This is a genomic window from Ruegeria sp. BB9, from assembly GCF_056539345.1.
Window position 1 is genome coordinate 1 of the sequence record NZ_JBQFUU010000005.1, and the last position, 55,710, is coordinate 55,710.

Genomic DNA, 55,710 nt, shown 5'->3' on the forward strand with positions numbered 1-55,710 from the left:
AGCAGCCCGGTAGCTCGTCAGGCTCATAACCTGAAGGTCGCAGGTTCAAATCCTGCTCCCGCAACCAAACTCAAAAAATCAAACTACAGCCCGAAAACCCAAAATTGATCCACTGGATCAATTGCTCAACGTCTTCACCGCGTCAGGCTCAAAACCAGAAGGCGCAGATTCAAGCTGCGCAGTTTCACAAAACGCTTACAAGAATTTTCATGCCCTTCGCAATTTAATGATGTCTCCGTACTGTAAATTAAGTAAGTCTCATCGAATGTTCGTTGCTTAGCCAACACAGAAGCACAGGTCCGCAGCCTAAGGTGACAACATGCTGTCGAATTTTGGATGGAAGTGGTTAAAGCTTTTGCTAAACCGCCAACAGAAAACTGAAGGCGATGCGCTTCGCGTGTTGTCGGATGATCTTGGCCACTATCGAAGCGTACTTGAGGTGCGCTGCGTAGACGCTGCGGGAGAAGAGATCCCCTGGTACGCATACTCGGCGATTGAATACATCGATTCGTATGATTTGAACGGAGTTCGCGTTCTGGAATATGGCAGTGGGCACTCCTCAGTGTTTTATGCAAAACGTGGCGCGATGGTCACCGCGATTGAGCATAATCAAGGATGGTATGATGAGGTGTCAAAAACGCTGGCCCGATCAGCAGGGTTTGACATTCATCTCGCCACCGAACCCGAAACATATACCCGGCGACCTGAAGTGGCAGATGCGGATATCGTGGTGATCGATGGAACACATCGCCGTCTTTGCACAGCGTATGTCTTAGAAGAGGTAAAGGCCGGTCGAGCTGTTCCTGCGCTGATTGTCCTCGACAATTCTGAACGCTACCCAAGGGTTCTGGCTTCTCTCGATGCTGCAATGAGGTGGCCTCGTGCTGATTTCACCGATTTTGCCCCTATCAATGCGTATCGGCAGGTCACTTCGATCTATTTCAATCCCGCTCGTCAGATCTCGCGCCGTAGGGCGCCAGCTCCGATTGGCGGTCTGGGAGAGATTGCGCCGGATGACGGACCGCTTTAAGGCACGTGTATTCGTATTACTGACTGATAAGGGTTCTCATAGGCTGAGCCAATGCGTGCCGGGGCAAAGCTGGCCTCGGCATGGGCGCGGGTCCAAGGCCGCTGGGTGTGGCGGGTATGCCAGGGCACCCATCTCGCGATCGGCTACAAGATTAGGTAAGCCTCCCGTGGCAATACCAACTAGGGGCATGCCTCAGGCCTAGGCTTTGACACCCGTGTTGGGCAGATTGTCCTGCAAAGAGCCCAGCGCAAATAGGTCAGCCTCGGCATAGACAGCTTAGCTTTGCGCACCTAAAGCTTCTCACCAAGGGTTGGCAGAACATGCTCTCAAATGCGAAGGGTTGTAGTGTTGAGAGATCTTTGGGGTGACGCCAAATGTCTCGGTAGTTTTGGTCACAAAAAACCAAACTTGGTTTTCTCAAGCAACTCACTTACTTAAATCGGATGCGAAGCGCGCGCCTTAGAGTGCCACCGCAGACTGCGCTCGTGGAAAAACATGCTTGTTGAGCATGCATATTCAAGTGATCTTGCGTGCAGATGTCAGTGCACTTGTAGAAAGACGGTTGTGATGAATATTCTTTTCACTTTTGACAGAAATATGATCGCGCCATTGTCGGCGGCGCTTTATTCACTTGCTGCCACAAATGTTCGAAGTGATTTGGAATTGTATCTCGTGCATGGTTTTCCCGCATGTGACGAGCTGTTTAGGCTGCAAACCTTTTGCAACGACATAGAGCTCCGCACCCAATTCATTGAAATCTCAAACAACGCGTATTCGGAGATTTGGGGCACCTTGCGGGATGAACCGCATATTTCATCGGCGGCGCTCTACCGGTGTTCTTTGGGGAGCATTCTTCCAAAGACTGTTACCCGGGTCTTGTACTTAGATTGCGATACTTTGGTACTCAGTTCTTTGGCGGAACTATATGATCGAGATCTCGGTGGCAGCATAGTTGCGGCATATCAGGTTGGCAACGCACTTCATGAGGATTTGGGCGTGGGTCCGTCACAGTATTTCAGCTCAGGCGTTATGTTGATTGATCTAAACCTCTGGCGGAAACAAAACGTCGAAAAACGTGTGTTTGAAGTTCTTACAACCATGTCCGATCGGCTTGTCTGGCATGATCAATGCGCGCTGAATATCGCACTTGCAGGACAAGTCATGGGATGCGAGCGGAGATACAATTATACATTTTACCCTACACGTTTGATCGGCGATTTTGAGGTGCCGGTTATCCTTCATTTTGCGGGTTCCGTTAAACCGTGGACTGCGCCTCTTAAGCACCCTTGGGGCGGCATCTATTGCGAAATGGCCGGGCGCACGCCTTGGGCCGAACAACTGGATTTATCGCCCGATGCTGGAATGTCACCGAAGCGCAGATATCGCCGCCATTTGCTAAGGCGCTTTGGTTTGCACTGGCTCGCCCGTCGGATTTAGCTCACGAGAAACTGTGCTTGGAACCGGCCGCAGAGTACTACTTCATCGATCTTGCCACTCGCGCGGCGGATTTGTTGCCTTTCTCTCAGGCGAATTTTTGCACTAGGATCAACCGCCTATCTTGACATAGCAGCGGACCACTTCAGTGGTTGAAGACTGCAATTCTGTCGGATGTAGTAAATCTATTGTATTGCCAACCCAAAAGGGTCAACTGTCGGCGGTTTCATGCTCCCGCAACCAGCACAGTCGAACAAAACACCGAACGAGCCGCCTCAGGGAGGCATTGCTCGCCTTCCACCGCTCATTTTGCGCCAACCCAACCATCGCAGCCATACAAAAGGTAATACACGCGCAAAATGCGCAAGAATTGCAGCGCGCCACCAAAATATCTCAGCACCTGTCGAAATCTGAGAAAACCCGGCGTCCTTGGAGCACGAACCTGAAAACCGGAAGGACGATAGATGGTTTTTTTAACGACACCGATTTATGCGCTGCTTGTGGCGCTGGTTCGGCTCATCTTATGGTTTCGTGTCTCGGGGATGCGGTCGGCCACGGGCCAATCCATCGGCGTTGGCGGCGACATGGCACTGATGTTGCGCGTGCGCCAACACGGAATCTGCCAGGACTGGGCGACCTTCATATTGATATTGATGATGCTGGGCGAAGGGGGCGGAACACCAGCGCTTTACCTCAACGCGGCGGGCATCTTGCTGGTGACCGGACAAGTTGCGCATCCTTTCGGGCTGAAGATTGACAATGCCGCCCACCCGCTGCGCTATGTCTGTAATGGCACCAATATTTTGGCTGCGCTGATCATGGTGATTTGCATCGCAGCCCGGGTCTCCAGTCTTTGACCCAGAACTTTTTCAAAGGATTGTTGCTATGAAATACATGATGTTGATCTACACTGACCCCGCGCAGGAACCGGCCTATGGCACCCCGGAATTTGACGAGATGATGAGTGGCTTCTTTGCCGCCAATGAGCGGATGAAAGCGGATGGTGTTCTTCGCGATGGCGAGGGCCTGCAAGGGATCGAAACTGCGACCACCCTTCGGATCCGCTCCGGAAAAGTTGAAACCATGGACGGGCCCTATGCCGAAACGCGGGAGCATTTGGGCGGATAATATGTGGTTGACGTTGCTGACTTGGATGCGGCGCTGAAATACGCGGCACTGATCCCGGCCGCCAACTACGGCACAATCGAGGTTCGGCCTCTGATGGACTACAATCCGGCTGGATAATCCATGAAGAACGCCGCCCCCAAAGCGTTCGCAGTTGGACATGTCATTGATGATGTGTTGCGGCGGGATCGGGGGCTGCTTTTGGCCGGTCTGATCAACCGGTTGGGTGACTTCCAACTGGCCGAGGACGCACTGCAGGAGGCCGCAATCTCGGCCGTGAAACACTGGAGCCGCAACGGAGTTCCGGACAACCCGACCGCATGGTTGATGCGGGTTGGTTTGAACAAGGGCATCGATCGCATTCGAGCGCAACACAGGGAGGGACGGAAAACAGCAGCCCTGGCCATAACCCTGCCGGACTCTGTGACGGACGATATGTCTGAGCAGATACCGGATGACCGGTTGCGTCTGATCTTCACCTGCTGTCACCCCGCGCTGGACCAGAAATCACGCACCGCGCTGACCTTGCGCACGGTCTGCAACCTGACCACACGGGAAATCGCCGCGGCATTTTTGGACAACGACCAGACCATGGGCCAGCGCCTGTCCCGAGCCAAGGCCAAGATTCGCGCCAAGGGGATTGGCTACTCTTTTCCCGATCCGAAAATCTGGCCGGAACGTTTGGAAACGGTGCTGACGACCCTCTACCTGATCTTCACCACCGGATACGTGACCGAGGATACAGGACCGCGGGACCTCTGCCACGAAGGTATCTACCTTGCGCGGGTTCTGCGGGACCTCCGACCGGGAGAGCCGGAAATCGAAGGTGCGCTGGCCCTGATGCTATTGACCGATGCCCGCCGCCCTGCGCGTATCGACGCTGATGGCGCTATGGTGCCCGTAGAGGATCATGACCGAACACTTTGGCAGCAGGATCAGATACGTGAGGCGCAGGGCATCCTGGAAACTGCGGTCGACCAAAGAAAGCCGGGACCGTTTCAACTCAAGGCCGCCATTGCGGATTGCCACATGATGGCGCCGGCCCCGGATCGGCGGCAGATGTCGCTGCTGTATCAGTCCTTATGGGCCTGCGAGCCAACCCCGGTGGTTGCCCTGAACTGGGCCGTCGTGATGGCCGAGGCAGGTCATGCCCAACTGGCCTTGGACAAGCTGGACAGCCTACGGCCCGATCTTGATGATTTTCAGCCCTGGCAGGCGGCCCGCGCGCATATTCTGCAGAAGACGGGCCGCACCGCCGCGGCTGCCGCGGCCTATCGGCAGGCCATAGAGGCCGCACCGAATCTGGCGTCCAGAAAGTTTCTGCAACAAAGACTGCAGCGGCTCGCGCATTGAGGATCTGACAAGATCAGGAGCCATTGCGCCGATTGCTAGGACCGGGACTCAGCTAGTGCCTTCCGTGTGGGCCAGCATTTCCTTGCCGACCCGCCGATAGTTCACGAAGGAATTGGCGCTCATGACGACAAAGAAGCTGTCCATATCAATCATGACATAGCCCATTTCCAGAAGTTCGCGGGTCAGAGCCGTGATGTCCTCCTGGTACAGCCTTCTCCGGCCACACAGTTCACGCAGCAGCTTCTGCGGGATGCGATACCGGCCCGAGGCCTTTCCTCCGAATTCCCGGGTATAGAGCCCGGCCAGGGTTTCTGCGGCATTCGTGAAGTCAGACATTCTACATCTCATATTATTTTGTCTATAGACAAAAAATTATCACCTATGTAAAGGAACGACAACCCAATTGAATGGCTAAGGCATGGACGGAAACGTAGACATTCCCTCAACCGACGAAGAGCTTTCGGTTCGGATCAAGGAAGCGGTCGAGCAGTCCAATGCGTCCGAGCTTGAGGCGCTTCTGGATCCGCTGACCAGCAGCGAAGCCCTGCGCGAAGTTCTTCAGCTGACACCGGCTGAGCGCGATACCGTTCTGGAGATCGTTCCCGTTGGGCTTGCCGCGGAACTGGTCGAAGAAGCGCCAAACGAGATGGCGGTCGAGCTTGTGGAACGCCTCAAGCCCGAGCGTGCTGCCGAGATCATCGAACAGCTGGATTCGGACATTCAGGCCGACGTTATCGGCGAGTTGGATACGCCGGATGCCGAGGCCATCCTGTCCGAAATGGACGCTGAAGAGGCTGCGGATGTCCGCCTGCTCAGCACATTCGAGGATGACACCGCTGGCGGTCTGATGATGACCGAGGTGTTCAAGTTCCGCGACACGCAGACCGTTGGCAATGTCCTGCGCGAACTTGCTTCGGACGACGAGGATTTTGAAAGGTATCGCGGGCAGCACCCCTATATTGTCGATTCCGAGGGGCGCGCCGTTGGCGTGGTATCGCTGCGCAGCCTGCTGACCGCCAAGCGCAGCGAAAAGCTGACAAGCATCATGGTTCAACCTCTGACCGTGACCGTGGACACCCCGTTGGAACAGCTGGAAGACGTGTTCAACGATCACCCTTTCCTGGGGGTGCCGGTGGTTTATGCCGACGGAGTCCTAGCGGGTGTCGTGTCCCGCACGGCGGTGGCAGAAGCCATTTTGGAACGCTCGGAAAGTGAAAGCCTCAAACGTCAGGGTGTGGTTGGCGACGAGTTGCGCTCGATGCCTTTGTCGGTGCGGTCCCGTCGCCGGCTGGCCTGGCTTGCGGCCAACATCGTACTCAACATCATCGCGGCCAGCGTGATCTCGGCCTACGAAGAGACTCTGGCCGCCGTGATCGCGCTGGCCATCTTCCTGCCGATGGTATCGGACATGAGCGGCTGTTCCGGCAACCAGGCTGTCGGCGTCACCATGCGCGAACTGAGCCTTGGATTGGTACGGCCGCAAGATGCCGTGCGGGTCTGGATCAAGGAGATTTCGGTCGGGGTCATCAATGGGATCGCGCTAGGTGTTCTGATCGGGCTGGTCGCGTGGTTCTGGAAAGGCAATCCGGCCCTGGGTTTGGTGATTGGTACTGCGCTGGCACTCAACACGATGCTGGCGGTATCCATCGGCGGTGTTGTTCCTTTGCTGCTGAAGCGGATCGGACAGGACCCGGCCGCCGCAAGTGGCCCGCTGTTGACCACGATTACGGACATGGCCGGCTTCTTCTTCGTGCTGAGCCTTGCAACCCTTATGATGCCCTGGCTGGTGTGATCATGGCAAACGTATCGGACAAGGGTCAGCCGCAGATGCCGAAAGTCATTGGTTGGATGGAATACATCGACCTTCCCGACCTGCCATTGAACGACATCAAGGCCAAGATCGACACCGGCGCCCGCACGTCAGCGCTGCATGCAACCGACATTCGGCGGTTTCAACGGGACGGACATCACTGGGTGTCCTTCCTGACGGAGGTGCCGGGCGGAGAAGGCATGATCCGTATCGAGGCTCCGATCAAGGAACGGCGCAACATCAAGAACACCAGCGGAATTCCTGAAAACAGGATCGTCATCCGAACCACCATCCGGTTGGGCGACGAAACCTGGCCGTTGGACCTGTCTCTGACCGATCGCACGAACATGACCTTTCAGATGATCGTGGGCCGGGCGGCGCTGAAGAACCACGCAATCGCCGTTCACACCAAGCGCGCGCATCTGTTGCGCGGCAAACCAAAACACCAGGACAAAGGGGATTTGTCATGAAGATTGCCATGCTGGCGCGCAATGCCAACCTGTACACGCACCGCCGCCTCAAGGAAGCGGCCGAGGAGCGTGGGCATCAGCTCGACATCATCGACACCCTACGGTGCTACATGAACATCGCAACCCGTCGCCCCGAGATCTATTACAACGGCGAAAAGCTGACGGGGTATGACGCGGTGATTCCGCGGATCGGTGCCTCGGTCACCTTCTACGGAACCGCAGTGCTGCGTCAGTTCGAAATGATGGGTGTCTACCCGTTGAACGAAAGCGTCGCCATCGGTCGGTCGCGCGACAAGCTGCGGTCGATGCAGTTGCTGGCCCGCGACGGTGTCGGTCTGCCCGTCACAACCTTTGCTCACGACCCCAAACAGACCGACGAGGTGCTGAGACTGGCCGGTGGCGCGCCCATCGTCATCAAGCTGCTGGAAGGGACGCAAGGCATCGGTGTGGTTCTGGCCGATACGGACCGGTCCGCCAAATCGGTTGTCGAGGCGTTCCGCGGCGCGGGTGTGAACATCCTGCTGCAGGAGTTCATCAAGGAAGCCGGCGGAACCGACATTCGGGCCATCGTGGTGGGCGGCAAGGTTGTCGCTGCGATGAAACGCACCGGTGCGGAGGGCGATTTCCGCTCGAACCTGCATCGCGGGGGTTCGGCCAAGGTGGTCAAACTGACACCGGAAGAGCGTGCAACGGCCGCTCGCGCGGCCAAGTCGATGGGCCTGAATGCCTGCGGCGTCGACATGCTGCGCGCCAATCACGGCGCTGTGGTGATGGAGGTCAATTCCTCGCCGGGTCTGGAGGGCGTGGAAAAAGCCACGGGTCTGGATATTGCCGGAAAGATGATCGAGTTCCTGGAAAAGAACGCAAAAGCCGGAGCCACCAAGACCAAGGGCAAAGGGTAACGGCATGGCAAAGCGGCAGCCATTCACGATCGGCCACGCCACGGTGGCGCCGGGATCGCGGCTTACCGTGGATCTGCCGGTCAGCGTTCTGTCGGACCATACCCCGGTGACCATGTCCGCGCATGTGGTGCATGGCCGACAGGACGGGCCCACCGTTTTTGTCAGCGGTGGGGTGCATGGTGATGAGGTGATCGGCGTCGAGATCATTCGCCGTCTGTTGCGTGCGCCCAACCTGGCGACATTGAAAGGCACGCTGATCGCGGTGCCGATCGTGAATGCGTTCGGCTTCATCAACCATTCCCGCTATCTGCCCGACCGTCGCGACCTGAACCGGGTGTTTCCCGGCAGCGAGAACGGGTCGCTGGCCTCGCGGCTGGCGCATCTGTTCATGACCGAAATCGTCGCCCGCTCGGATCTGGGGATCGATCTGCATTCGGCGGCGATACATCGCACGAACTATCCGCAGATCCGGATCTCGCCCGACAACCCTCGGACCAAGGAACTGGCCAGCGTTTTCGGAGCACCGATCGTCATCCAATCTCCCCTGCGCGATGGATCATTGCGCGGCGCGGCGAAGGCGCAGGGGAAAGATATTCTGTTGTACGAAGCGGGCGAGGGTCTTCGCCTGGATGAACTGTCGATCCGCGCGGGCCTTGCAGGCATTCTGCGGGTACTGAGGCACATGGGGATGGTTCCCGCCAAGCGGATCTCCAAGCCCAAAGCGGCACCGCAGTTCTGTTCGTCAAGCAAGTGGTTGCGCGCCCCGATGGGTGGGATCCTCCGGATTTACAAAGCGGACGGTGAACTTGTCCGCAAAGGTGATCTGTTGGGTGCCGTATCGGACCCGTTCGGCGAAGCCAGCGAGGACATCATCGCTCCGTTCGACGGATTGATCGTCGGGCGTGCGGTCATGCCTGTGGTGAATGAGGGCGATGCCGTGTTTCACCTGGGGCGGGTCGGGTCCGTGGAAAAGGCCGAAGACTCGATGGAAGACATCAACGCGCAGCTGGAAGATGATCCCATGTTCGACGAGGACGAGATCATCTGAACGGTCCGACACGGATAGGAGACTGGCAATCCAGACACTTGGGGCGGCCTTGGTCGCCCCTCTATTATCCCAGGCGTTTCTTGAACCTGAGCGTCGCGGCCAGCATCCCAAGGACGGCAAACCCGATCATCCACAGGATGTCACCGCGCAGAGCGTAAAGCGTTGCATCCCGCAGAACCACGCCGCGGATCATGTCCATGAAATGGGTGGCCGGCAGCACTTGGGAGATCACCTGAACCGGCTTGGGCATCCCGTCGAACGGGAACATGAATCCCGACATCAGGATCGAAGGCAGCAGAACGAAAATCGTCATCTGCATGGACTGCAGCTGGTTCTGGGCCAGTGTCGAGATCACTAGGCCAAGCGACAGGCTGGCGATGATGAACAGAAGCGTTACCACCAGCAGCGGGATCATCCCTCCGTTTATGGGGACGTCGAACAGGAAATGTCCCAGCCCGAGGATGATCGCGACCTGCAGCAAGCCCAAGAAGATGTAGGGAATGATCTTGCCGATCATCAGTTCGATGGATTTGACCGGGGTGTTGATCAGCATCTCCATGTTCCCCCGCTCGCGCTCTCGGACAATGGCGGCCGAGGTGAACAGGATCATGGTCATGGTCAGGATGACACCCACAAGCCCGGGCACGATGTTCACCGCCGAACGTTGCTCGGGATTGAAATACAGCGTGACCTCGAAGGTCGGGACCTGACGGTTTGGCGGCTGTCGCAGCAATTCGGTCAGTGGCATGCTGCGCAGGGATTTGATGGCGCTGGCCACCATGGTGTCCGACCCGTCCACGATCCAATGAGCCACGGGGCGGCTGGATGTCTGGTTCGTCGCGTTGGGCAGACCCAATCCGATGGACGGGCTTCGGGCAAGCCGGTCATCGACGTCGGGCGGAATGATGAACGCGGCGCGCACGGTGGACTCGGTGATCGCCTGTTCGGCTTCTTCCGGGGTCGAGAAGACCTCGGTGATGGTCACGACCTGCGTAGCCTGAACGATCTGAGCCAAGGTCCGGGACAGCGACGAATCGGCCTGATCCACGATCCCGACCGGTATATGGCGGATGTTGGTGTTGATTGCGTATCCGAACAACAGCAGCTGGATTAGCGGGATCATGATGACCATGGCAAAGGTCATCCGGTCGCGCCGCAGTTGCAGCAGCTCTTTCTTGAGAACGGCGGTGATGCGGCGGAGCGATTTCATTGGGCGGGCCCCTTCGTCGCGCTGACGAACACGTCTTCCAGATTGGGGCGCTGCATCGACATCGTCACGTTGGGAAAGTCCGAAAGGCGCGACGTGATCATCGCCATCGGTTCGGTTTCCGACTTGTCCACCAGAACGCGCAATCGGGCACCCACCTGCGCCGTCGACAGCACCTTGGGCGTGTCGTCCAGCAGGTGTTTGACCTGCCGCAGCCCCTCACCCTCGACCTCGATCACGGTGGCGTTCAGGTCTTCCATCAGTTGCCGGGGCGATCCATCCGCCTTTTTCACCCCATGCTCGAGAATGGCCAGCTTGTGACACCGTTCCGCCTCGTCCATGAAATGCGTGGACACGATCATCGTCGCGCCCTGATCGACCAGGTCGAACAGCTGTTCCCAGAAAGACCGGCGGGTTTCGGGGTCGACGGCCGATGTCGGCTCGTCCAGAAACAACAGCTTGGGGCCGTGCAGCACCGTGGCCGCCAGCGCCAGTTTCTGCCGCTGCCCGCCGCTCATGCTGCCGCTCAGTTGATTGGCGTTTTCGGTCAGGTCGTAGGTTGTCAGCAGTTCGTCGATCCGGTCGGCAGATTTGCGGCGCGGCATCCCATAGATCTCGGCGGCAAAGCGCAGGTTCTCCAGCACCGTCATGTCGCGGTAATACGAAAAGATCTGCGTCATGTACCCGATTTCATTCTTCAGCGGCTCGGCGTATTGCGGCATCGGTCGGCCCAGCACCGAGACGGATCCGCTGCTGGGCGTCAGCAGTCCGGTCAGCATTCGCATCGTCGTTGTCTTGCCGCAGCCGTTCGGGCCCAGAAACCCATAGATCTGACCCTGGCGTATCTCCAGGTCCAGGTTGCTGACGGCTGTCTTTTCCTTGAATCGGCGCGTCAGACCCTGGGTCGAGACCACCAGATCACTCATGGCATCTTCACCTGAACGGGAACGCCCGCAGGCAGATCTCGGGCGGTTTCCGGCAGGTCGATTTCTGCCAGATAGACCAACCGCGTCCGATCATCCTTGTTCAACCCGTAGTAGGGGGTGAAGGACGGGTCGTCGCTGACCCATCGCACGGTGCCCGTCAGAGGTTGGTCCAGCCCGTCGACCCGAACCTCGAGAGAGTCTCCGGGAGCGATGTCCACCCGGCTGGGTTCGGGGACATAGACGCGGGCGAAAGGGGCCGCGCCGGACACCAACACCGCGACCGGGCTGCCCTGGGCGACCCGTTCCCCCAGGTTCCAGGGAAGGGAATCCAGGATGCCGTCCCGTGTCGCAACAACCGTCAGGTCATCCAGAACGGTCTGCTCGGCGGCAACCGCCGCTTCGGCCGCCCGCACATTGGCCCGGGCAACCGACAGATCTTCGGGGCGGGTTCCGTTTTCCAGTTCTTTCAGGGACTCCCGAGCGCTTTCCAGTGCCGCCCGAGCGGAATCGCGTGCGGCAATATCCTGGTCCAGGCGCGCCTGGCTGACGACCGAGTTGACGACCAGCTGGGAATTCCTCTGATACACGGCCTCTGCGTCCAGCAGACGCGCCTCGGCACCGGCGACGTTGGCGCGCGCGATCGCAATCTCTTCCTCGCGCGGGCCGACTTCCAGTTTCAGTAGCGTGGCCTGCGATTTTTCCAGTTCCGCCTGCGCGAGGTTCAGCTTCGCGGTCTGCAGATCCGTGTCGAACCTGACCAGCACGTCGCCGACCTTGACCGGAGACCCTTCTGCTACAGGCAGTTCCACGATGATCTCATTGGCCGTTGCCGTCAGTGCGACCCGGTCCCGCGCCAGAACTCCCAGCGCGGTGCCGGTGTTCTGGCCCGAACATCGGTCCAGCAACGCAGCAGGGAGAATGGCCATGACCAGCAGCGGAATCGGCAGGGACACATTCATCAAATCATCGTCTCCTTGGTCGGGGCGGTTTGGTATCGGTGTCAATTTCTGCCCCGACTCAAAGGTTTAACAGACGATTGAAAAATCACAAAAGCAGAACCAAACGGGCCAAAACCAAGCCATCCAAGGATGCCCAGGCTGCAAATTCAAGAGATTGACCCCGCCCACGACCGGCTGAGTTCTGTCCTGACCGCGGTGCAATGGCGGGCAAGAGCGCGGGCACATACAGGGCGCAAATAATCCTTGCAACCGGTTGCAAAAAAGAACATGCTCCCGCCAGAAATATACCCAGAGGTCACAATGCTCAGAATCGGATTGCTTGGAGCAGGGCGCATCGGAACCGTCCACGCGCAAGCCATTTCGGACCACCCGGACAGCACGCTTGTTGCTGTTTCGGACGCAATGGAAGACGCCGCCGCCCGTCTGGCGCAATCGCATGGAGCCGTGGCGCGCACGTCGGAGGACATCATCGCCGATCCGGATATCGACGCGGTGTTGATCGCCACGCCGACGGATACGCATTCGGACCTCATCGAAGCGGCGACAGCCGCGGGCAAGGCCGTTCTGTGCGAAAAGCCGGTCGATCTGGACCTGAACCGCGCCTTGGCCTGCCAGCGAGCCGTGGCAGGTACCGGTCAGCCGGTCATGATCGGTTTCAACCGGCGTTTCGATCCGGGCTTCGGCGCATTGAAATCCGCCGTTCAGTCTGGCGAGATCGGAAGCCCGGAATTGCTGTCGATCACCTCGTTTGATCCGGCCCCGCCCCCGATTTCCTATGTGAAAGTCTCGGGAGGATTATTTCGGGACATGACGATACATGATTTCGACCTCGCCAATTTCATCATGGGTGAAGTACCAGTCACTGTTTCGGCCGTTGGCACATCGACCGTGGAACCGGCCATCGCCGAGGCAGGGGATGTGGACACAGCCGTCGTCACCATGACCTACAAGGATGGTCGGATCGCCGTCATCAAGAATTCTCGCCGGGCCGTATACGGCTATGATCAACGGGTCGAGGTGTTGGGGTCCGGCGGGCTGCTGCAGGCGCGCAACGTGCTCGAGAACAACCTGGTGAAATCCACGGCCGATGGCGTGATCAGTGCCAAGCCGACCTACTTCTTCCTCGAACGCTACATGCCTGCCTATCGGGCGGAATGGGATGCGTTCGTGACTGCGGTCAAGACCGGATCCGCTGTGCCGGTGACGCTGGAAGACGGCGTCGCAGCGCTGGCCCTGGCCGAAGCTGCGACCCGGTCGGCCCGGACGGGTATTCCGGTAAAGCTGGAGGAATTTTTGAAACCGGTTGCAAAATGACGTGAAGTATTGAAACTGAAACGGCCCCGATGCGTATCGGAGCGACAGAGATTCGGCCTTGCCGGATGAATGGGTCCAGGACCCGGACAAGACAAAAATCTGTCCTAGTGGGAGGAAACGTAATGAACAAATTTTTCAAAGGTGCTTTGGCCGCCGGCGCGCTGGCGCTGGCCACTCCGGCCTTTGCGCAGGACATCGTCGTGGTATCGCACGGTCAGGCGAATGACGCGTTCTGGAACGTGGTCAAGAACGGGGTCGAGCAGGCCGGCACGGATATGGGCGTGAACGTCGAGTACCGTGCGCCCGAAACCTTCGACATGGTTGCCATGTCGCAGTTGATCGACGCTGCCGTAAACCAGGAGCCCGACGGGCTGATCGTCTCGATCCCTGACGCCGACGCGCTTGGCCCCTCGATCGAACGCGCGGTTGCCGCGGGTATCCCGGTGATCTCGATGAACTCGGGCTCGGACGTGTCCAAGGAGCTTGGCGCGGCGCTGCATGTCGGTCAGGATGAGTTCGACGCCGGCAAGGCCGCCGGTGAGAAGCTGGCCGAAATGGGCGGCAAGAATGCGATCTGTGTGAACCACGAGGTCGGCAATGTCGCGCTGGACCTGCGCTGTGCGGGCTTTGCTGAAGGCTTTGGCGGCAATGTGACCGTTCTGCCGACGTCCAACGATCCGTCCGAGATTGAGTCGAAAGTGTCGGCGGCTCTGGCTTCGGATGAAAGCGTCGATACCGTGATGGCGCTGGGCGCAAGCTCGGCCGGTGAGCCCACCGTGGCCGCCGTCAAAGGGTCGGGGCGCGACGTGAACGTGGCCTCGTTCGACCTGTCGGCCAACTTCCTGCAGTCGATCGTCGATGGTGACGCGGCCTTTGCGGTGGACCAGCAGCAGTATCTGCAGGGTTATCTGCCGGTCGTGTTCATGGCGCTGAACGCCAAGTACGGCCTGATGCCGGGCGGCAACGTGCCCTCGGGTCCGAACCTGATCACCGCCGACAAGGCCGGTCAGGTGGTCGAGCTGTCCGCTCAGGGCATCCGCTGATACCGGCGGGCTGAAAATCGGGGCGGCGTCAGGGCGCCGCCCCTGCCAAACGGGAGGAAACCATGACCGAGTCTGCACAAGTGGCGGTGGACGAACGGATCAAGAAGGAGCCGTTCCTGACCAAGCTGATGAAGCGGCCCGAACTGGGGGCCATCGCAGGGGCGATCCTTGTCTTCATCTTCTTCGCCATCACGGCCGATGAATCGATGTTCACGCTTGCCGGCATCATGAACTTCATGACCCCGGCCGCCCAACTGGGTATTCTGGCCATCGGCGCGGCGCTGCTGATGATCGGGGGCGAGTTTGACCTGTCGATCGGCTCCATGGTGGCCTTTGCCGGCCTGTTCTTCGGGGTCTGCGTGGTGACCTGGCAACTGCCCTTGGTGGCCGCGATTCCGATGACCTTTGTCTTTGCGGCCTTTGTCGGGGCAATCAACGGCACCATCGTCATCCGTTCGGGCCTGCCATCCTTCATCGTGACGCTGGCGTTTCTGTTCATTCTGCGCGGCCTGTCCCTGGTGGGGCTCAAGGCGGCCACCGGCGGATCGACCCAGCTGCGCGGCGTGCGCGATCAGGTCGAAAATGACTGGCTCGCGCCGTTCTTTTCCGGAGAAGCCTTCGGCAGCCTGTTCAGCTGGCTGGCCGAAAAGGGCCTGATCGACACGTTCAAAAGTGGCGCGCCCAAAGTGCCGGGTGTCCCGGTTGAAATCCTGTGGTTCGTGGCCTTCGCCATTGCCGCCACCTATGTTCTGCTGCGCACCCCGGCCGGCAACTGGATCTTCGCCTCGGGCGGCGACCGGGTTGCGGCGTCGAACTCGGGTGTGCCGGTGAACCGGGTCAAGATTTCACTGTTCATGCTGACCGCCTGCTGTGCCGCGCTGGTGGCGATCATAACCGTGATCGATGCAGGCTCGACCGATGCGCGGCGCGGCTTCCAGAAGGAGTTCGAGGCGATCATCGCCGCAGTGATCGGCGGCTGTTTGCTGACCGGCGGGTATGGTTCGGCCATCGGGGCATTCTTCGGGGCGATTATCTTCGGCATGGTGGTCATCGGCCTGACCTATACCGATTTCGATCAGGACTGGTTCCAGGTGTTCCTGGGGGCGATGCTGCTGATCGCCGTCCTGTTCAACAACGCGATCCGCAAACGCGTAACCGGGGAGCGCTGACATGACCGAAGATACCAAGTTCCATCACGGCGATGCGGTCAAAGACGTGGCCCCGGTCGTCGAAATGAAAGAGATCGAAAAGCATTTCGGCAACATCATCGCGTTGGCGGGCGTCAGTTTCGACGTCAAGCCGGGTGAATGCCACTGTCTACTGGGTGACAACGGGGCGGGCAAATCGACCTTCATCAAGACGATGTCGGGCGTGCACAAACCCACCAAGGGCGAGATCTATTTCGAAGGCCAGCCGATGTCCTTCGACACGCCCCGCGACGCGATGGAGGCGGGCATCGCCACCGTGTTCCAGGACCTGGCGATGATCCCGCTGATGAGCGTCACGCGCAATTTCTTTATGGGGCGCGAGCCGACCAAGGGGAAAGGCCTGCTGAAACGGTTCGACATCGAGCACGCCAACGAGGTCTGCATGGAAGAGATGCGCAAGATGGGCATCAACCTGCGCGGCCCCGATCAGGCGGTGGGCACCCTGTCGGGGGGCGAACGTCAGACCGTGGCGATTGCCCGTGCGGTCTATTTCGGCGCCAAGATCCTGATTCTGGACGAACCGACCTCGGCGTTGGGCGTGCGGCAGACATCGAACGTGCTAGCCACCATCGACAAGGTGCGCCACCAGGGCATCGGCGTGGTCTTCATCAGCCACAATGTCCGGCACGCGTTGGCCGTGGGCGACCGGTTCACGGTTCTGAACCGCGGCAAGACGCTGGGCACCGCCCGGCGCGGCGAGATCTCGCCCGAAGAGCTGCAGGACATGATGGCCGGCGGGCAGGAGATGGCCGAGCTGGAAGGGTCGCTGGGCGGTACCGTCTGAAGGTTTCTCCCCGGTGTCCCGTATCGTGCGGGGCACCAATATCACCAGGGTCCGGCAGGCCGGGCCACCCGGTCTGGGTGGTGGGCGTGTCGGATCCTTTCACGACAGAATGATTGCAACGGATTGCCCATAGCGGCCTCGTTCTGAAAGGGATCATGATGAGCAAGACAATCCGACTGACCGCGGCGCAGGCCTTGGTGCGCTACCTTGGCGCGCAGATGAACGAGAACGGCGAGCCCTTCATCGCCGGTGTCTGGGCGATTTTCGGCCATGGCAACGTGGCCGGTCTGGGCGAGGCGCTGCACGGTGTGCGCGACAGCCTGCCCACCTATCGCGGTCACAATGAACAGACCATGGCCCATTGCGCGATCGCCTATGCCAAGCAGATGCGGCGCAGCCGGGCCATGGCGGTGACCTCGTCGATCGGGCCGGGGGCGACCAACATGGTGACGGCCGCCGCGCTGGCCCATGTGAACCGCCTGCCGGTGCTGCTGTTGCCCGGCGATGTGTTCGCCAGCCGTGGCCCCGACCCGGTGCTGCAACAGACCGAGGATTTCACGGATGGCACCGTCAGCGCCAATGACTGTTTCCGCCCGGTCAGCCGCTATTTCGACCGGATCACCCGGCCCGAACATCTGCTGACCGCTCTGCCGCGCGCCTTCCGCACCATGACCGACCCGGCCGATTGCGGGCCGGTGACCCTGGGTTTTTGCCAGGACGTGCAGGCCGAGGCCTATGACTATCCGCTCAGCTTCTTCGAGCCGTGCATCTGGCACCAACGTCGCATCCGCCCCGACGCAGGCGAGCTGGCCCGCGCGGCCGACGCCATCCGGTCGGCCAAACGCCCGATCATCGTGGCCGGCGGCGGTGTCCATTATTCCGGCGCGACCGACGCGCTGCAGGCCTTTGCCGAGACCCACAGCATTCCTGTTGCCGAGACGCAGGCCGGCAAGTCGGTCCTGGCTTGGGATCACCCGCTGAACTTGGGCCCGGTTGGCGTGACCGGAGGTGAGCCCGCCAACACCGTGTGCGCCGAGGCGGATCTGATCCTGGGCATCGGCACGCGGTTTCAGGATTTCACCACCGGGTCCTGGGGGCTGTTTTCCAACCCCGAGCGCAAAATGGTCTGCCTGAACACCGCCGCCTATGACGCCGCGAAACACGGCGCGATGCCGCTGTTGGCCGATGCGCGGGTCGGGATCGAGGAATTGGGCGCGGCCCTTCAGGGCTATCGCGCCGACCCGGTTCCCGACACGCTCAAGGCCGAGTGGTTTGCCAAGGTCGATGCGCTGACCCATGCGCCGGGTGACGCCAACGCGCTGCCCACCGACATGCAGGTGGTGGGTGCGGTACAGCGCGCGGCACATGACGACACGGTGGTGATGTGCGCCGCCGGCACCATGCCGGGCGAGCTGCACAAGCTGTGGAAGGCGCCGCGTCCGGGGGCCTATCACATGGAATACGGCTTCAGCTGCATGGGCTACGAGATCGCCGGCGCCATGGGCATCAAGATGGCCCAGCCCGATCGCGACGTGATCTGTTTCACCGGGGACGGCACCTACATGATGGCCAACTCGGAAATGGCGACGGCGGCGATGATGGGCGTGTCCTTCACCGTGGTGATCACCGACAACCGGGGCTTTGGCTGCATCAACCGGCTGCAGATGGGCACCGGCGGGGCCGAGTTCAACAACTTGCTGGACCATGCGGTGCACGAGATGCCCTCGGCCATCGACTTTGCGGCCCATGCGGCGGCGATGGGGGCGACCTCGGTCAAGGTCGGCTCGATCGCCGAGCTGGAAGAGGCGCTGGCAAAGCGTGCTGAAGTCAAAGGCCCCTATGTGATCGTCATCGACACCGACCCGTACCCCTCGACCGAATATGGCGGCACGTGGTGGGAAGTGGCGGTGCCCGAGGTCAGCACCCGCCCTGCAGTGAATGAAAAACGTGCGGCCTACGAGGCTGCCATCAAGGAAAGAAACACCAAATGAGCGTGAAGATCGGCATCTCTCCGATTGCGTGGCAAAATGACGACCTGCCCGACCTGACGGCGGCGTTCACGATGGAACAGGCCCTGAAAGAGGCGCGTCAGATCGGCTATACCGGGGTTGAGCGCGGGCAGCGCATGCCCGCCGATACCGCAGGCCTGCGCGCCTATCTGGAAGGCAACGACATTGCACTGTGCGGCGGCTGGTGTTCGGGCAATTCGCTGATCAACGATTTCGCTGCCGAACGCGACGCGGTGCGCGCGCAGGTCGAACAGTTCGTGGCGCTGAACAGCCCCTGCATCGTCTATGCCGAATGCTCGAACACGGTTCAGGGCCAGATCGGCACCCCGGTCAATGACCGCCCGCAGCTGTCGAAAGACGAGATCAAGGCCTACGGCGCCAAGATCACCGAACTGGCCAAGTGGATGGCCGATCAGGGGATGCCGATGGCCTATCACCACCACATGGGCACGATCATAGAAAGCGAAGATGACGTGAACTGGTTGATGGAGGGGTCGGGGCCGGAGTTGAAGCTGTGCTTTGACACCGGGCATCTGCTGTTCGGCGGCGGTGATGTACTGGCTACGCTGAACCGCTGGGGTGATCGGGTGCATCACGTGCATTTCAAGGACATCCGCCCCGGCATCGTGCGCGACACCCGCGGCAACCGGCGCAGTTTCCTGGATGCGGTGATCGCGGGGGCCTTCACCGTGCCCGGCGATGGCTGCATCGACTTTCAGGAGGTCGCCCATGCGTTGAAAGCCCTGGATTACGAAGGCTGGATCGTGGTCGAGGCCGAGCAGGACCCTGCCAAGGCCCCGCCCTATGAATACTCGAAGATGGGTTATGACCACATCGTCGAGGTCTGCGGTCAGGCCGGCTTGACGATCACGGCCTGATCTTTCGCCCCCCGGGGCGCCGCCATGGGAAAGGAGCGTTTCATGGTCCGTCAGCAACCTGGTTTCGTCGGCTATTTCGGCCCCGAGTCCTGTGATCTGGACGAATTCAAGGTGCTGACCTCGCAGAGCCTGTGGCCCGAGCAGGTGCCTCACGCGGCCGCGGTGGAGAAGAACGTGCCCATCTATGACATGCACGCGCTGCGGCCCGCCCTGGAAACGCCGGACACCCGGCGTGCCCTGCTGGCCGAATGGGGCTGGGTTCTGGGCCGATCTGCCGGGGTGATCGCGTTGAAAGGGGCCTATGCCGAGACCTCGGTCATCGATCGGGCGACCGAGGTGTTTCGCCGGATCATCGAAGATGAGCGTCAGGCCGGGGGCGGCGAGGGCGATCACTTTGCGGCCTCGGGCGCGAATGACCGGGTGTGGAACGCGCTGCAAAAGCAATGCCTGCGCGACCCCGAGGGCTTTGCGCTCTATTTCGGCAACACGGCGATTGCCGCCGCCTGCGAGGCCTGGCTGGGCCCCGATTACCAAGTGACCGCGCAGATCAACCAAGTGCGGCCGGGCGGCAAGGCGCAGCAGGCGCATCGCGACTATCACCTGGGGTTCCAGACCGCCGACAAGGCGGCGCAGTTCCCGGCGCATGCCCATATGGTCACCGCCGCGCTGACCCTGCAGGGCGCGGTTGCCCATTGTGACATGCCCATCGAGAGCGGCCCGACCAAGCTGTTGCCCTTCTCGCAGCTGTATGGCCCCGGCTATGTCGCGTTCCACGACGACGCGCATCGGGCGCATTTCGAACGGGCCTGCATCCAGTTGCCGCTGGCCAAGGGCGATGCGGTGTTCTTCAACCCGGCGCTGTTCCATGCCGCCGGCGAAAACAGCAGCGCCGACATCCACCGGATGGCCAACCTTCTGCAGGTTTCGTCGGCCTTCGGACGGGCGATGGAGGCTGTGGACCGCAATGCGATGTGTGTGGCCGTTTTCCCCGCACTGATGGCGCTGAAACAGCGTGGCAATCTGGATGATGCCCGGATCGACGCCGCAATCGCGGCCACCGCCGAACGCTATCCCTTTCCGACCAATCTGGATACCGATCCGCCGGTGGGCGGAAACGCTCCGCCCAGCCAGGCCGACATCCTGCGCCGGGCGGTGTCGGACAGCTGGACGCAGGCGCAGCTGGAACAGGCGCTGGACGCGCTGCAGGCGCGGCAGGCGGCATGACGGAACCCGGGCGGCTGGTGCTGCCCCAACACAGGTGAAACCGATGGCAGAACTTCTGAGAAAACCCTTCGGAACCCACGGCAAGGTGCATGACATCACGCCGGCCAGCGCCGGCTGGCGCTTTGTGGGCTTTGGCCTTTATCACCTGCGGGCCGGCGACCGCGCCGCCGAGGTCACCGGCGACCGCGAGGTCATTCTGGTGATGGTCGAGGGCAAGGCCCGGATCACCGGCGCCGGGCAGGATTGGGGCGTGTTGGGCGACCGGATGAACGTGTTCGAAAAATCTCCGCCCCATTGCCTGTACCTGCCCAACGGCACCGAGTGGGAGGCCACGGCCGAAACCGATTGCGTGATCGCCGTGTGCTCTGCCCCGGGCAAGGGCGGCCATGCCCCGCGCCGGATCGGGCCCGAGGGCATCACCCTGACCGAGCGCGGCAAGGGAACGAACACGCGCCACATCAACAACATCGCGATGGAGGCCGAGGATTACGCCGACAGCCTGCTGGTGACCGAGGTCTTTACCCCCAGCGGCCATTGGTCATCCTACCCCAGCCACCGGCATGACGAGGATGACTATCCCCGCATCACCTATCTGGAAGAGACCTATTACCACCGCCTGAACCCGGCCAGCGGCTTTGGCATCCAGCGCGTCTATACCGATGACGGTCAGTTGGACGAAACCATGGCCGTGTCCGATGGCGATGTGGTACTGGTGCCGCGCGGGCACCACCCTTGCGGGGCGCCCTACGGGTTCGAGATGTATTACCTGAACGTCATGGCCGGGCCGCTGCGCAAATGGCGTTTCGTTCCGGCGCCCGAAGTGGAATGGATCATGGAGCGCGACAAATGACCAAGACCTTTGCCATCTATCCCGGCCTCAAGGGGCGCACGGTGTTCGTGACCGGCGGGGCCTCGGGCATCGGGCGCGAGATCGTGCGCGGCTTTGCCGAGCAGGGGGCCAAGGTCGGCTTTGTCGACATCAACGCCGAGGGCGGAAACACGCTGCTGGCCGAACTGGACGGAAACCACGCCTTTGCCGCCTGCGACCTGCGCGACATCGCGGCGTTGCGGTCGGCATTCGAGGAACTCGCCGACGCGCTGGGCGCGGCGGACGTTCTGGTCAACAACGCCGCGCATGACGACCGGCACGACTGGCGCGAGGTGACGCCGGACTATTGGGACGAGCGCATGGCGACCAACCTCCGCCACATGTTCTTTGCCATCCAATCCGTGGCGCCCGGCATGATCGGCAAGGGCGCGGGGTCGATCATCAATATCGGCTCGAATTCCTGGTGGGAGGCCGGCGCGGGCTTTCCCGCCTATGCCACCGCGAAATCCGCAGTGCACGGCCTGACCCGCACCATGGCGCGGGAACTGGGCGATCACCGCATCCGGGTCAACACGGTCGTGCCCGGCTGGATCATGACCCAGCGCCAGAAAGACCTGTGGGTCACCCCCGAGGCGCTGGCAAAACAGATCGACCGCCAATGCCTGCCTGATCCGATCGACCCGGTCTATGTGGCGCGGATGGTGCTGTTTTTGGCCTCGGACGACGCGGCCATGTGCAGTGCCGGGAACTTCATGGTCGAGGGCGGCTCGATCTGACGACCTTGGGGCCTTCCATGCCCGGAATCGACGTGCGCCGATGCGCTGGTGCCGGTTGACGGATTGACACCCTGCAAGGGAAGATGCGGCATGATTTCCTATGTCACGGTCGGCGCGGACGACATCGCGCGTGCAAAACGGTTTTACTGCGCCTTTCTGCCGGATCTCGGCTATGCGCTGGAGGAAGGCCCAGAAGGGCTGAGTTTCGCCCTGCCGGTGCCGCCGGGCCAGCAGCCGGTTCTGCCGGAATTTTATGTCAAACCGCCTTTTGACGGGGCCGCGGCCTCGGCCGGGAATGGTGCGATGGTCGCGTTCGAGGCGCGCAATCAGCAGCAGGTGTGCGACCTGCACGCCGCCGCGCTGCGGGCCGGCGGGTCTGACGAAGGCCAGCCGGGCTTTCGCGCCATGTACGGGCCGCGTTTCTATGTCGGCTATCTGCGGGACCCACAGGGCAACAAGATCGCCCTGTTTTCCAGCAATCCAAACGAACCGGGGCGTGACGACTAGGACCCGCCTGCGTATTCTGCAGAACGGCCCAGGTCGGGACGCTTAGCGCTGCGGCGGCGCACCAAAGGCGCGGATCACGGTGCGGGCGGCGGCCTCAACCGGGTCATGGGTTTCCTTCAGGATCGTCACCCGGTCGAACCGGTCGGGGTCACGATTTACGGCCTCGCGTAGGGCGGCGCCGAAGGCCATGCGCAGCTCGGTCCCGATGTTGAACTTGCAGATCGCGGTTTCACGCGCCAGCCGCGCGCGCTGTTCCACGGGCACGCCCGAACCGCCATGGATCACCAGCGGCACGTTGGTCACGGCCTGAATCCGGCGGATGCGGTCCTCGTCCAGTCCACCTTCCTTGTTCTGCTGAAGGTGGACGTTTCCGACCGAGATCGCCATCGCATCCACGCCGGTCTGGGCGGCGAAGGTGGCTGCCTCGTCCGGATCGGTCCCGGCCGAGCCTTCGCCGCCGGAATAGCCGACGAAGCCGATTTCGCCCTCGCACGAGATCCCGGCGGCGTGGGCCATTTCGGCAATCCCGGCGGTCTCGTCGATATTCTGCTGCAGGGGCTTGCGCGATCCGTCGAACATCAGCGAGGTGAACCCGCTGTCCAGCGCGATCTTGCACTCCTCGAACGTATAGCCGTGGTCCAGATGCGCCACGACGGGCACCGAGGCGTTTTCGGCCAGATACCGGAACATCTTGCCCAGAACCGGCAGCGGCGTGTGTTCGCGGCAGCTGGGGCCGGCCTGCAGGATCACCGGGGCGTTCTCGGCCTCGGCCGCGGCGACATAGGCGCGCATGTCCTCCCAGCCCAGCGTCACCAGGCCGCCGACGGCATAGCCCTGTTCATAGGCGGGTTGCAGGACGTCTTTGAGCGTAACGAGGGTCATTTGAACTTGGCGATCATGTCTTTGATGCCCGGGATCGTTTCGATCTGATAGGCATGGGTGGGTTGGAAATACTGCACCAGCGACCGCTGGGTCAGCCCGCCGAGGATGGTGAAGTAATACATCTCGTATCCCGGCAGCACGCAGCAGGGGTGATAGCCCTTGTCGATGCAGATCGTCGAGCCATCGACGATGTGATAGGCATTGCCCGGCTCGTTGTCCTCGCGCTGCAGCATCTGCAGGCCCGAGCCCCAGTTCGGTTTGAAACGGAAATTGTAGGTCTCGTCATGCCGGGTCTCGTCCGGCAGGCGGTTGGTGTCGTGCTTGTGGCTGGGAAAGCCCGACCAGCCGCCCTGACCCACGGTGAACAGCTCGCTCACCAGCAGGCGGCCGACCTTGTCATGCTGCTTCTGGCCCAGGATATGCTTGATCTTGCGATGGGTCTTGGTGTCGTCGCTGCCATACTGCACCAGATCGTGCTCGCGCACGTCGAACGGGTCCAACACCTTGTCATACTTTGCGCCGGCCACGAACACCTCGGTCGTTTCCGACACGCAGACCATCTGCGCCCGGGCCCCCGACGGGACATAGGCCCCCTCGGGCTCGCCATCCCAGACGTTCTCGCCCCGGTTGCCCAGATGGGCAAAGCGCACGCCTTCGACATCCACGTCGACGCTGCCGGTGGCGGGCACGATGCAGGTCTCGTATCCCGGGACCTGGTATTCGAAGGCTTCGCCCCGCTTCAACTTGACGATGTTGAAATAGTTCAGCGGCACGGTCGGGTCATCGACATCGACGATGGGATTGTTCTGGTTGTCGAACGGGGGGATGTGCATCGGGCTCTCCTATCCGGCCGGGGTGGGGCCGGGGTGGGACGCAAGGAAGGCGTCCAGGTCTTCGGTGGTTGGCATGGCGGGCGCGCAGCCCGGTTTGGACACGACGATCGAGGCGCAGGCCGATCCGCGCAACACCGCCTGTTCCAGCGAATGGCCCGCTGCGATCGAGGCCAGCAGCCCGGCCATGAAGCTGTCGCCCGCGCCGTTGGGTTTGACGGCGGTGACCGGGTAGATGCCCGTGTGGATCTCTTGCCCGTCGGTCAGGGTCACGGCGCCCTTTTCGCCCATCTTGTAGATGACGATGCGGCCGGGTTTCTCGGCCAGATCGCAGGCTTTCCGGAAGCCTTTCTCGATCCCGCCGGCCATGAAACCGAACTCTTCGTCATTGCCGACGATCATGTCGCTGGCCTCGCCCGCGCGCGACAGCACGTCGGCGGCGACTTGCGCCGAGGGCCAGCTGTAGGGCCGGTAGTCGATGTCGAAGATCACCGGCAGCCCGGCCTTGCGCGCGTTTTCGAAGGCGCGGAAGGTGGCGCTGCGCGACGGTTCGGCGGCAAACACGGTTCCGGCCGAGATCGCCGCGCTGAAACGACCATAGTCGACCCGGTCCATGTCATCTTCGGTGACCTGAAAATCGACGGCGCCGTTTCGGTAGATGACGTTCTGAAAGTCCTCGATGCAGCTTTCATAGACCGCCAAGGACATGCGGTATTCACCGCCGACGACGCGAATGAAAGAGGTGTCGACACCATAGTGATGCAACTTGTTGAGGCAGAACCGCCCCACCGCGTCATCCGAGACGGAAGTGATCAGCGACGCCTGGCTGCCTAGCTTGACCAGACCTGCGCAGATATTTGCGGACGAGCCGCCCAGATCGGCGCGGAACATGTCGGCATGTTCGCTTTTGACACCGACCGGATCGGCGAACATGTCCATGCCAGCGCGCCCGAAAACGGCAAACCGGTTTCCTTTGATGCCGTCGATCAAGTGACTCAAACTGTACCTCCCAGGCATTTTGATCCCGCCGATCCGATGGACCTTGCATTGGATCGATTCTCACGATACTGATTTTGCAACCGGTTGCAATCAGTATGTTCGGAGCCGCCCAAAATGCCAGAAATCGGAATCGGAATCGTCGGAGGCGGCTATATGGGCAAGGCTCATTCGGTGGCCATGTCCGCCGTGGGCGCCGTGTTCGACACCGCGCTCAGACCGCGGCTCGAGATGATTTGCGCCTCAAGCCTTGACAGTGCCGAACGCTACCGCGCCGCCTACGGGTTCCGCCGTGCCACCGCCGACTGGCAGACCTTGGTCAAAGATCCGGTGGTCGAGGCCGTCGTGATTGCATCGCCCCAGTCCACCCACCGGCAGATCGCCGAGGCGGCGCTGGCGCTGGGCAAGCCGGTGCTGTGCGAAAAACCGCTGGGCGCGTCGCTTGAGGACAGCCGTGCCATGGTGGCGGCGGCCGAGGCCTCGGGCACCGTCAACATGGTCGGGTTCAACTATATCCGCACCCCGGCCAGCCAGTTTGCCCGCCAGCTGATCGCCGACGGCGCGATTGGCGACATCACATGGTTCCGCGGTGAACATACCGAGGATTTCTATGCCGACCCCGAGGCCCCGGCGACCTGGCGCACGACCGGCATGGCCAACGGCACCATCGGCGATCTGGCGCCGCACATGGTCAATGGCGCGCTGGCTCTGGTGGGGCCGATCGCGCAGGTCATGGCCGATGTGGAAACCGTTCACCACACCCGCCCGGGCGGTGCAGTGACCAATGACGACCACGCCCAGATGATGTGTCGGTTTGAAAACGGCGTCATGGGGAACCTATATTTCAGCCGTATCGCGACCGGCCGCAAGATGGGTTATGCCTACGAGATTTCGGGCACCAAGGGCGCGATCCGGTTTGACCAGGAGGATCAGAACGCCCTGTGGCTCTATCGCCGCGAAGGCCCCGAGGCCCAGCGCGGTTTCACCAAGATCCTGACCGGTCCGGAGCATCCCGATTATGAGCCCTTTTGCCAGGGTCCCGGCCACGGCACCGGATATCAGGATCAGATCATCATCGAAGCCAAGGATTTTCTGACCGCCATTCATTCCGGCCGGAGCAACTGGCCCACCTTCCGGGACGGGCACGAGGTCAACCGGGTTCTGGCGGCGGCGCTGGCCTCGGCCGACAGTCGCGGTTGGCAGGACGTCAGCACGCTTTAGGCCCGACACGTAATCCAACATTGTTCGCAGAGAGACCAAGACCATGGCAAAGTTGAAATGGGGCATGATCGGGGGCGGAGAAGGCAGCCAGATCGGACCCGCCCACCGTCTGGGCGCACAGGCCGACGGCCTGTTCGAATTCGCCGCCGGCGCGCTGGACCACCGGCCCGAGGCGGGGCGCGCCTATGCGCAGCGGCTGGGTGTGCCCGCCGACCGCGCCTATGGCGACTGGCAGGAAATGCTGGCCGGCGAAAAGGACCGGCCCAACCGGATCGACCTTGTAACCATCGCCACCCCGAACGCCACCCATTTCGAGATCGCCAAGGCGTATCTCGAGGCCGGGTTCAACGTGCTGTGCGAAAAGCCGATGACCATGACCGTGGAAGAGGGCGAAGAGATCGTGCGCGTGGCCCGGGCCTCGGGCAAGATCTGCGCGGTCAACTACTGCTATTCGGCCTATCCGATGGTGCGGCAGGCCCGCGCCATGGTCCGCGCCGGCGAGATCGGCAAGGTGCGCCTGGTCGTCACCAATTTCAGCCACGGCCACCATGGGGACGCCACCGACGCGGACAATCCGCGCGTGCGCTGGCGCTATGATCCGGCCATGGCGGGCGTGTCGGGGCAATTCGCCGATTGCGGCATCCACGCGCTGCACATGGCCAGCTTCATCTGCGATGACGAGGTCGCGACGCTGTCGGCCGACATGGCCTCGACCATTCCCAGCCGCCAGCTGGAAGACGACGCGATGGTCAATTTCCGCATGGAGGGCGGCACCGTGGGCCGGTTGTGGACCTCGTCCGTGGCGATCGGGCGGCAGCACGGGTTCGACATCCAGGTGTTCGGCGAAACCGGCGGGCTGCGCTGGGCGTCCGAACACCCCAACCAGCTGATCTACACCCCGGTCGGTGGACGAACCCAGATCATCGAAAAGGGCGAGGGCGGCCTGCATGACGACGCGATGCGTCTGTCGCGCGTGGCGATTGCCCATCCCGAGGGCTTTCCGCTGGCCGTGGCCAATATCTATTGCGATCTGGCCGACGCGATCCGGGGCGAACCGCGCGATGGGCTGCCCAACGCCGCCGATGGCGTCCGCTCGATTGCCGCGGTGCACGCAGCGGTGGCCTCGGCCCGGGCCGAGGGCGCCTGGCAGGACGCGCGCCCGCCGATGTTCCGCTGATCAGGGGCGGGGCCGCAACGTGCCCCGCTCGATCACCCGGCAGGGAAAGATCCGCGCCTCGGGGTAGCGGTCGGGCGTCTTCAGCATCTCTTCCACCAGATCGACCGACGAGGTGATGATCTGCTTGATCGGCTGATGGATGGTCGTCAGGTTGATGTATTCCCAGCGCGACATCTCCATGTCGTTCAGGCCGATGATCCCGATGTCAGAACCCGGTTTCAGCCCGTGGTCGGCCAGCGCCGACAGCGCCCCGATCGACAGGATGTCGTCGCCGCAGAAATAGGCCTGCGCCGGGTCACCCGCCAGCAGGCGCAGCATCTCGGCCCGGCCGGCCTCGAAGGAGTAGGCCCCAGCGAAGGAGTGGCTGACGGGAACCTGCGGGTGGTTTGCCATTTCCTCGGTAAAGCCCCGTTGCCGGTCCCGCGCCGAGGTCGCATCGATCGGCCCGCCCAGATAGCCCACGCTGGCATAGCCCCGCGCGACCAGCTCGCGCGCGGCCATGCGTCCGCATTCCACATTGTCGATGCCCACCACATGCACCTCGGGCGAGGTCGCCGAGCGCCCGAAGGTGTGCACCACCGGCACCCCTGCATCGTGGAACGCCTTGGCAAAGCTGGGTGGCAGGGTCGACGAGGCGACGATTACCGCATCCACTGAATATTGCCGCAGCATGCGCACAGAATTGGCGGGCTCGGTCTCGTCGGTCAGGTTCACGATCAGGGGGCGCAGCCCGCGTTCCTGCAGGGCGCGGGTGAACTGGTCGAAAACCTCAAGGAAGATCGGGTTGTGGAAGTTGTTCGAGATCAGGCCGATCAGCTTGGTCCGCCCCGTCGTCAGCGACGAGGCCAGCGCGTTGGGGCTGTAGCCCAGTTCCTTGGCGGCCTTTTCCACTTTGGCGCGGGTCTTGGCCGAGACCGAGGCGCCCGGCGTGAAGGTGCGCGACACAGCCGACCGCGACACCCCGGCCAAGGCCGCAACTTCCTTCAGCGTAACGCCCAACTGCTTGCTCTCCTCTATGCGGTCGATTGGATCTGTTGAATGTCGCATCATTGCAAAAATGGTGCAATCGGTTGCAAAGCATTTCCTCCCCTGACTTCAGGTTTCGAAGCGCTGCGGATCTCGATCTGACATTTTGATTCAATTACCGTCAATATGACGGAAAAGCTGTCCGTTTCGTCAACTCGATTGCTGTGCTCGGACGGCGGCGCGGTCATACTGGAACCAGAGCAGAGGAGGAGGCGCGCAATGAGTTGGAACATCTGCGTCGTCGGGGCCGGGAAGATCGGACAGATGATCGCCGCCCTGTTGAAGAAATCGCACAACTACACTGTAACCGTGGCCGATCATGACCTGACGGCCCTGTCGGCGTTGAACAGGCAGGGCATCACCACCCGCCAGATCGACGCGGGCGACGAAGCCGGGCTGGCACAGGGGGTTGCAGGGTTCGATGCGGTGATCTCGGCCGCACCGTTTTTCCTGACGCCTGCCATCGCCAAGGCAGCCAAGGCCGCGGGTGCGCATTATTTCGACCTGACCGAGGATGTCGCCGCCACGAACGCCGTGCGCGAACTGGCCCGCGACAGCGGCACCGCCTTCATGCCGCAATGCGGGTTGGCACCGGGTTTCGTTGGCATTGCGGGGGCCTCTCTTGCGGCCGGGTTCGACACGCTGGACAGCCTGCACATGCGGGTGGGCGCGCTGCCGCTCTATCCGACAAATGCGCTGAAATACAATCTGACCTGGTCCACCGACGGGCTGATCAACGAATACTGCAACCCTTGCGACGCCATCGTAAATGGCGAGCGGGTCAAGACCGCGCCGCTCGAGGATTACGAGATCATCGGCCATGACGGTGTGGAATACGAATGCTTCAACACCTCGGGCGGCCTGGGCACGTTGCCCGAGACGCTGGCCGGCAAGGCCCGGGCGGTGTCCTATCGCTCGATCCGCTATCCCGGCCATCGCGACATCCTGAAACTGCTGTTGACGGATCTGGGCCTGGGCCAGCGCCGCGACCTGTTGAAGGACATCTTTGAATCTGCGCTGCCGCGCACCGATCAGGACGTGGTTCTGGTCTATTGCACGGCCAAGGGCATGATCGACGGGGCACTGCGCGAGAAATCCCTGATCAACAAATCCTTTGCCCGCACCATCGACGGCCAGGTCTGGAGTGCGATCCAGATCACCACCGCCGCCGGCGTTCTGGGCGTGGTCGATCTGATGCGCACCGGCGCACTGCCCACCCAAGGCTTTGTCCGGCAAGAGCAGGTCCGGCTGGATGATTTCCTGAACACCGAATTCGGCCAGCTGTACCGCGCTGGCGAAGTGACCCCCCAGAACAAGGCGGCCTGAACATGAAAGACGTAGTCATGACTGCAGAACACACACTCGAAAAACTGGGCCTGACGGCGGCCGAGCTGACCGGCGGCACGCTGGAGGTCCGCTCGCCCATCGACGGCCGCGTGCTGGCGCGGGTGCATGAAACGCCTGTTGCCGACATGGACGCGGTCTTTGCCCGCGCCACGGCGGCCTTCAAGGCTTGGCGCACCGTGCCCGCCCCGCGCCGGGGCGAGCTGATCCGCCTGCTGGGCGAGGAATTGCGCGCGGCCAAGGAGGACCTGGGCGCGCTGGTCAGCTGGGAGGCCGGCAAGATCACCTCGGAAGGTTTGGGCGAAGTGCAGGAGATGATCGACATCTGCGATTTCGCCGTCGGCCTGTCGCGGCAGCTGTATGGCCTGACCATCGCCTCCGAACGCCCCGGCCACCGGATGATGGAGACGTGGCACCCGGCCGGGCCGGTCGGCGTGATCTCGGCCTTCAACTTCCCGGTCGCGGTCTGGTCGTGGAACGCGGCGCTGGCGTTGGTCTGCGGCGATCCGGTGATCTGGAAACCGTCCGAGAAAACGCCCCTCACCGCGATGGCCTGTCAGAAGATCTTTGAAAAGGCCGTGGCTCGGTTCGGCGACGCGCCCGACGGGCTGCTGCAACTGCTGATCGGCGGCGCCGATCTGGGCAAGGCGCTTGTGGCCAGCGAGACGGTGCCGATCATTTCGGCCACCGGCTCGACCCGAATGGGCCGCGCGGTCGCGCCGATCGTGGCGCAGCGGTTCGGCAAGTGCATCCTGGAACTGGGCGGTAACAACGCCATGATCGTCGGCCCTTCGGCCGATCTTGAAATGGCGGTGCGGGCCATCGTGTTCTCGGCCGTGGGCACCGCGGGTCAGCGCTGCACCACGCTGCGGCGGCTGATCGTGCACAACTCGATCCGTGCCGATCTGGTTGCGCGGCTGAAAAAGGCCTATGCCGGTCTGCCCATCGGTGACCCGCTGGCCGAAGGCACCTTGGTCGGGCCGCTGGTGGACGAGGCTTCGGGGCAGGCGATGGAGGCTGCGCTGAAGGCGGCCGAGGCCGAGGGCGGCACAGTCTTCGGCGGCAAGCGCGTGACCGATGGCGTGCCCGAGGGCGGTGTCTACATGAAGCCCGCGATCGTCGAAATGCCGGGCCAGACCGAGATCGTGAAGACCGAAACCTTCGCGCCGATCCTCTATGTCATGGGCTATGACGGTTTCGACGAGGCGCTTGAGATGCAGAACGACGTGCCGCAGGGCCTGTCGTCTTGCGTGTTCACGCTGAACATGCGCGAGGCGGAACAGTTCCTGTCGCCCGCCGGGTCCGATTGCGGCATCGCCAACGTGAATATCGGCCCCTCGGGCGCCGAGATTGGCGGCGCGTTCGGCGGTGAGAAGGAAACCGGTGGCGGACGCGAAAGCGGCTCGGATGCCTGGAAGGGCTATATGCGGCGCCAGACGAACACCGTGAACTACTCGGCCGAATTGCCATTGGCGCAGGGCGTGAAGTTCGACATCTGAGAACCCGGCCCGGCGGCCTAGCGCGGCCGGGCCAACACATGCGTTCAGTCCGTGAACAGGTAATCAAGCCGCATGATCGACTGGGCGGTTTCCTCCGAAACCCAAAGGAATTCTGCGATCGCGGCCACGTTCTCGGCCGGGTCAGCGGTTTCGCGCAATCGGAAGAACCTCTCGATCCCCGCACCGCGCAGCTGTTCGGATTCATAGGCCAGATCGCTGCGTATCGTCGGTAACAGGCGTTCGACGGTTGCGGCTGGGCTGTTTTCTCCGGCCAACCCGACCCTGTGGGCGTGGCCGACAAGATACGCGTCTGAATAAGTGCACTCGATTTCAAGCACATGGGTGCGCGCCTTGTCCGAGCAGAAATCCTGTACGATATCCAGACTGGCCGGATCCAGGCAGATCAGCAGCCGGTTGGCGCCGAAGTGATCGTACAGCATCCGGGTGACCGCCCTGCGATGCCGGGATCGTTTGACCAGCGTGGCCTCCAAGCCCCCCAGATCGGGCAGGGGGGCGGCTTTTTCGTTGAACAGGTATTCGATGCAGGACAGGTTGGTCTCAGAGGCGATCTGGTCGATCAGCCGCTTGGCCACATGCCACTTCTTGCAGACGACCATGTACAGATCGCGATCGGCGCCCAGCGTGTTGGCGGTTTCCCAGAAGCGGGGTGCATACCGGCGTCCCACGCGGCCACGGCCGGTCAGAAATCCGTGCAGATTCCGACCCTCGTTCGAGATCTGGAACGCGACCCCTTCGCTGGCATAGAGCGCACCCAATTTCTGCTTCAGCAACTGCGCCTCGGGGCTGATCTTGCGGGCGAACAGGTAATCTTGGGTCAGCAGCAGGTTGTAGTGATCGTTGTAAAACGTCACCGGCATCCCGTAGTCCGAGAACATCAGGAAAGTCAGCGTACGGTTTTCGATTTCGATTTTCGGGATCAGGTGGCGCACGAGGGTCTGAAAGAACGTCTCGTCCGGAATCCAGGTGGTCGAGAAAAAACGGACCACGTCCCGGCGCTGGCGCAGGAAATCCAGGATCATCTCGATTGTCCGGCGGCGAAGGCACCACCACTGGCTGCCGATCATGATCTGGAGATCCTCCGGGATCTCGCGGGTCAGGCCGAGACGTTTCTGGGCCTCGTAGGCGGCATAGAACAGTTTGCTCTGCGTGCGTTCGTTGAAATAGTGGCGATAGATCAGCCGGTCTTCCTTCATGCCGGTCTTGATCCAGTCGCTTTCGAAAAAGTCGTGGCTTTCGATGAAATCCTTGTCGGTTTCATCCAGAAACCGATGCGCATATTCCGCGGTCTTTATCGCCATGCAGTCGCCCGACAGCATGTAGAAATGGGTCGCTCGCGGGAAGGCCTCGACCGCAGCTTGCACCGCGTTCAGTGTTGCCTGCACCAGCGACCATTCCCCCCAGCCACATTTGATCCGCCTGGCCGCGAAGGTCACATTGGGATTGCTTTTCAGGGCCGTCTGGATTCGGTCAAAGTCTCCTGCGGATGCGCTGGCGTCGAAATGGATGGCCATGCAGTCCCCTGCGGCCGTCAGCCGTTCGGCCTGTGCGATAATCGCGTCAGGGTCTTTGTGACACAGCAGAATGTAGGCGATCTTGGCCATTGGCGTTGCATGAAGTCCGTTACTGCCCGGTTCCAACCGTGATACTGAGGATGAGCGATTGAATAAACAGAATATTTTTGCTTCTCTGGCGTCAAAAGCTGGCGCATCACCTTGAGACTCGGCCGGCTAAGGAGGCATGGCAGATGGGATTTCCCGGTACATGGATGACCGAAAGCGAAAGCATGGTCTATCGCGTGGTGCCCAAATGCGCCTGCTCGACCATCGGGCAGATCATGTATTACTCGGATCACGGTCGGTTCTTTGACGGCGATATCCACGACGCCAAAGACGGGATGCACAAATGGGCGTTTGACCACAGCCAGGATGTGATCTCGGCCAATGTGCGCGGACACAAGTCGTTCGCGTTCACCTGCGTGCGCAACCCCTATACGCGGATCCTCAGCTCGTTTTTCGACAAGATCTGCGGGATCCAGCGCAACGGGAAACGGTACCGTGGCAATCTGGTGCCGACGCTGATCTACAATTACGGGATCGAGGTCGGGGGCGAGGACGGGAAGGGCGAATTCGACCAGATCGCCAGTTTCCGCCGGTTTCTTCTGTTTGCCCGCGACACGATCCGTTGGCGGCGGCCAATGGACCCGGACATTCACTGGTCGGCCATGTCGGGGCATGTGTCGACCTTCATCGTGAATGGCGGGCGCTATGACCGGATATTCTGGACCGAGAAGTTCAACGAGGGCATGCAAGGCGTGCTGGACGCGCTGGAAACCCCGCATCCCGTGACCCTGTCCGAGATCCCGCGCTTCAACGAATCCGAGGGCCACGGCCCCAAACGTGCGCACCCGGTCGAGGACTATTTCGACGACCTGTCGATGCACCTGGTCTATGAGATCTACAAACAGGATTTCGAACTGTTCAAATACGATTTCGAGAACCCGGCCAACAAGATGCCGACAGGTGAAATCGACCTGGATGAGATTCACGCCAAGCTGGGTGATTGATCCCACAGGCAGGGGCGCTCCCGCCCATCGTCGAGGTCTCTGGCGAGACATCTCCTCTGGTTGGGCCGGGCGCCGCGCACAGCGCGGCGCCCGGCCCAAGACTGAAGGAGGCAGCGGCGCAGCCGATGGGTCCTGTCAGGCGCGGGAGCACTTCGGTTTCAGGCAACGGACCGGCCCGCATGACGCGGGCCGTCAGCGTTCAGACCTGACGCACCGCGCCTTTTGCAGCGCTGGTGGCCAGCTTGGCATAGGCCTTCAGTGCTGTGGACACCTTGCGCTTGCGCGGTGCAGCGGGAACCCAACCTTTTTCGTCCTGGACTTCCCGGCGGGCTGCCAGCTCTTCGTCGGACACGGCCAGGTGGATCGAGCGGTTTGGGATGTCGATTTCGATCGTGTCCCCGTTCTGCACCAGACCGATCTCACCGCCTTCGGCCGCCTCGGGCGAGACGTGCCCGATCGACAGACCCGAAGTGCCGCCCGAGAAGCGACCGTCGGTCAGCAGCGCGCAGGCTTTGCCCAGACCTTTGGATTTCAGGTACGAGGTCGGGTACAGCATCTCTTGCATACCAGGCCCGCCGCGTGGGCCTTCATACCGGATCACGACCACGTCGCCTTCCTTGACCTTGCCAGTCAGGATGTCGTTCACCGCCTGGTCCTGACTTTCGCAGACATAGGCGGTTCCGGTGAATTTCAGGATGTTCTCATCCACACCTGCGGTCTTCACGATGCAGCCGTCGCGCGCGATGTTGCCGAACAGAACAGCCAGACCGCCATCCTGACTGAACGCATGGTCCTTGGACCGGATCACGCCGTTTGCCCGGTCGGTGTCCAGTTCCTTGTAGCGGTTCGACTGGCTGAACGCCTGGGTCGTGCGCACGCCACCGGGGGCGGCCTTGAACAGATCTTGCGCTTTGGGGTTGTTGGTCACCGTGATGTCCCAGTTGGCGATGGCCTCGGCCATGCTGGCCGAATGCACCGTGCAGCAGTCGTCATGCAGCAGGCCGGCGCGGCTCAGCTCACCCAGGATCGAGAAGATGCCACCCGCGCGATGCACATCCTCCATGTGGACGTTTTCGGTGTTGGGCGCGACCTTGCACAGGCAGGGCACCTTGCGGCTCAGCCGATCCATGTCGGACATGGTGAAATCCACCCCGCCCTCATGCGCGATGGCCAGCAGGTGCAGCACCGTGTTGGTCGAGCCGCCCATGGCGATGTCCAGGCTCATGGCGTTTTCGAAGGCCTCGAAGGTCGCGATCTCGCGCGGGAGGAAGCCTTTTTCGTTCAGCTCATAGTGGCGCTTGGTGATTTCGACGATGCGGCGGCCGGCCTCCAGGAACAGCTCCTTGCGGTCGGCATGGGTGGCTAGCGTCGAGCCATTGCCCGGCAGCGCCAGACCCAGCGCCTCGGCCAGGCAGTTCATCGAGTTCGCGGTGAACATGCCCGAGCACGATCCGCAGGTGGGGCAGGCGTTTTCTTCGATGTGTTTGACCTGCTCGTCGGTGTATTTGTCATCGGCGGCGGCGACCATGGCATCGACCAGGTCGATCTTCTTCACATCCAGATCGGCGATGTCGATCTTGCCGGCCTCCATCGGCCCGCCCGAGACGAAGATGGCCGGGATGTTCAGGCGCATCGCTGCCATCAGCATGCCCGGGGTGATCTTGTCGCAGTTCGAGATGCAGACCATCGCATCGGCGCAATGCGCGTTGACCATGTACTCGACGCTGTCGGCGATGATCTCGCGCGAGGGCAGCGAATACAGCATCCCGTCATGGCCCATGGCGATGCCGTCATCGACGGCGATGGTGTTGAACTCTTTGGCTACACCGCCGGCGGCCTCGACCTCGCGGGCGACCATCTGACCCAGATCCTTGAGGTGGACGTGCCCCGGCACGAATTGCGTGAACGAGTTGACGATGGCGATGATCGGCTTGCCGAAATCGTCGTCGCCCATCCCGGTGGCGCGCCACAGGCCACGGGCACCGGCCATGTTGCGGCCATGGGTCGAAGTTCTGGATCGGTACATTGGCATGATGCTGTTTCCCTTTTGCCCGGTTGCAAAACCAGTGTTGCGTGCGTTATAGCGCACGTAACACATGTGCGTTATAACGCACAAGGTAAATCGCGGGACATGACCATGGAATCGGACGACATCACCCTGAAACTCAGAGACGTCCGGGCAGCATCGGGGCTGAGCCTGGCCAAAGCGGCCGAGTTGACCGGAGTCAGCAAGGCCATGTTGGGTCAGATCGAACGCGGCGAATCAAGCCCCACCATCGCGACGCTGTGGAAGATCGCCAAGGGGTTCCAGATGCCGCTGAGCGCGCTGATCGGCACCAGCGCCCTGCGCGATCCAGCGGACGCGGCCCGGTTCCGCACCGTGACCTTTCCGGGCAGTCTGAAGGTCAAGATCGTCTTTCCCTTCGACCCGGTTCTGGGGGCCGAGACCTTTCACGTCGAACTGGACCGCAACCAATGCCACGAATCCCCCGCCCATGCCGCCGGCGTGACCGAGGAAGTCTTTGTGCTGAGCGGCGCGCTCGAGGTGCTGCGGAACGGCGAATGGGTGCCGTTGAGCGCGGGCCAGGGGTTGCGCTTTTCGGCCGATCTGCCGCATGGCTATCGCGCCGGGCCCGAGGGCGCGGCGTTTCTGAACATGCATCACTACGGACACCGGTCCGCGACCGCCGCGGCCGGTTGATACGGCAGAAGGAGATGACCCGATGACGGAATTCCTGAACGGCCTGACGTTGGCCGATGGCATCGGGTCCTTCGGGGCGCTGATCGTGGTCGCGGCTTATTTCGCCACCCAGATGCGGATGATGAATTCTGACGATCTGGCGTTTCCGGTCGTCAACCTGGTGGGGTCGGTTCTGATCGTCTATTCGCTGCTGCAGAACTTCAACCTGGCCTCGATGCTGATCGAAAGTTTCTGGATCGCCATCAGCTTGATCGGCATCATCCAGCATTTCCGCCTGCGACGGGCGCGATAGGGCCGCAGGGACCCGATCCAGCCTTGAACCCGCACCCTTGCGCGTATAGGGAAATCCCTGCGCGTAAAGGGGAGGCTTTGATGCTGGACGATCCAAAAACCCTGGTTTCCACCGAGTGGCTTGCCGCCCACCTCAAGGACCCGGATCTGCGGATTCTCGACGCCTCGTGGTACCTGCCGCAGCAGGGGCGCGACGCCCGCGCCGAATACGAGGCCGGACATATTCCTGGCGCGCGGTTCTTCGACATCGACGAGATCTCGGACCACCGCTCGGACCTGCCGCACATGGCGCCTCCGGTCGAGAAATTCATGTCGCGCCTGCGCGCGATGGGTGTCGGCGATGGCCATCAGGTCGTTGTCTATGACGGCGCGGGCCTGTTCTCGGCGGCGCGGGTCTGGTGGTTGTTCCGCCTGATGGGGCAGGAGAACATCGCCGTTCTGGACGGCGGCCTTCCCAAATGGGTCGCCGAAGGGCGCGAAATCGAGGATCTGCCCCCTGTCATCCGCGATCGCCACATGACCGTGCGCGTGCAGAACCACCTGGTCCGCGACGTGACCCAGGTCTCAGCCGCCGCCAAGCTGGCCGATCACGAAATCATCGATGCCCGCGCCGCCGACCGTTTTGCCGGATCCCAGCCTGAACCGCGCGAGGGTTTGCGGGCGGGGCACATCCCCGGTTCGCGCAACGTGCCGTTCGGACAGTTGCTGAATGCCGATGGCACCATGAAATCGCCCGAGGAGTGCCGCGCGGTGTTCGAAGCCGCAGGCGTCGATCTGTCGAAACCCGCCATCACCACCTGCGGGTCAGGCGTGACCGCCGCGATCCTCAGCCTTGCGCTCGAGCGCATGGGCAAGAAAGACCATTCGCTTTATGACGGCAGCTGGGCCGAATGGGGCGCCTTCCCGACCCTGCCCGTCGCAACCGGAGACTCCTGATGTTCGAAAATCTCAAGCCGCAGCCAGCCGACAAGATCCTGGCCCTGATGCAGATGTATCGCGAGGACCCGCGCGAGCAGAGGATTGATCTGGGTGTCGGCGTCTACAAAGACGCCAATGGAGTGACCCCGGTGATGCGCGCGGTCAAGGCCGCCGAGCACCGCATCTGGGAAGAACAGCAGACCAAGGCCTATACCGGGCTGGCCGGTGACCCGGCCTATGCCGATGCGATGATCACGCTGATTCTGGGCACCAGCGTGCCGCGCGCCAATATCGCCGCCGTGGCCACCCCGGGCGGCACAGGCGCCTGCCGGCAAGCGTTCGAGCTGATCCGCATGGCCAACCCCTCGGCCCGGGTGTTCGTGTCGAACCCGACCTGGCCGAACCACATCTCGATCCTGAACTACCTGGGCATCGAAACCGTCGCCTACCGCTATTTTGACGAGGAAACCCGTGGCGTCGATTTCGACGGCATGATCGAGGACCTCAAGACCGCCAAGGCCGGCGACGTGGTGCTGCTGCATGGCTGCTGCCACAACCCGACCGGCGCCAACCTGAACATGGTCCAGTGGCAAGAAGTGGTGAACCTGATCAACGACCGCGGCCTGGTGGCGATGATCGACATCGCCTATCAGGGCTTTGGCGACGGTCTGAACGAGGATGCGCAGGCGACCCGGCTTGTCGCTTCGTCGGTCAAGGAATGCCTGATCGCGGCGTCCTGCTCGAAGAATTTTGGTGTCTATCGCGAGCGGACCGGTCTGCTGATGGCCATCAGCGCCGATGCGGGCCAGACCGCGCTGAACCAGGGCACGCTGGCGTTTCTGAACCGCCAGAACTACTCGTTCCCGCCGGATCACGGCGCACGCGTGGTGACCACGATCCTGATGGATGAGGGTCTGCGCGCCGACTGGATGGCCGAACTGGAGGAGGTTCGCCTGTCGATGCTCGGCCTGCGCCGCCAACTGGCGGACGAGCTGCAGCGGCTGAGCGGATCGGACCGGTTCGGGTTCTTGGCCCAGCACCGCGGCATGTTCTCGCGCCTGGGCGCCGCGCCCGAACTGGTCGAGAAACTGCGGGTTGAGCACGGCATCTACATGGTCGGCGACAGCCGTATGAACATCGCCGGGTTGAATGAGGCCACCGTGCCGATCCTGGCCAAGGCCATCATCGACGTCGGCGTCTGAGGTTAGGCATTTCAAAAAAGAAACCCGGGCACGAATGCCCGGGTTTTTTGTTTGGATTGAAAGGGGCTCAGCCCTTCGAGAACTCGGGATAGGCTTCCATGCCCAGCTCGCCCATGTCGAGGCCGTTGATCTCTTCTTCCTCGCCAACCCGCAGGCCGACGGTGGCTTTGAGGATCGAGAACAGGATGTAGCTGACCACGAAGACGAAGATCCCGATGGCCGCAAAGCCGATGATCTGGGTCACGAAGGACGCGTCCCCATTGGTCCAAGCCACGATGAAGGTGCCCCAGAAGCCCGCGATCAGGTGAACCGGGATGGCGCCGACCACGTCGTCGATCTTCATCTTGTCCAGCAGCGGCACGGTGTAGACCACGATCACGCCACCGATACCGCCGATGATCAGCGCCTGGAACAGCGACGGTGCCAGCGGTTCGGCGGTGATCGATACCAGCCCGGCCAGCGCACCATTCAGCACCATTGTCAGGTCGACCTTGCCGTACATCACCTGGGTGAGGATCAGGGCAGCGACTGCGCCGGCGGCGGCGGCCATGTTGGTGTTGGCGAAGATACGGCTGATGTCAGCCATGTCGCCGATCGTGCCCATGGCCAGCTGCGAGCCGCCATTGAAGCCGAACCAGCCCAGCCACAGGATGAACGTACCCAGGGTGGCAAGCGCCAGGTTCGAGCCGGGGATCGGAACGACCTTGCCGTCCTTGCTGTACTTGCCGATCCGGGGGCCCAGCACGATGGCACCGGCCAGCGCGGCAAAGCCACCTGCGGCGTGCACCAGGGTCGAGCCTGCGAAATCGCTGAAGCCCATTTCGGACAGCCAGCCGCCGCCCCACTGCCACGATGCTTCGATCGGGTAGATGACACCGGTCAGGACGATCACGAAGATGAAGAAGGGCCACAGCTTGACCCGCTCGGCCATGGTGCCCGACACGATCGAGGCAGTGGTGGCGCAGAACATCAGCTGGAAGAAGAAGTCCGAACCGACCGACGCATAGGACAGATCGGTTTCGACGCCATCAAGGCCAACCGGTTCCAGCGAGGTGGGCGAGAAGGCGCCCAGAATGCCGGTGATGGTCCAGCCGTCGCCCGGATACATCAGGTTGAAGCCAACCAGCCAGTACATGATGGCGGCAAAGGAAAACAGGCCGATGTTCTTGACCAGCTGCATGGCCACGTTCTTGGAGCGCACCAGACCGGCCTCGAGCATGGCAAAGCCCGCGGCCATCCAGAACACCAGGAAGCCGCCCATCAGGAACAGCAGCGAGGTCAGGATATATTGCGTATGCTGCGCGGTTTCGCCGGTTGCGGCGGCCTCCTGCGCCAGGCCCATCTGCGGCAGCGCGACGATCGCGGCGGCAGGGATGAGGGATTTCATCAGGTTCATGTTCAGTCCTCGAATGATTGTCGGTCGCGGCGCCTTACAGCGCCTCTTCGTTGAGTTCCCCGGTCCGCACGCGCAGGGCCTGCTCGACATCGAGGACAAAGATCTTGCCGTCGCCGATCTTGCCGGTCTTGGCGGTTTTGGTGATGGTTTCGACGATCTGGTCGGTCATCGCGGCGGGCACCACGATTTCCAGCTTGATCTTGGGCACGAAGTTCACCGCGTATTCGGCGCCCCGATAGATTTCGGTGTGACCGGATTGCGAGCCGAAGCCCTTGATCTCGGTCACCATCATGCCGCGCACGCCCGCCTCGGTCAGTGCCTCGCGCACCTCCTCGAGCTTGAACGGCTTGATTGTCGCAATGATCAGTTTCACGTCTTTCCCCTCTTCTGTTCCGGTGGGTCCGGCTTTGCACCTGCAGAAAAAGAGCCCGACATGGCCGCTCAAGGAACGATTTCGGCAAAAAGACGCTGGGGAAGAGGGGCAAAGTTGCACATTTTTTGCACAAAAGCGGCAAAGTGATTAAAAAATACGCAAGTGTGAGAGGGAAATTCGCGCTATTTCACACCTCTACATAGGCGCGACAGCACGGTATGGTGCCACAAAAGCAAAAACGGGCAGAGTTTGAGCATGACTGAGTCCAAGCGTCGAAAACCGCTGGTGGCGGACAAACGGTATCCGTCCGGAGGCCGCAAGACCTCGTCTGCCAAGCGGACGGCGAAACCGGCGGGCAAGAAGGCGACGGCGCGCAAGACTACGACCCGAAAGACCAGCCGCAAGCCCCGGCGCAAGCGTTCGGGAGGCGGGCAAGGCGGCTTCTTTCGCCGGCTGTTCCGCTGGATATGGCACCTGATCTGGGGGCTGACCTGGCGGGTGGGTGCGATAGCCGCTCTGCTGCTGGCGCTTGCCGTTGGGGTTGTGTACTCCACCCTGCCCGAGGTCGATGCGCTGCTGGACGGGCGCGCGCGCGGGTCGGTCACCCTGCTGGATCGGGACGGCAAGGTCTTTGCATGGCGGGGTGATCAGTTCGGCGGCGTTATCACCACCGACACCGTGTCGCCGCATCTGAAGAATGCGGTAGTCGCGACCGAGGACAAGCGGTTTTACCGTCACTTCGGCGTAAGCCCGCGCGGCATTGCCAGTGCGGTGAAGATCAACCTGTCCGAGGGGCGTGGCCCACTGTCGGGGCATGGCGGTTCGACCATCACCCAGCAAACGGCCAAGCTGCTGTGTCTGGGCGTGCCGTACGATCCGACCGAGTGGGAATCGGAAGCGGCATACGAGGCTGACTGCCGCCAGGGGTCGCTGTGGCGCAAGGCCAAGGAAGCGATCTACGCGATGGCGATGGAGGTCAAATACTCCAAGGATGAGATCCTGACCATCTATCTGAACCGGGCGTTTCTGGGGGCCGGGGCCCGCGGGTTCGAGGCGGCCAGCCAGCGCTATTTCGGCAAGTCCGCGGCCGAGGTGGATCCGGCCGAGGCGGCGATGCTGGCGGGGCTGCTGGTTGCGCCCACGCGCTATGCACCCACCAACAACCTGCAACGCTCGCAGGACCGGGCCAAGGTGGTCATCAGCCTGATGGAGGATCAGGGTCACCTGACCACGTCACAGGCAACTGCGGCCCGCAACAACCCGGCCGAGCTGTCCGAGGCCGCCGCCGCCCGCGCCGGGGGCTATTTTGCCGACTGGGTCATGGCCAGCGGCCCCGAGTTCTTTACCCGCAACACCACCGAGGACGTGGTTATCAAGACCACGCTGGACCAGCGGATCCAGCAGGCGGCCGAGGCGGCGCTGAAACAGGTGTTCGACGAAAAGGTCAGCGAAGGCTCGAAAGCGCAGGCCGCGATCGTGGTGATGTCGGCCGATGGTGCGGTCCGGGCCATGGTGGGCGGACGCAAGACCAAGGTGTCGGGCGCGTTCAACCGCGCGACGCAGGCGCTGCGCCAGACCGGGTCTTCGTTCAAGCCCTTCGTCTATGCCACCGCTCTGGAACTGGGCTATTCGCCATTGGCCACGGTGGTGGACGAACCCTATTGCATCGACATCCCGGGGTCCGGCCAGTGGTGCCCAAAGAATTACACCAATAAGTTCTACGGCCGCGTGACCCTGGCGGATGCGCTCAAGAACTCGCTGAACATCCCAGCCGTCAAGGTGGCCGAGGTTGCCGGGCTGGACAATGTGCGCACGGTGGCTAGCGGGTTCGGGATCGAAAGCGATCTGGCGGCGGGCCCTGCGCTGGCGCTGGGCGCCTCGGAAAGCACGCTGATCGAAATGACTGGCGCCTATGCCGGTATCCTGAATGGTGGCTCGTCCGTGGAGCCGTACGGCCTGACCGAGTTGAAACTGCTGGGTGATGATGCCCCGATGATGGTGACAACGACCGGGATTGGCGAGCGAGTGATCCGAGACGAAGCTGCCAAGCAACTGACCTGGATGATGGAACGCGTGGTATCCGAGGGAACTGGACAACGCGCCAAGTTGCCGGGATGGCAGGTTGCAGGCAAAACAGGCACGACCCAGGCCGCCCGGGATGCGTGGTTCATCGGCTTTACCGCGGACTATGTGGCCGGTGTCTGGATGGGCTATGACGACAACACACCGTTGTCGGGCGTGACCGGCGGTGGGCTGCCAGCCGAGATTTGGAAGGAAACCATGGTGCGGGTCACCGAAGGTATGACTCCGACCCCTCTGCCGATGCTGGCTCCGGCCGCTCCGGTCCAGACGACTCAGCAATCCCAGCCACGCCGCAGGCAGCAGGGTGGCTTTGCCAAGGCCGTCGACAGTCTTTTGAAGGATCTCTTTGGCGGCAATTAGACCGCAGATGATCAGACGGGCGGCGCTGGGCGCCGCCCGGATCGGTCGTTACAGGCTTTCGTCCAGCGCGGCGACGATCGCATCGCCCATTTCGCTGGTCGAAACCGGCTGAACGCCTTCTTCGGCCAGCAGATCAGCCGTGCGGACACCATCGGCCAGAACCTTTTCGACCGCCGCTTCCAGACGATCGGCCTCGGCGCCTTGGTCAAAGCTGTAGCGCAGCGCCATTGCAAAGCTGAGGATACAGGCGATCGGGTTGGCCTTGCCCTGGCCGGCGATGTCGGGGGCCGAGCCGTGGACGGGCTCGTACAGCGCCTTGGGCCGGCCATTGGCCATCGGTGCGCCCAGCGAAGCCGAGGGCAGCATGCCCAGCGATCCGGTCAGCATTGCAGCGCAATCAGACAGGATGTCGCCGAACAGGTTGTCGGTCAGGATTACGTCGAACTGCTTGGGTGCGCGCACCAGCTGCATGGCGCCGTTGTCGGCATACATATGGCTCAGCTCGACCTCGGGGTAATCCTTGCCGACGCGGGTCACCACCTCGCGCCACAGGATGCCCGATTCCATCACGTTGGCCTTCTCCATCGAGCACAGCTTCTTGTTGCGGCGCATCGCCAGTTCAAAGGCCGAGCGCGCGGCGCGTTCGATCTCGGATTCGGTGTAGCGCTGGGTGTTGATGCCCACGCGCTCGTTGCCTTCCTCGAAGATGCCGCGCGGCTCGCCGAAATAGACGCCCGAGGTAAGTTCGCGCACGATCATGATATCGAGGCCGGCAACCACGTCCTTTTTCAGCGACGAGAAATCGGCCAGCGCGTCAAAGCACTGTGCCGGGCGCAGGTTGGAATACAGGTCCATTTCCTTGCGCAGGCGCAGCAGGCCGCGCTCGGGCTTCACGCTGAAATCCAGATCGTCGTATTTCGGGCCGCCCACGGCGCCCAGCAGAACCGCGTCGACCTCTTGCGCCTTGGCCATCGTCTCGTCCGACAGAGGCTTGCCGTGCACGTCATAGGCGGCACCGCCGACCAGATCCTCGCTCACGTCGAATTCAAGGCCGCGCTTGGCGCCGAACCAGCCGATGATCTTGCGCACTTCGGCCATGACTTCGGGGCCAATTCCGTCTCCGGGCAGGATGAGGAGCGAGGGGTTGGACATGAACGGTCTCCTTGCGTTTTTCAGCATCGGGCCTAGCGTTTGCGGTGCATCTGGTCAATGAGGCGATCTGGTCAAAATGCGCGGATTCTGGGCCGTACGGCGCGAAAAACGCCGCTGAACATGCGCCTGGCACCCGATCTGGGTTACAAGCTGGCTTTCAGTCCTTCTGCCAGCAGGTCCCAGACCCGGCGAATGCGCGGCGTCTGCCGCATGGCCTGCGGCGCAGCCAGCCAGACCGGCAGGACCGGGATGTCCACACCCAACGGCAGAATTTCGACCGCAGGATCAGCCTCGGCCACTTGAACCTGGCTGAAACCGATGCCGCAACCCGCACGGATCAACTCCCAATAGGCGCTTTGAAGATCGCAACGGGTGGCAAAGTTTTCTTTGCTGGCAGGCCAACCCTTGGCCTGCATCTTCGAGATGATCAGGTCGTTGGAGTCGAATCCCACCAGGTCATGCTGAAACAACTCTTCGGGGGTGGTTGGACGACCGGCACGGTCCAGATACGACCGGGCTGCGCAGAAACACAACGGTACGTCGCCCAGATGCCGGGTCACGATATCGACCTGCTCGGGGCGATACATGCGAACTGCGATATCAGCTTCGCGGAACAGCAGGTTCTCGCTGATGTCGGTGGCGACCAGTTCCAGCTGGATCGAAGGTTCTTGCCTGCGGATGTCCGCCAGAATGGACGGCAGGATATGGTGTGATGCGAAGACCGATGCCGTGATGCGAACCGTCCCGCCCAGCTGTTGCGACTGTCCGGCGGCGGCCAAGTTCAGCTGACGCATGGCCGCGTGCATCTGTTGCGCCATCGGTAGCAATTGCTGGCCGGCGGCGCTGAGCTTCAGGCCTCGCGCATGGCGATCGAACAGCGACACGCCCAAATCCGTCTCGAGCGCCTGCACCTGGCGACCAAGCGTCGGTTGACTGCGCCCCAGTTCCCGCGCGGCCGCCGACAACGATCCCGTTTCCGCAACTGCCAGAAAGCTCTGCACCAAAGACCAATCAGAAAGAGCCAAGGTTTTATCCATGCGCAGATGAATACATGCTCTGCGTTTTTCGGCAATTCCCAAAGGTGCGTGAATGGATATCTTTTGTTCAACCGCCAGGGCTGACAGGAGGTCGAGATGACGGGAAGGGTGCTGATCCTGGGATCTTCGGGGCGTTTTGGCCGCAATGCCGCAGACGCGTTTCAAGCGGCCGGATGGACGGTGCGGGGATTTGACCGCGCGAGGGATGATCTGTCCACCGCCGCCAGAGGCACGGATGTCATCGTGAATGGCTGGAACCCGCCATACACCGAGTGGGCGCGGCAGGTGCCGGAGTTGCATGCTCAGGTCATCGGTGCGGCACAGGCAACCGGGGCGACCGTGATCGTGCCCGGGAACGTCTATGTTTTCGGGGCCGATACGCCCGGGCCGTGGGCGGCAGATACTCCGCATCTTGCAACCAACCCTCTTGGCCAGATTCGGATCCGGATGGAGGAGGCCTATCGGTCGTCGGGCGTGCGCACTGTGATACTGCGCGCCGGGGATTTCCTCGACACGCAAGCCTCTGGGAATTGGTTCGACCAGATCATGATCAAGCCGCTGGCCAAGGGGCGTTTCGTCTATCCCGGTGACCCTGACATTGCCCATGCCTGGGCCTACCTGCCGGATCTGGCCCGCGCTGCGGTTCTGTTGGCCGAGATGCGGGATGACTTGCCGCGTTATTGCGACATTCCTTTTGCCGGATACACGCTGACCGGCCGCCAACTGGCACAAGCATTGACGGAAGTGACCGGAGCTCCGGTGCGCCTAAGGCAGATGAACTGGTGGCCAGTTGTTCTGGCCCAGCCGTTCTGGAAACTGGCCCCGCATCTGCTTGAGATGCGCTATCTGTGGGACACGCCGCACCGCTTGGATGGCTCGTTCTTCGACTCGTTGATCAGCGATTTCGCATCCACGCCGCCGCACGAGGCTTTGAAATCCGCTGTGCAGTCCGTGTCGCATGATAGCCCGCGAACCACAGACGTGGATCGAGTTCAGGGCCTGTCATAGGCCCGGCCGCATGTCCGGGTGTGACAGGTCAACCCAAATCAGACGATGTCGGCTGGCCTTGCGGGCCGCGGCAAGGGGCGCACCGTTGGCGTCGGTCCAGTGGATGCCGGCGTCTTCAACCACCCAGTCGGCCGATGGCAGCAGATAGTCAACACGCCGTTCGCCCACCGCTTTCCAAACCACCGTTACAGCCGAGCCTGCGCCATCCACGGGTTGCGGATCCTGCAGGCTGGGGTGCTGTAACAGATCGCGTATGGCTTCATTGCGCCCCTCGCCCAGGTTCGGGTCAAGATTGGCGTCCCCGGCAATGATGAAACGACTTTTCGGGGTTGGACCCAGCCCGCCGTCAAGCAACACCGACCACAGCCGGATCTCATCGCGATTGCGCAATCCGTTGCGATCCTCAGGCCCGTCAAAGACAGGAGGGGTGGCGTGAAAGGTCATCAGGTTCAGGCGGCCTTGAGGTGTCTCCACTGGCACGATCCAATGGGCGGTCGACGACAGGCGTTGAACCGCGCGGGCCTGTTCAGACGGGAAGGGCAAACCGCCACGGGTGGGTAGCGTCGCGCCGGGCAGGTCCTTCCACAGCAGCGCCGAGAGGTCACGAACCTCATCCTTTGCGATTGGATAACGGGACAGCACGGCCAGCCCGCCATTCCCGGTGAAACGGCCCCATCCCTGGGCGTCCCCGGGTCCGCCCCGTTCTCCGTCCCCGTCCAGATCAAGCGACGTCATCAGCCCCGAGTTGGGCTGGCCAGCGAAGAGATGCGGGTAATCCAGCCCTGCCGCGCGCAACCGATCAGCCAGAGCGGACAGGGCCAGGTTGTCATGGTCCCAGTCGATGCCTTGCAGGGCCAGAACATCGGGGGCAGTGGCGGTCAGAACGTCAATCACGGCCTGCACCTGGGGATCATCACGCCGAATATCCCGCAGCAGCAGGCCCGGACCTTTCCGGCCTAGCTCAGCATTGAAGCTGGCAACGCGCACTGGCTCTGCCTGCGCCGCAAACGGCAGCAACAGCAGAACAAGAATACGGATCATGCGGTTTGGGTCGTCTCGGCGGTCGAGTAGGCGCGGCGTTTTTCCACGATCAGCCCGGCAATGCGCAGGGTTGCCATCCCGCGCATGATCATGCTGGCCGGCAGGAAGGCCCACGCGCTCATGGTCCAGATCAGCGTCTGCGGATTGGACAACGACAGCGGATCAATGAAATCCGTGAGCAGCTTGATCAGGGCCGGAATCAGGAACGGCAGCAGAACGCCGACCGAGATGTTCAGTCGACCGTCGCGCTGCAGGCGAGTCACCACGTCTCCACCCTTGGTGGGGTCGAACAGGGGCAGGTTGGTCCAGACATTGAACGCCCCATTGCCAGTGGGCCATCCACGCAGTTTGACCGCGTAGGCGAAGCTGGCGATCGTGACCAAAGCGGCGACATAGGCGACACTTGCCGTAATGCGCACCAACTCGACCAGGGGTTGGCTCGCGTCAGCAGGCAGCATCAACACCACCAGGCGGACAGGCGAATAGGGGAAGTCGACGACATTCGCGACGGCCAGACCGACCGAATACACGGTGCTGGTCAGTTCCGTCGGCGCATAGGCGTTCTTGCAGATCAAGGTCAGAAACGAGATCATCGACATCAGGCCGACAAAGCGCAGTCTGTTCACGGGCGGCGCATCGCGGAATTCGATAAAGCTGGGAAAGGCCGAGTTGTATTCGGCGAATGTCAGGATGAATGCTAGGATTGCCAGAAAGACAACGATCTCGGTCCCGTTGGACGTAGATGCGGGCAGATACAATGCGGGTGTCAGCACCAGAAGTGCCACCAACAATCCCCGTATCGCAGCCCCTGTTGTGCGAGCAATCACTATCCGAACCCTTTCCAAACCGGACCAGTCGATTCTTTGCCGACTTGGTTCCAACTTGATGCCCGCCAATCTCGATATTTGGCGGATGCCCCTTTAGCGCCATCATTGGCGATAAGCGGCATTTCGCTCAAGCCGAGGTGCAGAAAACACGTGATTTCGGGCAAAAAGATGGCGAAACTGGTGCGGCTTTGCATCATTCACGTCGCAAATTCGACGTGTAATGGAAATGGTTCTCTACATGTTGTGGTTGCTTTGACTTTAACCCCAAGAATGCGAACGGGGCCGCCTTGGCGACCCCGTCAGGTTGAGTATCCACAGGTTCTTCCCCAGAATCACACCCAGGGGCGCGCCTGGCTGGCATGGGACTCGAACGAGTCGATGTGGTGATCTTTTTCCATCGTCAGGCCGATATCGTCCAGACCGTTCAGCAGGCAATGCTTGCGGTGCGGGTCGATATCAAACTCGATCACGACGCCGTCCGAGGTGACGATCTGCTGATCTTCCAGATGCACGGTCATGCGCGCGTTCTCGCCCTTGTGGGCATCCTCCATCAGCATGACGTGGTGGTGTTCTTCGACCACAATGGGCAGGATGCCGTTCTTGAAGCAGTTGTTGAAAAAGATATCGGCGAAGCTGGTCGAGATGACCACCTTGATACCGAAATCCTTGATCGCCCAAGGCGCGTGTTCCCGAGATGAGCCGCATCCGAAGTTGTCGCCGGCCACCAGAATCTCGGCGTTGCGATAAGCGGGTTTGTTCAAGACGAACTCTTCGTTTTCGCGCCCGTCATCGTGATAGCGCATCTCGTCGAACAGCACGACGCCGAGGCCGGACCGTTTGATCGTTTTCAGGTGCACCTTGGGAATGATCATATCGGTGTCGATATTGATCAGGGGCATGGGGGCTGCCACACCGTGGACTTTTTCAAACTTTTCCATGTTCACACTCCTGCGGGAGAGGTCAGGCCCCATGCCCCGCGTTTCAAGCTTGTTGAGCTTCTGTAGTTTCGTCTTTGGGCGCGTTCTTGACGAAGAACGCCATGAAGACCAACCCGAACCCGTTGAACAGCATCTCGATGCCCAGCAGGATACCCAGAAGGCTCAGCAAAGCGGCAGGTTCGCTGCTTGCATAAGACCAGATGATGCCTGCCAGGATGATCGACAAGATGCCCGAGATCAGGGTTGGCCAGAAAAATGACGTGCCTCGCATCTGAAACGAGAGAATGATCCGTGCGATCCCGCCTGCCATGAACAGGATAAGCACGACTGTTGCCAGCGTCAGAGTGCCCGCCAGCGGATGGTCCAGAAACGACCAGCCCAGGAACAGCATGACCGCACCCATGATGAAGGCCAGGATCTTGTTGCCGGTTCCTTCGACGGTGAAACCGCCGACGACTTGCAGAACGCCGGATACCAGCAAAAGGACGCCGGTGACCACGGTCACTGCCACGGATGCCACAACCGGTGCGCCCAGCACGAATATGCCGAACACGATCGATAGAAGCCCCATCAGGAGCCATTTGACCCATTCACTCATTTCAGTCTCTCCCTCAAATATCTAGATATGAGGGGACCTTACATCAATTCGCGCACATCTGTCAGCTTTCCCGTGATTGCCGCAGCGGCAGCCATCGCGGGGCTCAGCAGATGGGTGCGTCCGCCGCGGCCCTGACGGCCCTCGAAATTGCGGTTCGAGGTGGCGGCGCAACGCTCGCCCGGGGTCAGCTGGTCGGGGTTCATGGCCAGGCACATCGAGCAGCCCGCAAGACGCCATTCGAACCCGGCCTGCTTGAATATCTCGGCAATGCCTTCCTCTTCGGCCTGGGCGCGGACGAGGCCCGAGCCGGGCACGACCATGGCGCGGATGCCGTCCTTGATCTTTTTGCCCTTCAGGATCTCGGCGGCGGCGCGCAGATCCTCGATCCGGCCGTTGGTGCAGGAACCGATGAAAACCGTGTCGATTTCGATGTCGCTCAGTTTCTGACCCGGCTGCAGACCCATGTATTCGATCGAGCGGCGCGCGGCCTCGACCTTGCCGCCCTCGAAATCCTCGGGGTTGGGCACGGTCGCGGTGATCGGCAGAACGTCTTCGGGGCTGGTGCCCCAAGTGACCACGGGGGCGATGTCCTCGCCACGGATGGTGACGACCTTGTCCCAATGGGCGTCGTCATCGGAATAGAGCGTCTTCCACCAGGCCAGGGCGGCCTCCCACTGCGCGCCCTTGGGAGCGTGCGGGCGGCCCTTGACGTATTCGAACGTCTTTTCGTCCGGCGCGATCAGGCCGGCGCGGGCGCCGCCCTCGATGGCCATGTTGCAGACGGTCATGCGGCCTTCCATCGACAGGTCGCGGATCGCTTCGCCGCAATATTCGATCACATAGCCGGTGCCGCCGGCGGTGCCGGTTTCGCCGATCACGGCCAGAGTGATGTCCTTGGCGGTCACGCCCGGCTGCAGTTTGCCGGTGATCTCGACCTTCATGTTCTTGGACTTTTTCTGGATCAGAGTCTGGGTGGCCAGAACATGCTCGACCTCGGAGGTGCCGATGCCGTGGGCCAGCGCGCCGAACGCGCCGTGGGTGGCGGTGTGGCTGTCGCCGCAGACCACGGTCATGCCCGGCAGGGTCCAGCCCTGTTCGGGGCCGACGATGTGGACGATGCCCTGACGGATATCATTCACCGGGTAGTAGTGAATGCCGAATTCGCGGGCGTTCTTGTCCAGTGCTTCGACCTGGATGCGCGATTCGGGGTTCTCGATTCCGTTCACGCGGTCGGGCGTGGTGGGCACGTTGTGGTCGGGCACGGCGATGGTCTTTTCCGGCGCGCGCACCTTGCGGCCCGCCATGCGCAGGCCTTCAAACGCCTGCGGGCTGGTCACTTCGTGCACCAGGTGGCGGTCGATATAAAGCAGGCAGGTGCCATCGTCGGCTTCGTGCACGACATGGGCATCCCAGATCTTGTCATAGAGTGTTTTGGGGGACATCGGTCCTCTCCCGTCTGTATTGAGAAATGCTGGCGAGTGGCTGGGCGCCGATTATAGGCGGGCCAGAACCGTGCGGGCGGCCCCGAAGAACCGTTCACGCAGGCGCGCGCGGTCTTGCAGGTTGGGAGCAGGGGCCTGATGGAATCTCATGCGATCCAGATATATCGCGCCCCCTCGTCAATCAAGGCTCAATCCGCGTCCCGCGACAGGTCGGTGGGCCTTGCAAGCCGCCACATTGCTGTTCAATCTGGCGGCAGGAGACGCGCATGGACAATGATTTGATCCCAAGTTCGATATCAGAGCTGTTCGACAACATGGCCGAGGCCTTTTTGTTGCAGCTTGGGAACCTGGTCGAGCTGATCGTGACTCCGGGGTGGCGGCAGTATCAGATCGCCATCATCCTGGGGCTGGTGGCGCTGTCCTTCCTTTTGACTCTGCTGACAAAAGGCCGGTGGGAAGCCTGGGCTCGGGCGCGCAGTGGATGGCCCAAATGGCGGTTGCGGGTTCTGGTTCAGCTGATGCAGCGGATGACGCTGGTCTACTTCGTCGTGCTGGCCTGGGGCGTTTATCTGGTGATGCAGCAGGTCACCTGGCCATCGCGCAGTTACATCATCGGTGTTCTGGCAACGCTGGCAACCGCGTGGCTGGCGATCGCGCTGATTTCGCGACTGGTCCGCAACCGGACGATTCGGCGCATCTTCCGCTGGTCGATGTGGATCTACGCCACGCTGGTCGCGCTGAGTCTGACCGATGACGTCGCCGAGTTCCTGGACGGCGTGGCGATTTCGATCGGCAGCCTTCACATCTCGGCATTGGGGATTCTCAAGGCCATTCTGCTGATCGGCACGTTGTTGGTGCTGGCGCGGCTTGGCACCCGTGCGGCGGAACGCGGGCTGAAAAGCAATGACGACATCTCGCCCTCGATGCAGGTGCTGCTGGCCAAGGGGATCCAGGTGGCGCTGTACGGGCTGGTCTTTCTGGTCGGGATCCGGACGCTGGGATTCGACCTGACCGGGATCGCGCTGTTGTCCGGTGCGGTTGGCGTGGGCATCGGCTTCGGCCTGCAGAAGGTCGTGTCGAACCTGATCTCGGGGATCATCATCCTGATGGACCGGTCGATCAAGCCGGGCGACGTGATCTCGCTGGGCGATACGTTCGGTTGGATCAACGCGCTGGGCGCCCGCTACGTCTCGGTCGTTACCCGCGACGGGCGCGAATACCTGATCCCGAACGAGGATCTGATTACCGGGCAGGTGGTGAACTGGTCCCATTCCGACGAGTTCGTCCGCCTCGATCTGACCTTCGGCACCAGCTACGGCGACGACCCGCACAAGGTGCGCGAGACCGCCGTGCGAACGGTGAAATCAGTCAAACGCGTTCTGAGCGGCGGCAAGCACGAACCGGTCTGCCACATCACCGGGTTCGGCGACAGCAGCGTCGATTACGTGCTGCGGTTCTGGATCCGGGACCCGACGGCCGGCCTGACCAACATCCGCGGCAATGTCTATCTGGCGCTGTGGGATGCCTTCCAGGCCGAGGGCATTTCGATTCCCTTCCCGCAGCGCGAAGTGCGCCTGCTGGGGCAGGGCGCCACCGACACCTCTGTGCCACATCTGGACACGGATTGATCAACCCCGTGCCATCAACGGTTGCCGTTCATTGAAATGTTGCAATTGCCTTGCTACCTTAATAGTACCCCGGCGCCGGGGTTACGCGGCGCTTTAGCAAGGAGGACCATGTCCTGTCTCTACACACACAGGCGGGTTTGCCCGCCGATGAAGGGGCCGCTGTGATGGCCCGCTCTCAGTCAATCAGCGACAAGCTGCTTGAACGCATCCTTTCCTCACTTTCCGATGACAAGGCCGAAGATGTTGTGCAGATCAACCTGCAGGGCAAGTCTTCGGTGGCCGACTACATGGTCATCGCTTCGGGCCGGTCGACGCGTCAGGTGTCGGCGATGGCGGAAAAGCTGACGGATCGCATCAAGCAGGAATTCGGTTTCACCTCGAAGGTCGAAGGCAAGGATGCCGGCGACTGGGTGCTGATCGATACGGGCGACGTGATCGTCCATATCTTCCGCCCCGAAGTGCGCGAATTCTACCAGCTGGAAAAGATGTGGTTGCCTCAGGGCGGCAGCGCCTCGGCCAACTGAGGCGCCATCCCGGCCCGTATTGAAGGGCCGGCGGCGAGAGCGACATGCGTATCAGCATTTGTGCGGTCGGGCGATTGCGTGCCGGACCGGAGAAGACCCTGCTTGACGACTATCTGACCCGTTTCGACCGGACCGGCCGCGGCCTGGGCCTGGGGCCTGCGCGCGTGATCGAGGTCGAAGACAAGAAGAACGCCGGTATGGGCGCCGAGGCCAGCTTGCTGCGCAAGGCGATGCCCACTGGGGCGGTGATCTGCACATTGGACGAGCGGGGAAAGGTGATGTCGTCACCCGATTTCGCGCAGAAACTGGCCGGGTGGCGTGACATGGGCCGGCAGGATCTGGCCTTTGTCATCGGTGGTGCCGACGGGATCGACCCGGCGCTGCGGGCTGAGGCTGATTTTTCGATTTCTTTCGGCGCGATGGTCTGGCCGCATATGCTGGTCCGGGTGATGCTGTCGGAACAACTCTATCGTGCCGCGACGATCCTGTCGGGCGGCCCGTACCATCGGGCCTGACCGCCGTGGCCCGTCTGCTGATCGTCTACCATTCCCGCACCGGCGGCAGCCGGCAGATGGCCGAGGCGGCCGCACAGGCGGCCAGCGCCGAGGCCGAGATCAGCCTGAAGCCCGCCGAGCAGGCCGGGCCCGACGATCTGTTGGCGGCCGACGGATACATCTTTTGCGCGCCCGAGAACCTCGCGGCGCTGTCAGGCGTCATGAAGGACTTCTTCGACCTATGCTACTATCCGGTTCTGGGCCGGATCGAGGGGCGGCCCTATGCGCAGATGATCTGCGCCGGGTCCGACGGTCAGAACGCGGCGCGGCAACTGGCACGCATCGCCACCGGTTGGCGTTTGAAAGAGGTGCAGCCGCCCCTCATCGTCTGCACCCATGCCCAGACGCCTGAGGCGATATTGGCGGAAAAGACCATCCCCGAGGATGAACTGGACAAATGTCGCGAGATCGGCGCGGCGCTGGGCGCCGGGTTGTCGCTGGGCGTGTTCTGACGATCAGTCCAGAGCCACAAGCGTGGTGTCCGCGTTCCAACCATCGACACTGCACCGGGCCTGTACCTGAACCTGACTCGCACCTTCGGGGATCGCGACCCCGCCCAGCGATCGGGTAAAGGGCTGCTCGGTCTCGTGCGGGTGATGCAGCACCCGCATCCCCAGCTCGGTCCCGTCCATCGCCAGAACACGCCAGCCATCGGCATAGTGGTCCCACCCGGTATCGGGATGGCGGATGGCCACGTCGAATCGCCAGGTCTCGCCCGTGCGCGTCGCGGTGACATTTTCGACCGTCGGCGGGTCGGCGAGGGCCGGGGCGGCCAGAAACAGGCAGGGGATCAGGTGTCGCATTTCGCCAGTCTAGGATCTGATCGGGCGGGGCGCGATCACGACTGCGTGTCCGGCGGCAGGCTCAGCAGGATCGCGCGGGAATGCGAGGCAAACTCGCGCCGGTACAGGACTCCCAGCGTCAGAAGCGTGCCGATGATCAAAGTGATCGGGCCCAGTATCCACGCCAGCGAGGCCAGCGCGAAATAGGTGGCGCGCAGGGCACGGTTGAAGCTGCGCGCGGCGGTCACGCAGATCTCGGCCGCCTGTGCTGCGCGCGGATAGGCCTGCGGATCCTCGGGGTCGTTCGGCACCGCCGCCATCAGCACCGCGCAGTAGCCGAACAACCGATGCGCCCAGACGTATTTCAGAAACGCATTCGACAGAAACAGCAGCATGATCAGGATCTTGACCTCCCACACCATGGCCGGTGCGCTGCCGATGGCCAGATCCTTGGCGACGCC

At 62.0% G+C, this 55,710-nt stretch carries 55 protein-coding genes (1 of these 55 only partly in view); 34 read left to right on the forward strand and 21 right to left on the reverse strand.

Annotated elements, in window-relative coordinates; genetic code table 11:
• Nucleotides 1–319: 319 nt before the first annotated feature.
• From ACR0FC_RS15665 to ACR0FC_RS15685, 5 genes are all read left to right on the forward strand, one after another.
• Nucleotides 320–1,030 carry a hypothetical protein gene (locus ACR0FC_RS15665; protein WP_170342586.1) on the forward strand — a complete coding sequence of 237 codons (711 nt, stop codon included), beginning with the start codon at nt 320–322 and terminating at the stop codon, nt 1,028–1,030.
• A gap of 567 nt (nt 1,031–1,597) precedes the next feature.
• Nucleotides 1,598–2,467, forward strand: a complete 870-nt coding sequence (locus ACR0FC_RS15670) for a glycosyltransferase family 8 protein (RefSeq protein WP_170342584.1) — start codon at nt 1,598–1,600, stop codon at nt 2,465–2,467.
• Between the two features lie 461 nt (nt 2,468–2,928).
• Entirely contained in the window at nt 2,929–3,321 is a 393-nt protein-coding gene (locus ACR0FC_RS15675; RefSeq protein WP_170342582.1) for an MAPEG family protein, read from the forward strand.
• Between the two features lie 28 nt (nt 3,322–3,349).
• Complete coding sequence (locus ACR0FC_RS15680; RefSeq protein WP_254432984.1) at nt 3,350–3,592, forward strand: YciI family protein; 243 nt, start codon at nt 3,350–3,352, stop codon at nt 3,590–3,592.
• A gap of 120 nt (nt 3,593–3,712) precedes the next feature.
• On the forward strand, nt 3,713–4,942 hold the full coding sequence (locus tag ACR0FC_RS15685; protein ID WP_170342580.1) for an RNA polymerase sigma factor: 1,230 nt from the start codon (nt 3,713–3,715) through the stop codon (nt 4,940–4,942).
• 48 nt (nt 4,943–4,990) lie between these two features.
• Here the strand turns inward: ACR0FC_RS15685 and ACR0FC_RS15690 are convergent, their stop codons facing one another.
• Nucleotides 4,991–5,278 carry a hypothetical protein gene (locus ACR0FC_RS15690; RefSeq protein WP_170589195.1) on the reverse strand — a complete coding sequence of 96 codons (288 nt, stop codon included), beginning with the start codon at nt 5,276–5,278 and terminating at the stop codon, nt 4,991–4,993.
• 82 nt (nt 5,279–5,360) lie between these two features.
• Between ACR0FC_RS15690 and mgtE the strand changes: the two genes are divergently transcribed.
• The 4 genes from mgtE to ACR0FC_RS15710 are packed head-to-tail and all read left to right on the forward strand — an operon-like array spanning nt 5,361 to nt 9,172.
• Nucleotides 5,361–6,734, forward strand: coding sequence for a magnesium transporter (gene mgtE, locus ACR0FC_RS15695; protein ID WP_170342577.1), 1,374 nt, complete (start codon nt 5,361–5,363; stop codon nt 6,732–6,734).
• Nucleotides 6,735–6,736: 2 nt separating this feature from the next.
• A complete protein-coding gene (locus tag ACR0FC_RS15700; protein ID WP_170342576.1) occupies nt 6,737–7,222 on the forward strand; it encodes an ATP-dependent zinc protease family protein in 486 nt (161 codons plus the stop codon).
• Entirely contained in the window at nt 7,219–8,124 is a 906-nt protein-coding gene (gene rimK / locus ACR0FC_RS15705) for a 30S ribosomal protein S6--L-glutamate ligase (RefSeq protein WP_170342573.1), read from the forward strand. Before ACR0FC_RS15700 ends, rimK begins: the two co-directional genes overlap by 4 nt.
• Before the next feature lie 4 nt (nt 8,125–8,128).
• Complete coding sequence (locus tag ACR0FC_RS15710; RefSeq protein ID WP_170342571.1) at nt 8,129–9,172, forward strand: succinylglutamate desuccinylase/aspartoacylase family protein; 1,044 nt, start codon at nt 8,129–8,131, stop codon at nt 9,170–9,172.
• 64 nt (nt 9,173–9,236) lie between these two features.
• Here the strand turns inward: ACR0FC_RS15710 and ACR0FC_RS15715 are convergent, their stop codons facing one another.
• From ACR0FC_RS15715 to ACR0FC_RS15725, 3 genes are read right to left on the reverse strand one after another with little or no spacing between them, the layout of a single operon-like run.
• Nucleotides 9,237–10,382 carry an ABC transporter permease gene (locus tag ACR0FC_RS15715; protein ID WP_170342570.1) on the reverse strand — a complete coding sequence of 382 codons (1,146 nt, stop codon included), beginning with the start codon at nt 10,380–10,382 and terminating at the stop codon, nt 9,237–9,239.
• The gene (locus ACR0FC_RS15720) at nt 10,379–11,305 is read right to left on the reverse strand and encodes an ABC transporter ATP-binding protein (protein WP_170342568.1); all 927 of its coding nucleotides are present in this window, start codon (nt 11,303–11,305) and stop codon (nt 10,379–10,381) included. Before ACR0FC_RS15720 ends, ACR0FC_RS15715 begins: the two co-directional genes overlap by 4 nt.
• Nucleotides 11,302–12,264: an HlyD family secretion protein gene (locus ACR0FC_RS15725; protein WP_254432983.1), complete on the reverse strand. Its 963-nt coding sequence runs from the start codon at nt 12,262–12,264 to the stop codon at nt 11,302–11,304. The genes ACR0FC_RS15720 and ACR0FC_RS15725 overlap by 4 nt, the downstream gene beginning before the upstream one ends.
• 300 nt (nt 12,265–12,564) lie before the next feature.
• On the opposite strand from ACR0FC_RS15725, the gene iolG reads away from it, so the two are divergent.
• From iolG to ACR0FC_RS15775, 10 genes are all read left to right on the forward strand, one after another.
• Nucleotides 12,565–13,578 (forward strand): inositol 2-dehydrogenase, encoded by a 1,014-nt coding sequence (iolG, locus tag ACR0FC_RS15730; RefSeq protein ID WP_170342566.1) that lies wholly within the window; start codon nt 12,565–12,567, stop codon nt 13,576–13,578.
• A 122-nt stretch (nt 13,579–13,700) separates the two neighbouring features.
• Nucleotides 13,701–14,621, forward strand: a complete 921-nt coding sequence (locus tag ACR0FC_RS15735; RefSeq protein WP_093963710.1) for a sugar ABC transporter substrate-binding protein — start codon at nt 13,701–13,703, stop codon at nt 14,619–14,621.
• 62 nt (nt 14,622–14,683) lie between these two features.
• Nucleotides 14,684–15,790, forward strand: coding sequence for an ABC transporter permease (locus ACR0FC_RS15740; RefSeq protein WP_170342564.1), 1,107 nt, complete (start codon nt 14,684–14,686; stop codon nt 15,788–15,790).
• A gap of 1 nt (nt 15,791) precedes the next feature.
• On the forward strand, nt 15,792–16,613 hold the full coding sequence (locus ACR0FC_RS15745; protein ID WP_093963708.1) for an ATP-binding cassette domain-containing protein: 822 nt from the start codon (nt 15,792–15,794) through the stop codon (nt 16,611–16,613).
• Between the two features lie 158 nt (nt 16,614–16,771).
• A complete protein-coding gene (gene iolD / locus ACR0FC_RS15750; RefSeq protein ID WP_170342563.1) occupies nt 16,772–18,604 on the forward strand; it encodes a 3D-(3,5/4)-trihydroxycyclohexane-1,2-dione acylhydrolase (decyclizing) in 1,833 nt (610 codons plus the stop codon).
• Entirely contained in the window at nt 18,601–19,500 is a 900-nt protein-coding gene (iolE, locus tag ACR0FC_RS15755) for a myo-inosose-2 dehydratase (RefSeq protein ID WP_170342561.1), read from the forward strand. Before iolD ends, iolE begins: the two co-directional genes overlap by 4 nt.
• A 42-nt stretch (nt 19,501–19,542) precedes the next feature.
• A complete protein-coding gene (locus tag ACR0FC_RS15760) occupies nt 19,543–20,724 on the forward strand; it encodes a phytanoyl-CoA dioxygenase family protein (protein ID WP_170342558.1) in 1,182 nt (393 codons plus the stop codon).
• Nucleotides 20,725–20,767: 43 nt separating this feature from the next.
• On the forward strand, nt 20,768–21,574 hold the full coding sequence (gene iolB / locus ACR0FC_RS15765) for a 5-deoxy-glucuronate isomerase (protein WP_170342557.1): 807 nt from the start codon (nt 20,768–20,770) through the stop codon (nt 21,572–21,574).
• Nucleotides 21,571–22,329, forward strand: a complete 759-nt coding sequence (locus ACR0FC_RS15770) for an SDR family NAD(P)-dependent oxidoreductase (protein ID WP_170342555.1) — start codon at nt 21,571–21,573, stop codon at nt 22,327–22,329. Before iolB ends, ACR0FC_RS15770 begins: the two co-directional genes overlap by 4 nt.
• A gap of 90 nt (nt 22,330–22,419) precedes the next feature.
• Entirely contained in the window at nt 22,420–22,836 is a 417-nt protein-coding gene (locus ACR0FC_RS15775) for a VOC family protein (RefSeq protein WP_170342554.1), read from the forward strand.
• 42 nt (nt 22,837–22,878) lie between these two features.
• Here ACR0FC_RS15775 and ACR0FC_RS15780 read toward each other — a convergent pair whose 3' ends face one another.
• The 3 genes from ACR0FC_RS15780 to ACR0FC_RS15790 are packed head-to-tail and all read right to left on the reverse strand — an operon-like array spanning nt 22,879 to nt 25,565.
• Complete coding sequence (locus tag ACR0FC_RS15780; RefSeq protein ID WP_170342552.1) at nt 22,879–23,718, reverse strand: class II fructose-bisphosphate aldolase; 840 nt, start codon at nt 23,716–23,718, stop codon at nt 22,879–22,881.
• Nucleotides 23,715–24,551, reverse strand: a complete 837-nt coding sequence (locus ACR0FC_RS15785) for a 5-deoxy-glucuronate isomerase (RefSeq protein ID WP_170342550.1) — start codon at nt 24,549–24,551, stop codon at nt 23,715–23,717. Before ACR0FC_RS15785 ends, ACR0FC_RS15780 begins: the two co-directional genes overlap by 4 nt.
• 9 nt (nt 24,552–24,560) lie before the next feature.
• Nucleotides 24,561–25,565, reverse strand: coding sequence for a PfkB family carbohydrate kinase (locus tag ACR0FC_RS15790; RefSeq protein ID WP_170342549.1), 1,005 nt, complete (start codon nt 25,563–25,565; stop codon nt 24,561–24,563).
• Between the two features lie 96 nt (nt 25,566–25,661).
• Between ACR0FC_RS15790 and ACR0FC_RS15795 the strand changes: the two genes are divergently transcribed.
• Nucleotides 25,662–26,765, forward strand: a complete 1,104-nt coding sequence (locus tag ACR0FC_RS15795; RefSeq protein ID WP_170342547.1) for a Gfo/Idh/MocA family protein — start codon at nt 25,662–25,664, stop codon at nt 26,763–26,765.
• A 43-nt stretch (nt 26,766–26,808) separates the two neighbouring features.
• A complete protein-coding gene (locus ACR0FC_RS15800; RefSeq protein WP_170342545.1) occupies nt 26,809–27,942 on the forward strand; it encodes a Gfo/Idh/MocA family protein in 1,134 nt (377 codons plus the stop codon).
• Here ACR0FC_RS15800 and ACR0FC_RS15805 read toward each other — a convergent pair whose 3' ends face one another.
• A complete protein-coding gene (locus tag ACR0FC_RS15805) occupies nt 27,943–28,941 on the reverse strand; it encodes a LacI family DNA-binding transcriptional regulator (RefSeq protein ID WP_170342544.1) in 999 nt (332 codons plus the stop codon).
• A gap of 246 nt (nt 28,942–29,187) precedes the next feature.
• Between ACR0FC_RS15805 and ACR0FC_RS15810 the strand changes: the two genes are divergently transcribed.
• Both ACR0FC_RS15810 and amaB read left to right on the forward strand, forming a co-directional pair.
• Nucleotides 29,188–30,294 carry a saccharopine dehydrogenase family protein gene (locus tag ACR0FC_RS15810; RefSeq protein ID WP_170342542.1) on the forward strand — a complete coding sequence of 369 codons (1,107 nt, stop codon included), beginning with the start codon at nt 29,188–29,190 and terminating at the stop codon, nt 30,292–30,294.
• Between the two features lie 17 nt (nt 30,295–30,311).
• A complete protein-coding gene (amaB, locus tag ACR0FC_RS15815) occupies nt 30,312–31,811 on the forward strand; it encodes an L-piperidine-6-carboxylate dehydrogenase (protein WP_437342523.1) in 1,500 nt (499 codons plus the stop codon).
• Nucleotides 31,812–31,855: 44 nt separating this feature from the next.
• Here amaB and ACR0FC_RS15820 read toward each other — a convergent pair whose 3' ends face one another.
• A complete protein-coding gene (locus ACR0FC_RS15820; RefSeq protein WP_170342539.1) occupies nt 31,856–33,433 on the reverse strand; it encodes a DUF5928 domain-containing protein in 1,578 nt (525 codons plus the stop codon).
• 143 nt (nt 33,434–33,576) lie between these two features.
• Between ACR0FC_RS15820 and ACR0FC_RS15825 the strand changes: the two genes are divergently transcribed.
• Nucleotides 33,577–34,395 (forward strand): sulfotransferase family protein, encoded by an 819-nt coding sequence (locus ACR0FC_RS15825; RefSeq protein WP_170342537.1) that lies wholly within the window; start codon nt 33,577–33,579, stop codon nt 34,393–34,395.
• A gap of 199 nt (nt 34,396–34,594) precedes the next feature.
• Here the strand turns inward: ACR0FC_RS15825 and ilvD are convergent, their stop codons facing one another.
• Nucleotides 34,595–36,427: a dihydroxy-acid dehydratase gene (ilvD, locus tag ACR0FC_RS15830; protein WP_170342535.1), complete on the reverse strand. Its 1,833-nt coding sequence runs from the start codon at nt 36,425–36,427 to the stop codon at nt 34,595–34,597.
• A gap of 105 nt (nt 36,428–36,532) precedes the next feature.
• Here ilvD and ACR0FC_RS15835 point away from each other — a divergent pair, with 105 nt between their 5' ends.
• The 4 genes from ACR0FC_RS15835 to ACR0FC_RS15850 all read left to right on the forward strand — a co-directional run bounded on the left by ACR0FC_RS15835 (nt 36,533) and on the right by ACR0FC_RS15850 (nt 39,507).
• On the forward strand, nt 36,533–37,096 hold the full coding sequence (locus ACR0FC_RS15835) for a helix-turn-helix domain-containing protein (RefSeq protein WP_170342533.1): 564 nt from the start codon (nt 36,533–36,535) through the stop codon (nt 37,094–37,096).
• Between the two features lie 22 nt (nt 37,097–37,118).
• Nucleotides 37,119–37,388 (forward strand): CBU_0592 family membrane protein, encoded by a 270-nt coding sequence (locus ACR0FC_RS15840; RefSeq protein WP_170342531.1) that lies wholly within the window; start codon nt 37,119–37,121, stop codon nt 37,386–37,388.
• Nucleotides 37,389–37,468: 80 nt separating this feature from the next.
• On the forward strand, nt 37,469–38,323 hold the full coding sequence (sseA, locus tag ACR0FC_RS15845) for a 3-mercaptopyruvate sulfurtransferase (protein WP_170342530.1): 855 nt from the start codon (nt 37,469–37,471) through the stop codon (nt 38,321–38,323).
• Nucleotides 38,323–39,507 carry an amino acid aminotransferase gene (locus ACR0FC_RS15850; RefSeq protein ID WP_170342528.1) on the forward strand — a complete coding sequence of 395 codons (1,185 nt, stop codon included), beginning with the start codon at nt 38,323–38,325 and terminating at the stop codon, nt 39,505–39,507. Before sseA ends, ACR0FC_RS15850 begins: the two co-directional genes overlap by 1 nt.
• A gap of 67 nt (nt 39,508–39,574) precedes the next feature.
• On the opposite strand, the gene ACR0FC_RS15855 is transcribed toward ACR0FC_RS15850, so the two are convergent.
• Together ACR0FC_RS15855 and ACR0FC_RS15860 are read right to left on the reverse strand one after the other, a co-directional pair.
• A complete protein-coding gene (locus tag ACR0FC_RS15855) occupies nt 39,575–40,903 on the reverse strand; it encodes an ammonium transporter (protein WP_093963690.1) in 1,329 nt (442 codons plus the stop codon).
• 34 nt (nt 40,904–40,937) lie between these two features.
• Nucleotides 40,938–41,276, reverse strand: coding sequence for a P-II family nitrogen regulator (locus ACR0FC_RS15860; RefSeq protein ID WP_093963790.1), 339 nt, complete (start codon nt 41,274–41,276; stop codon nt 40,938–40,940).
• 255 nt (nt 41,277–41,531) lie between these two features.
• Here ACR0FC_RS15860 and ACR0FC_RS15865 point away from each other — a divergent pair, with 255 nt between their 5' ends.
• Entirely contained in the window at nt 41,532–43,718 is a 2,187-nt protein-coding gene (locus tag ACR0FC_RS15865; RefSeq protein ID WP_170342525.1) for a transglycosylase domain-containing protein, read from the forward strand.
• Between the two features lie 48 nt (nt 43,719–43,766).
• On the opposite strand, the gene leuB is transcribed toward ACR0FC_RS15865, so the two are convergent.
• Both leuB and ACR0FC_RS15875 read right to left on the reverse strand, forming a co-directional pair.
• A complete protein-coding gene (gene leuB, locus ACR0FC_RS15870) occupies nt 43,767–44,870 on the reverse strand; it encodes a 3-isopropylmalate dehydrogenase (RefSeq protein WP_170342523.1) in 1,104 nt (367 codons plus the stop codon).
• A gap of 143 nt (nt 44,871–45,013) precedes the next feature.
• Nucleotides 45,014–45,907, reverse strand: coding sequence for a LysR family transcriptional regulator (locus tag ACR0FC_RS15875; RefSeq protein WP_170342521.1), 894 nt, complete (start codon nt 45,905–45,907; stop codon nt 45,014–45,016).
• A 96-nt stretch (nt 45,908–46,003) separates the two neighbouring features.
• Between ACR0FC_RS15875 and ACR0FC_RS15880 the strand changes: the two genes are divergently transcribed.
• Nucleotides 46,004–46,915, forward strand: a complete 912-nt coding sequence (locus ACR0FC_RS15880; protein WP_170342519.1) for a Rossmann-fold NAD(P)-binding domain-containing protein — start codon at nt 46,004–46,006, stop codon at nt 46,913–46,915.
• Here the strand turns inward: ACR0FC_RS15880 and ACR0FC_RS15885 are convergent.
• From ACR0FC_RS15885 to leuC, 5 genes are all read right to left on the reverse strand, one after another.
• A complete protein-coding gene (locus tag ACR0FC_RS15885; protein ID WP_170342517.1) occupies nt 46,910–47,956 on the reverse strand; it encodes an endonuclease/exonuclease/phosphatase family protein in 1,047 nt (348 codons plus the stop codon). The genes ACR0FC_RS15880 and ACR0FC_RS15885 overlap by 6 nt on opposite strands.
• Nucleotides 47,953–48,783, reverse strand: coding sequence for a hypothetical protein (locus ACR0FC_RS15890; protein WP_093963685.1), 831 nt, complete (start codon nt 48,781–48,783; stop codon nt 47,953–47,955). The genes ACR0FC_RS15885 and ACR0FC_RS15890 overlap by 4 nt, the downstream gene beginning before the upstream one ends.
• A gap of 332 nt (nt 48,784–49,115) precedes the next feature.
• Nucleotides 49,116–49,721, reverse strand: coding sequence for a 3-isopropylmalate dehydratase small subunit (gene leuD, locus ACR0FC_RS15895; protein ID WP_170342515.1), 606 nt, complete (start codon nt 49,719–49,721; stop codon nt 49,116–49,118).
• Between the two features lie 43 nt (nt 49,722–49,764).
• A complete protein-coding gene (locus ACR0FC_RS15900) occupies nt 49,765–50,319 on the reverse strand; it encodes an HdeD family acid-resistance protein (RefSeq protein ID WP_093963682.1) in 555 nt (184 codons plus the stop codon).
• A 38-nt stretch (nt 50,320–50,357) separates the two neighbouring features.
• A complete protein-coding gene (leuC, locus tag ACR0FC_RS15905) occupies nt 50,358–51,761 on the reverse strand; it encodes a 3-isopropylmalate dehydratase large subunit (protein ID WP_170342514.1) in 1,404 nt (467 codons plus the stop codon).
• A gap of 266 nt (nt 51,762–52,027) precedes the next feature.
• Here leuC and ACR0FC_RS15910 point away from each other — a divergent pair, with 266 nt between their 5' ends.
• From ACR0FC_RS15910 to ACR0FC_RS15925, 4 genes are all read left to right on the forward strand, one after another.
• Nucleotides 52,028–53,389 (forward strand): mechanosensitive ion channel family protein, encoded by a 1,362-nt coding sequence (locus tag ACR0FC_RS15910; RefSeq protein WP_170342512.1) that lies wholly within the window; start codon nt 52,028–52,030, stop codon nt 53,387–53,389.
• Between the two features lie 164 nt (nt 53,390–53,553).
• On the forward strand, nt 53,554–53,913 hold the full coding sequence (gene rsfS, locus ACR0FC_RS15915) for a ribosome silencing factor (protein ID WP_093963679.1): 360 nt from the start codon (nt 53,554–53,556) through the stop codon (nt 53,911–53,913).
• A gap of 44 nt (nt 53,914–53,957) precedes the next feature.
• Entirely contained in the window at nt 53,958–54,428 is a 471-nt protein-coding gene (gene rlmH / locus ACR0FC_RS15920) for a 23S rRNA (pseudouridine(1915)-N(3))-methyltransferase RlmH (protein ID WP_170342510.1), read from the forward strand.
• 5 nt (nt 54,429–54,433) lie between these two features.
• Nucleotides 54,434–54,919 carry a flavodoxin family protein gene (locus tag ACR0FC_RS15925; protein ID WP_170342508.1) on the forward strand — a complete coding sequence of 162 codons (486 nt, stop codon included), beginning with the start codon at nt 54,434–54,436 and terminating at the stop codon, nt 54,917–54,919.
• Between the two features lie 3 nt (nt 54,920–54,922).
• Here ACR0FC_RS15925 and ACR0FC_RS15930 read toward each other — a convergent pair whose 3' ends face one another.
• Together ACR0FC_RS15930 and ACR0FC_RS15935 are read right to left on the reverse strand one after the other, a co-directional pair.
• Nucleotides 54,923–55,270 carry a hypothetical protein gene (locus tag ACR0FC_RS15930; protein ID WP_170342506.1) on the reverse strand — a complete coding sequence of 116 codons (348 nt, stop codon included), beginning with the start codon at nt 55,268–55,270 and terminating at the stop codon, nt 54,923–54,925.
• Nucleotides 55,271–55,305: 35 nt separating this feature from the next.
• Nucleotides 55,306–55,710: the 3' portion of a DUF599 domain-containing protein gene (locus ACR0FC_RS15935; RefSeq protein WP_170342504.1), read on the reverse strand. Its footprint extends 306 nt past the window's final position; 405 of the gene's 711 nt are visible here — the last part of the coding sequence; the start codon falls outside the window, past its right edge; it ends in the stop codon at nt 55,306–55,308.

Excerpts from the sequence above, each read along its gene's own strand:
- ACR0FC_RS15865 (WP_170342525.1), top strand. The coding sequence starts at position 41,532 with ATGACTGAGTCCAAGCGTCGAAAACCGCTGGTGGCGGACAAACGGTAT.
- ACR0FC_RS15685 (WP_170342580.1), top strand. The coding sequence starts at position 3,713 with ATGAAGAACGCCGCCCCCAAAGCGTTCGCAGTTGGACATGTCATTGAT.
- ACR0FC_RS15700 (WP_170342576.1), top strand. The coding sequence starts at position 6,737 with ATGGCAAACGTATCGGACAAGGGTCAGCCGCAGATGCCGAAAGTCATT.
- ACR0FC_RS15735 (WP_093963710.1), top strand. The coding sequence starts at position 13,701 with ATGAACAAATTTTTCAAAGGTGCTTTGGCCGCCGGCGCGCTGGCGCTG.
- ACR0FC_RS15745 (WP_093963708.1), top strand. The coding sequence starts at position 15,792 with ATGACCGAAGATACCAAGTTCCATCACGGCGATGCGGTCAAAGACGTG.
- ACR0FC_RS15740 (WP_170342564.1), top strand. The coding sequence starts at position 14,684 with ATGACCGAGTCTGCACAAGTGGCGGTGGACGAACGGATCAAGAAGGAG.
- iolG (WP_170342566.1), top strand. The coding sequence starts at position 12,565 with ATGCTCAGAATCGGATTGCTTGGAGCAGGGCGCATCGGAACCGTCCAC.
- ACR0FC_RS15910 (WP_170342512.1), top strand. The coding sequence starts at position 52,028 with ATGGACAATGATTTGATCCCAAGTTCGATATCAGAGCTGTTCGACAAC.
- ACR0FC_RS15835 (WP_170342533.1), top strand. The coding sequence starts at position 36,533 with ATGGAATCGGACGACATCACCCTGAAACTCAGAGACGTCCGGGCAGCA.
- ACR0FC_RS15795 (WP_170342547.1), top strand. The coding sequence starts at position 25,662 with ATGCCAGAAATCGGAATCGGAATCGTCGGAGGCGGCTATATGGGCAAG.
- ACR0FC_RS15775 (WP_170342554.1), top strand. The coding sequence starts at position 22,420 with ATGATTTCCTATGTCACGGTCGGCGCGGACGACATCGCGCGTGCAAAA.
- sseA (WP_170342530.1), top strand. The coding sequence starts at position 37,469 with ATGCTGGACGATCCAAAAACCCTGGTTTCCACCGAGTGGCTTGCCGCC.
- ACR0FC_RS15900 (WP_093963682.1), bottom strand. The coding sequence starts at position 50,319 with ATGAGTGAATGGGTCAAATGGCTCCTGATGGGGCTTCTATCGATCGTG.
- iolE (WP_170342561.1), top strand. The coding sequence starts at position 18,601 with ATGAGCGTGAAGATCGGCATCTCTCCGATTGCGTGGCAAAATGACGAC.
- leuC (WP_170342514.1), bottom strand. The coding sequence starts at position 51,761 with ATGTCCCCCAAAACACTCTATGACAAGATCTGGGATGCCCATGTCGTG.
- iolB (WP_170342557.1), top strand. The coding sequence starts at position 20,768 with ATGGCAGAACTTCTGAGAAAACCCTTCGGAACCCACGGCAAGGTGCAT.
- ilvD (WP_170342535.1), bottom strand. The coding sequence starts at position 36,427 with ATGCCAATGTACCGATCCAGAACTTCGACCCATGGCCGCAACATGGCC.
- ACR0FC_RS15820 (WP_170342539.1), bottom strand. The coding sequence starts at position 33,433 with ATGGCCAAGATCGCCTACATTCTGCTGTGTCACAAAGACCCTGACGCG.
- ACR0FC_RS15675 (WP_170342582.1), top strand. The coding sequence starts at position 2,929 with ATGGTTTTTTTAACGACACCGATTTATGCGCTGCTTGTGGCGCTGGTT.
- ACR0FC_RS15840 (WP_170342531.1), top strand. The coding sequence starts at position 37,119 with ATGACGGAATTCCTGAACGGCCTGACGTTGGCCGATGGCATCGGGTCC.
- ACR0FC_RS15665 (WP_170342586.1), top strand. The coding sequence starts at position 320 with ATGCTGTCGAATTTTGGATGGAAGTGGTTAAAGCTTTTGCTAAACCGC.
- ACR0FC_RS15825 (WP_170342537.1), top strand. The coding sequence starts at position 33,577 with ATGGGATTTCCCGGTACATGGATGACCGAAAGCGAAAGCATGGTCTAT.
- ACR0FC_RS15790 (WP_170342549.1), bottom strand. The coding sequence starts at position 25,565 with ATGCCTGGGAGGTACAGTTTGAGTCACTTGATCGACGGCATCAAAGGA.
- ACR0FC_RS15715 (WP_170342570.1), bottom strand. The coding sequence starts at position 10,382 with ATGAAATCGCTCCGCCGCATCACCGCCGTTCTCAAGAAAGAGCTGCTG.
- ACR0FC_RS15725 (WP_254432983.1), bottom strand. The coding sequence starts at position 12,264 with ATGAATGTGTCCCTGCCGATTCCGCTGCTGGTCATGGCCATTCTCCCT.
- ACR0FC_RS15850 (WP_170342528.1), top strand. The coding sequence starts at position 38,323 with ATGTTCGAAAATCTCAAGCCGCAGCCAGCCGACAAGATCCTGGCCCTG.
- ACR0FC_RS15810 (WP_170342542.1), top strand. The coding sequence starts at position 29,188 with ATGAGTTGGAACATCTGCGTCGTCGGGGCCGGGAAGATCGGACAGATG.
- rsfS (WP_093963679.1), top strand. The coding sequence starts at position 53,554 with ATGGCCCGCTCTCAGTCAATCAGCGACAAGCTGCTTGAACGCATCCTT.
- ACR0FC_RS15770 (WP_170342555.1), top strand. The coding sequence starts at position 21,571 with ATGACCAAGACCTTTGCCATCTATCCCGGCCTCAAGGGGCGCACGGTG.
- ACR0FC_RS15690 (WP_170589195.1), bottom strand. The coding sequence starts at position 5,278 with ATGTCTGACTTCACGAATGCCGCAGAAACCCTGGCCGGGCTCTATACC.
- iolD (WP_170342563.1), top strand. The coding sequence starts at position 16,772 with ATGAGCAAGACAATCCGACTGACCGCGGCGCAGGCCTTGGTGCGCTAC.
- ACR0FC_RS15710 (WP_170342571.1), top strand. The coding sequence starts at position 8,129 with ATGGCAAAGCGGCAGCCATTCACGATCGGCCACGCCACGGTGGCGCCG.
- rimK (WP_170342573.1), top strand. The coding sequence starts at position 7,219 with ATGAAGATTGCCATGCTGGCGCGCAATGCCAACCTGTACACGCACCGC.
- ACR0FC_RS15680 (WP_254432984.1), top strand. The coding sequence starts at position 3,350 with ATGAAATACATGATGTTGATCTACACTGACCCCGCGCAGGAACCGGCC.
- ACR0FC_RS15785 (WP_170342550.1), bottom strand. The coding sequence starts at position 24,551 with ATGCACATCCCCCCGTTCGACAACCAGAACAATCCCATCGTCGATGTC.
- ACR0FC_RS15885 (WP_170342517.1), bottom strand. The coding sequence starts at position 47,956 with ATGATCCGTATTCTTGTTCTGCTGTTGCTGCCGTTTGCGGCGCAGGCA.
- leuD (WP_170342515.1), bottom strand. The coding sequence starts at position 49,721 with ATGGAAAAGTTTGAAAAAGTCCACGGTGTGGCAGCCCCCATGCCCCTG.
- ACR0FC_RS15855 (WP_093963690.1), bottom strand. The coding sequence starts at position 40,903 with ATGAACCTGATGAAATCCCTCATCCCTGCCGCCGCGATCGTCGCGCTG.
- ACR0FC_RS15780 (WP_170342552.1), bottom strand. The coding sequence starts at position 23,718 with ATGACCCTCGTTACGCTCAAAGACGTCCTGCAACCCGCCTATGAACAG.
- ACR0FC_RS15800 (WP_170342545.1), top strand. The coding sequence starts at position 26,809 with ATGGCAAAGTTGAAATGGGGCATGATCGGGGGCGGAGAAGGCAGCCAG.
- ACR0FC_RS15670 (WP_170342584.1), top strand. The coding sequence starts at position 1,598 with ATGAATATTCTTTTCACTTTTGACAGAAATATGATCGCGCCATTGTCG.
- rlmH (WP_170342510.1), top strand. The coding sequence starts at position 53,958 with ATGCGTATCAGCATTTGTGCGGTCGGGCGATTGCGTGCCGGACCGGAG.
- leuB (WP_170342523.1), bottom strand. The coding sequence starts at position 44,870 with ATGTCCAACCCCTCGCTCCTCATCCTGCCCGGAGACGGAATTGGCCCC.
- ACR0FC_RS15760 (WP_170342558.1), top strand. The coding sequence starts at position 19,543 with ATGGTCCGTCAGCAACCTGGTTTCGTCGGCTATTTCGGCCCCGAGTCC.
- ACR0FC_RS15720 (WP_170342568.1), bottom strand. The coding sequence starts at position 11,305 with ATGAGTGATCTGGTGGTCTCGACCCAGGGTCTGACGCGCCGATTCAAG.
- ACR0FC_RS15880 (WP_170342519.1), top strand. The coding sequence starts at position 46,004 with ATGACGGGAAGGGTGCTGATCCTGGGATCTTCGGGGCGTTTTGGCCGC.
- mgtE (WP_170342577.1), top strand. The coding sequence starts at position 5,361 with ATGGACGGAAACGTAGACATTCCCTCAACCGACGAAGAGCTTTCGGTT.
- ACR0FC_RS15875 (WP_170342521.1), bottom strand. The coding sequence starts at position 45,907 with ATGGATAAAACCTTGGCTCTTTCTGATTGGTCTTTGGTGCAGAGCTTT.
- ACR0FC_RS15930 (WP_170342506.1), bottom strand. The coding sequence starts at position 55,270 with ATGCGACACCTGATCCCCTGCCTGTTTCTGGCCGCCCCGGCCCTCGCC.
- amaB (WP_437342523.1), top strand. The coding sequence starts at position 30,312 with ATGACTGCAGAACACACACTCGAAAAACTGGGCCTGACGGCGGCCGAG.